The 55224-nt window shown below is 71.1% G+C and carries 52 protein-coding genes and 4 pseudogenes (2 of these 56 cut by a window edge); 25 read left to right on the top strand and 31 right to left on the bottom strand.

The features are described from left to right. The 4 genes from ACQEVG_RS14770 to lnt form a co-directional block, all read right to left on the bottom strand. On the bottom strand, positions 1–1523 hold the 5' portion of the coding sequence (locus tag ACQEVG_RS14770; protein WP_432982661.1) for a helix-turn-helix domain-containing protein. The gene continues 382 nt to the left of window position 1, outside the view; 1523 of the gene's 1905 nt are visible here — the first part of the coding sequence; it begins with the start codon at positions 1521–1523; its stop codon lies off the left edge, out of view. Positions 1524–1632: 109 nt separating this feature from the next. Then, positions 1633–2448, bottom strand: coding sequence for a 3-hydroxybutyrate dehydrogenase (locus ACQEVG_RS14765; protein WP_432982658.1), 816 nt, complete (start codon positions 2446–2448; stop codon positions 1633–1635). Positions 2449–2503: 55 nt separating this feature from the next. Then, positions 2504–2986 carry an NUDIX hydrolase gene (locus ACQEVG_RS14760; protein WP_432982655.1) on the bottom strand — a complete coding sequence of 161 codons (483 nt, stop codon included), beginning with the start codon at positions 2984–2986 and terminating at the stop codon, positions 2504–2506. 36 nt (positions 2987–3022) lie between these two features. Further along, on the bottom strand, positions 3023–4642 hold the full coding sequence (gene lnt, locus ACQEVG_RS14755) for an apolipoprotein N-acyltransferase (RefSeq protein WP_432982652.1): 1620 nt from the start codon (positions 4640–4642) through the stop codon (positions 3023–3025). A 195-nt stretch (positions 4643–4837) separates the two neighbouring features. On the opposite strand from lnt, the gene ACQEVG_RS14750 reads away from it, so the two are divergent. Next, positions 4838–5917 carry an O-antigen ligase family protein gene (locus tag ACQEVG_RS14750; protein WP_432982649.1) on the top strand — a complete coding sequence of 360 codons (1080 nt, stop codon included), beginning with the start codon at positions 4838–4840 and terminating at the stop codon, positions 5915–5917. Between the two features lie 33 nt (positions 5918–5950). On the opposite strand, the gene ACQEVG_RS14745 is transcribed toward ACQEVG_RS14750, so the two are convergent. Both ACQEVG_RS14745 and ACQEVG_RS14740 read right to left on the bottom strand, forming a co-directional pair. Beyond that, a complete protein-coding gene (locus tag ACQEVG_RS14745; protein WP_432982646.1) occupies positions 5951–6511 on the bottom strand; it encodes a hypothetical protein in 561 nt (186 codons plus the stop codon). A gap of 40 nt (positions 6512–6551) precedes the next feature. Beyond that, positions 6552–7325, bottom strand: coding sequence for a glutamate racemase (locus tag ACQEVG_RS14740; RefSeq protein ID WP_432982643.1), 774 nt, complete (start codon positions 7323–7325; stop codon positions 6552–6554). Between the two features lie 58 nt (positions 7326–7383). On the opposite strand from ACQEVG_RS14740, the gene ACQEVG_RS14735 reads away from it, so the two are divergent. After that, a complete protein-coding gene (locus ACQEVG_RS14735) occupies positions 7384–8577 on the top strand; it encodes a glycosyltransferase (protein WP_432982640.1) in 1194 nt (397 codons plus the stop codon). A gap of 4 nt (positions 8578–8581) precedes the next feature. Here the strand turns inward: ACQEVG_RS14735 and ACQEVG_RS14730 are convergent, their stop codons facing one another. Continuing rightward, positions 8582–9865 carry a TerD family protein gene (locus ACQEVG_RS14730; protein ID WP_432982637.1) on the bottom strand — a complete coding sequence of 428 codons (1284 nt, stop codon included), beginning with the start codon at positions 9863–9865 and terminating at the stop codon, positions 8582–8584. A gap of 253 nt (positions 9866–10118) precedes the next feature. On the opposite strand from ACQEVG_RS14730, the gene ACQEVG_RS14725 reads away from it, so the two are divergent. The 3 genes from ACQEVG_RS14725 (at position 10119) to ACQEVG_RS14715 (ending at position 13952) form a co-directional block, all read left to right on the top strand. Beyond that, complete coding sequence (locus tag ACQEVG_RS14725; RefSeq protein ID WP_432982634.1) at positions 10119–10583, top strand: DUF6643 family protein; 465 nt, start codon at positions 10119–10121, stop codon at positions 10581–10583. Positions 10584–10788: 205 nt separating this feature from the next. Next, a complete protein-coding gene (locus ACQEVG_RS14720) occupies positions 10789–11397 on the top strand; it encodes an Rv1733c family protein (protein ID WP_432982631.1) in 609 nt (202 codons plus the stop codon). A gap of 161 nt (positions 11398–11558) precedes the next feature. Further along, positions 11559–13952, top strand: a complete 2394-nt coding sequence (locus tag ACQEVG_RS14715) for a right-handed parallel beta-helix repeat-containing protein (protein ID WP_432982628.1) — start codon at positions 11559–11561, stop codon at positions 13950–13952. Here ACQEVG_RS14715 and ACQEVG_RS14710 read toward each other — a convergent pair. Continuing rightward, positions 13922–16291, bottom strand: a complete 2370-nt coding sequence (locus tag ACQEVG_RS14710) for a hypothetical protein (protein WP_432982625.1) — start codon at positions 16289–16291, stop codon at positions 13922–13924. The genes ACQEVG_RS14715 and ACQEVG_RS14710 overlap by 31 nt on opposite strands. 201 nt (positions 16292–16492) lie before the next feature. Here ACQEVG_RS14710 and ACQEVG_RS14705 point away from each other — a divergent pair, with 201 nt between their 5' ends. The 3 genes from ACQEVG_RS14705 (at position 16493) to ACQEVG_RS14695 (ending at position 18336) form a co-directional block, all read left to right on the top strand. Continuing rightward, positions 16493–17338 (top strand): DeoR/GlpR family DNA-binding transcription regulator, encoded by an 846-nt coding sequence (locus ACQEVG_RS14705; protein ID WP_432985358.1) that lies wholly within the window; start codon positions 16493–16495, stop codon positions 17336–17338. 4 nt (positions 17339–17342) lie between these two features. Then, positions 17343–17783 (top strand): SRPBCC family protein, encoded by a 441-nt coding sequence (locus ACQEVG_RS14700; protein ID WP_432982622.1) that lies wholly within the window; start codon positions 17343–17345, stop codon positions 17781–17783. An 82-nt stretch (positions 17784–17865) separates the two neighbouring features. Beyond that, the gene (locus ACQEVG_RS14695; RefSeq protein WP_432982619.1) at positions 17866–18336 is read left to right on the top strand and encodes an SRPBCC family protein; all 471 of its coding nucleotides are present in this window, start codon (positions 17866–17868) and stop codon (positions 18334–18336) included. Here the strand turns inward: ACQEVG_RS14695 and ACQEVG_RS14690 are convergent. Continuing rightward, positions 18333–19466, bottom strand: a complete 1134-nt coding sequence (locus ACQEVG_RS14690; protein WP_432982616.1) for a PLP-dependent cysteine synthase family protein — start codon at positions 19464–19466, stop codon at positions 18333–18335. The genes ACQEVG_RS14695 and ACQEVG_RS14690 overlap by 4 nt on opposite strands. A gap of 199 nt (positions 19467–19665) precedes the next feature. Here ACQEVG_RS14690 and ACQEVG_RS14685 point away from each other — a divergent pair, with 199 nt between their 5' ends. Next, entirely contained in the window at positions 19666–19989 is a 324-nt protein-coding gene (locus tag ACQEVG_RS14685) for a hypothetical protein (RefSeq protein ID WP_360875640.1), read from the top strand. 182 nt (positions 19990–20171) lie between these two features. Continuing rightward, positions 20172–20708, top strand: coding sequence for an ATP-binding protein (locus ACQEVG_RS14680; protein ID WP_432982612.1), 537 nt, complete (start codon positions 20172–20174; stop codon positions 20706–20708). A gap of 89 nt (positions 20709–20797) precedes the next feature. Here the strand turns inward: ACQEVG_RS14680 and ACQEVG_RS14675 are convergent. The 3 genes and pseudogenes from ACQEVG_RS14675 to ACQEVG_RS14665 all read right to left on the bottom strand — a co-directional run bounded on the left by ACQEVG_RS14675 (position 20798) and on the right by ACQEVG_RS14665 (position 24417). Continuing rightward, positions 20798–23369, bottom strand: a pseudogene (locus ACQEVG_RS14675) (ABC transporter permease). Further along, a pseudogene (locus ACQEVG_RS14670) lies at positions 23366–24133 on the bottom strand (ABC transporter ATP-binding protein). Before ACQEVG_RS14670 ends, ACQEVG_RS14675 begins: the two co-directional pseudogenes overlap by 4 nt. Next, a complete protein-coding gene (locus tag ACQEVG_RS14665) occupies positions 24130–24417 on the bottom strand; it encodes an SHOCT domain-containing protein (protein WP_432982609.1) in 288 nt (95 codons plus the stop codon). The pseudogene ACQEVG_RS14670 and the gene ACQEVG_RS14665 overlap by 4 nt, the downstream one beginning before the upstream one ends. Positions 24418–24596: 179 nt before the next feature. Between ACQEVG_RS14665 and ACQEVG_RS14660 the strand changes: the two genes are divergently transcribed. The 3 genes from ACQEVG_RS14660 to ACQEVG_RS14650 are packed head-to-tail and all read left to right on the top strand — an operon-like array spanning position 24597 to position 26741. Next, positions 24597–25181 (top strand): TetR/AcrR family transcriptional regulator, encoded by a 585-nt coding sequence (locus ACQEVG_RS14660; RefSeq protein ID WP_432982606.1) that lies wholly within the window; start codon positions 24597–24599, stop codon positions 25179–25181. Between the two features lie 16 nt (positions 25182–25197). Further along, on the top strand, positions 25198–25779 hold the full coding sequence (locus tag ACQEVG_RS14655) for a DUF4865 family protein (RefSeq protein ID WP_432982603.1): 582 nt from the start codon (positions 25198–25200) through the stop codon (positions 25777–25779). Further along, a complete protein-coding gene (locus ACQEVG_RS14650) occupies positions 25773–26741 on the top strand; it encodes a phosphotriesterase family protein (RefSeq protein ID WP_432982600.1) in 969 nt (322 codons plus the stop codon). Before ACQEVG_RS14655 ends, ACQEVG_RS14650 begins: the two co-directional genes overlap by 7 nt. Here the strand turns inward: ACQEVG_RS14650 and ACQEVG_RS14645 are convergent. From ACQEVG_RS14645 to ACQEVG_RS14635, 3 genes and pseudogenes are all read right to left on the bottom strand, one after another. Then, positions 26738–27589 carry a YhjD/YihY/BrkB family envelope integrity protein gene (locus ACQEVG_RS14645; RefSeq protein ID WP_432982597.1) on the bottom strand — a complete coding sequence of 284 codons (852 nt, stop codon included), beginning with the start codon at positions 27587–27589 and terminating at the stop codon, positions 26738–26740. The two genes, ACQEVG_RS14650 and ACQEVG_RS14645, sit on opposite strands and share 4 nt — an antisense overlap. Positions 27590–27617: 28 nt before the next feature. After that, the gene (locus ACQEVG_RS14640; RefSeq protein WP_432982594.1) at positions 27618–27770 is read right to left on the bottom strand and encodes a hypothetical protein; all 153 of its coding nucleotides are present in this window, start codon (positions 27768–27770) and stop codon (positions 27618–27620) included. A 69-nt stretch (positions 27771–27839) separates the two neighbouring features. Next, positions 27840–29053, bottom strand: a pseudogene (locus ACQEVG_RS14635) (ROK family protein). Between the two features lie 76 nt (positions 29054–29129). Here ACQEVG_RS14635 and ACQEVG_RS14630 point away from each other — a divergent pair. Together ACQEVG_RS14630 and ACQEVG_RS14625 are read left to right on the top strand one after the other, a co-directional pair. Further along, the gene (locus ACQEVG_RS14630) at positions 29130–30395 is read left to right on the top strand and encodes an MFS transporter (RefSeq protein WP_432982591.1); all 1266 of its coding nucleotides are present in this window, start codon (positions 29130–29132) and stop codon (positions 30393–30395) included. A 43-nt stretch (positions 30396–30438) separates the two neighbouring features. Further along, a complete protein-coding gene (locus ACQEVG_RS14625) occupies positions 30439–31182 on the top strand; it encodes a maleylpyruvate isomerase family mycothiol-dependent enzyme (protein ID WP_432985355.1) in 744 nt (247 codons plus the stop codon). A gap of 6 nt (positions 31183–31188) precedes the next feature. Here ACQEVG_RS14625 and ACQEVG_RS14620 read toward each other — a convergent pair whose 3' ends face one another. Continuing rightward, a complete protein-coding gene (locus ACQEVG_RS14620; protein ID WP_432982588.1) occupies positions 31189–31599 on the bottom strand; it encodes a MarR family winged helix-turn-helix transcriptional regulator in 411 nt (136 codons plus the stop codon). A gap of 87 nt (positions 31600–31686) precedes the next feature. Here ACQEVG_RS14620 and ACQEVG_RS14615 point away from each other — a divergent pair, with 87 nt between their 5' ends. Next, complete coding sequence (locus tag ACQEVG_RS14615; RefSeq protein ID WP_432982585.1) at positions 31687–33165, top strand: MFS transporter; 1479 nt, start codon at positions 31687–31689, stop codon at positions 33163–33165. A 78-nt stretch (positions 33166–33243) separates the two neighbouring features. After that, positions 33244–33552, top strand: coding sequence for a DUF6332 family protein (locus tag ACQEVG_RS14610; protein WP_432982582.1), 309 nt, complete (start codon positions 33244–33246; stop codon positions 33550–33552). Here the strand turns inward: ACQEVG_RS14610 and ACQEVG_RS14605 are convergent. The 3 genes from ACQEVG_RS14605 to ACQEVG_RS14595 all read right to left on the bottom strand — a co-directional run bounded on the left by ACQEVG_RS14605 (position 33513) and on the right by ACQEVG_RS14595 (position 36240). Continuing rightward, the gene (locus ACQEVG_RS14605) at positions 33513–34178 is read right to left on the bottom strand and encodes a response regulator (RefSeq protein ID WP_432982579.1); all 666 of its coding nucleotides are present in this window, start codon (positions 34176–34178) and stop codon (positions 33513–33515) included. The genes ACQEVG_RS14610 and ACQEVG_RS14605 overlap by 40 nt on opposite strands. Then, entirely contained in the window at positions 34175–35404 is a 1230-nt protein-coding gene (locus ACQEVG_RS14600; protein ID WP_432982576.1) for a histidine kinase, read from the bottom strand. The genes ACQEVG_RS14605 and ACQEVG_RS14600 overlap by 4 nt, the downstream gene beginning before the upstream one ends. 101 nt (positions 35405–35505) lie before the next feature. Continuing rightward, on the bottom strand, positions 35506–36240 hold the full coding sequence (locus tag ACQEVG_RS14595; protein ID WP_432982573.1) for a TetR/AcrR family transcriptional regulator: 735 nt from the start codon (positions 36238–36240) through the stop codon (positions 35506–35508). 154 nt (positions 36241–36394) lie between these two features. On the opposite strand from ACQEVG_RS14595, the gene ACQEVG_RS14590 reads away from it, so the two are divergent. Next, on the top strand, positions 36395–36844 hold the full coding sequence (locus ACQEVG_RS14590; protein WP_432982570.1) for a nitroreductase family deazaflavin-dependent oxidoreductase: 450 nt from the start codon (positions 36395–36397) through the stop codon (positions 36842–36844). A 107-nt stretch (positions 36845–36951) separates the two neighbouring features. On the opposite strand, the gene ACQEVG_RS14585 is transcribed toward ACQEVG_RS14590, so the two are convergent. Beyond that, on the bottom strand, positions 36952–38169 hold the full coding sequence (locus ACQEVG_RS14585) for a geranylgeranyl reductase family protein (RefSeq protein WP_432982566.1): 1218 nt from the start codon (positions 38167–38169) through the stop codon (positions 36952–36954). A gap of 140 nt (positions 38170–38309) precedes the next feature. Here ACQEVG_RS14585 and ACQEVG_RS14580 point away from each other — a divergent pair, with 140 nt between their 5' ends. Further along, the gene (locus tag ACQEVG_RS14580; protein WP_432982563.1) at positions 38310–39674 is read left to right on the top strand and encodes a dipeptidase; all 1365 of its coding nucleotides are present in this window, start codon (positions 38310–38312) and stop codon (positions 39672–39674) included. A 69-nt stretch (positions 39675–39743) separates the two neighbouring features. Next, positions 39744–40439 (top strand): MBL fold metallo-hydrolase, encoded by a 696-nt coding sequence (locus ACQEVG_RS14575; RefSeq protein WP_432982560.1) that lies wholly within the window; start codon positions 39744–39746, stop codon positions 40437–40439. Here ACQEVG_RS14575 and ACQEVG_RS14570 read toward each other — a convergent pair. After that, the gene (locus ACQEVG_RS14570; RefSeq protein ID WP_432982557.1) at positions 40413–41447 is read right to left on the bottom strand and encodes an NUDIX hydrolase; all 1035 of its coding nucleotides are present in this window, start codon (positions 41445–41447) and stop codon (positions 40413–40415) included. The two genes, ACQEVG_RS14575 and ACQEVG_RS14570, sit on opposite strands and share 27 nt — an antisense overlap. Before the next feature lie 255 nt (positions 41448–41702). Here ACQEVG_RS14570 and ACQEVG_RS14565 point away from each other — a divergent pair, with 255 nt between their 5' ends. Next, positions 41703–41873: a hypothetical protein gene (locus tag ACQEVG_RS14565; protein ID WP_432982554.1), complete on the top strand. Its 171-nt coding sequence runs from the start codon at positions 41703–41705 to the stop codon at positions 41871–41873. Between the two features lie 46 nt (positions 41874–41919). Here the strand turns inward: ACQEVG_RS14565 and ACQEVG_RS14560 are convergent, their stop codons facing one another. From ACQEVG_RS14560 to ACQEVG_RS14550, 3 genes are all read right to left on the bottom strand, one after another. Further along, on the bottom strand, positions 41920–42840 hold the full coding sequence (locus tag ACQEVG_RS14560) for a carbohydrate ABC transporter permease (RefSeq protein WP_432982551.1): 921 nt from the start codon (positions 42838–42840) through the stop codon (positions 41920–41922). Beyond that, a complete protein-coding gene (locus tag ACQEVG_RS14555; RefSeq protein WP_432982548.1) occupies positions 42837–43745 on the bottom strand; it encodes a carbohydrate ABC transporter permease in 909 nt (302 codons plus the stop codon). Before ACQEVG_RS14555 ends, ACQEVG_RS14560 begins: the two co-directional genes overlap by 4 nt. Positions 43746–43887: 142 nt before the next feature. Continuing rightward, positions 43888–45183, bottom strand: coding sequence for an ABC transporter substrate-binding protein (locus tag ACQEVG_RS14550; RefSeq protein WP_432985352.1), 1296 nt, complete (start codon positions 45181–45183; stop codon positions 43888–43890). A gap of 316 nt (positions 45184–45499) precedes the next feature. Here ACQEVG_RS14550 and ACQEVG_RS14545 point away from each other — a divergent pair. Then, positions 45500–45726, top strand: a pseudogene (locus ACQEVG_RS14545) (hypothetical protein); the annotation flags it as partial. 40 nt (positions 45727–45766) lie between these two features. Here ACQEVG_RS14545 and ACQEVG_RS14540 read toward each other — a convergent pair. Further along, the gene (locus ACQEVG_RS14540; RefSeq protein WP_432982545.1) at positions 45767–46732 is read right to left on the bottom strand and encodes an ROK family protein; all 966 of its coding nucleotides are present in this window, start codon (positions 46730–46732) and stop codon (positions 45767–45769) included. Between the two features lie 212 nt (positions 46733–46944). On the opposite strand from ACQEVG_RS14540, the gene ACQEVG_RS14535 reads away from it, so the two are divergent. Next, complete coding sequence (locus ACQEVG_RS14535) at positions 46945–47931, top strand: LacI family DNA-binding transcriptional regulator (RefSeq protein ID WP_432982542.1); 987 nt, start codon at positions 46945–46947, stop codon at positions 47929–47931. On the opposite strand, the gene ACQEVG_RS14530 is transcribed toward ACQEVG_RS14535, so the two are convergent. The 6 genes from ACQEVG_RS14530 to ACQEVG_RS14505 all read right to left on the bottom strand — a co-directional run bounded on the left by ACQEVG_RS14530 (position 47917) and on the right by ACQEVG_RS14505 (position 54344). Then, a complete protein-coding gene (locus ACQEVG_RS14530) occupies positions 47917–49668 on the bottom strand; it encodes a serine/threonine-protein kinase (RefSeq protein WP_432982539.1) in 1752 nt (583 codons plus the stop codon). The genes ACQEVG_RS14535 and ACQEVG_RS14530 overlap by 15 nt on opposite strands. 72 nt (positions 49669–49740) lie before the next feature. Continuing rightward, complete coding sequence (locus tag ACQEVG_RS14525; RefSeq protein WP_432982536.1) at positions 49741–51039, bottom strand: DUF6986 family protein; 1299 nt, start codon at positions 51037–51039, stop codon at positions 49741–49743. Positions 51040–51201: 162 nt separating this feature from the next. Then, positions 51202–52164 carry an electron transfer flavoprotein subunit alpha/FixB family protein gene (locus ACQEVG_RS14520; RefSeq protein WP_432982533.1) on the bottom strand — a complete coding sequence of 321 codons (963 nt, stop codon included), beginning with the start codon at positions 52162–52164 and terminating at the stop codon, positions 51202–51204. A 58-nt stretch (positions 52165–52222) separates the two neighbouring features. After that, the gene (locus ACQEVG_RS14515; RefSeq protein ID WP_432982530.1) at positions 52223–53017 is read right to left on the bottom strand and encodes an electron transfer flavoprotein subunit beta/FixA family protein; all 795 of its coding nucleotides are present in this window, start codon (positions 53015–53017) and stop codon (positions 52223–52225) included. 208 nt (positions 53018–53225) lie between these two features. Further along, entirely contained in the window at positions 53226–53732 is a 507-nt protein-coding gene (locus ACQEVG_RS14510) for a flavin reductase family protein (protein ID WP_432982527.1), read from the bottom strand. Between the two features lie 198 nt (positions 53733–53930). Further along, positions 53931–54344: a TlpA family protein disulfide reductase gene (locus tag ACQEVG_RS14505; protein ID WP_432982524.1), complete on the bottom strand. Its 414-nt coding sequence runs from the start codon at positions 54342–54344 to the stop codon at positions 53931–53933. A 76-nt stretch (positions 54345–54420) separates the two neighbouring features. On the opposite strand from ACQEVG_RS14505, the gene ACQEVG_RS14500 reads away from it, so the two are divergent. Beyond that, positions 54421–54837 carry a DUF4395 domain-containing protein gene (locus tag ACQEVG_RS14500; protein ID WP_432982521.1) on the top strand — a complete coding sequence of 139 codons (417 nt, stop codon included), beginning with the start codon at positions 54421–54423 and terminating at the stop codon, positions 54835–54837. A 200-nt stretch (positions 54838–55037) separates the two neighbouring features. After that, positions 55038–55224 carry the start of a lysophospholipid acyltransferase family protein gene (locus tag ACQEVG_RS14495; RefSeq protein ID WP_432982518.1) on the top strand. Its footprint extends 536 nt past the window's final position, so 187 of the gene's 723 nt are visible here — the first part of the coding sequence; it begins with the start codon at positions 55038–55040; the stop codon falls past the right edge of the window.

The raw sequence follows: 55224 nt of genomic DNA, 5'->3' as shown, positions 1-55224 counted from the left end.
GCGTACGCACCCGCTATCGGGCTCGGATCACCGGCGGGCCCGGCTACCGGGGAGGACGCTCCCACGGTGACCAACTCCCTCAGCGTGCCGCCCAGTTGCTTCGCGGTCTGACGCGCGAGGTCGGACGCGCTGTCGTCGGGGCCGAGCGGCAGCAGCAGCACCGCGCCGCCGTCGCGGGCCGCCGCAAGGCCCGAGCGGGTCGCGGCCAGGTGCGAGGCGGCGGACCACAGGCGCTGACGGTCCGCAGTCCGCCGGTCTGCGCTCTGCCGGTCGGAAATGCCCCGACCCGGCGTGTCCGTGCCGGGGGCGTCTGTCCGGGCCGCCAGCACCACATGCGGAACGTCGAGATCGGCATGGAGCCGCGCCGCCCGTTCGCGCAGCAGCCGGGGGTCCCGGTCCGCGGCATCGAGGAGGTCGTCCAGCAGCTCGCCCCGTACGCGCTGTTCGGCGTCGTGGGCCGAGCGCCGGGCGAGCAGCAGCAGCGAGGTGACCATGGCGGCCCGCTCCAGGGTGCGCTGGTCGACGGGGTCGAGGTCACGATGGCCGCGGAGCACCAGAGCACCCAGCAGTTCACCGCCTGCCGAGACCGCCGCCACCCAGTCGTCCCCGTGGCGCACCGCACGGCCGTCTGCGCCGGTCGCGTCCAGGTCCTCGTCCGTGAACTCGACCGTGCCGTCCAGGACTTCGGAGAGCGCGGCGGCCACATCATGGACGCCGCCGCCGCGCAGGACCACTTCGGTCAGCCGGTCGTGGACCTCCGAGGCCCGTTCGATGACGCCGCTGTGGTCGCGGATGATCTCGTTGGCCCGCTCCAGCTCGGCGAGTGCCGAGCGGGTCTCCGCCAGCAGGTTCGCCGTGTCGATGGCGACGGCGGCATGGGCCGCGAAGGAGGCGAGCAGCGCGACCTGTTCGCGTTCGAAGACTCTCGCCCGGCGGTCCGCGGCGAAGAGCACGCCGATCACCTGGCTGCCGAGCATCAACGGCACTCCGAGGATCGCGACCAGACCCTCGTCCTTCACTGCCGTGTCGATCGCCCTCGTGTGCTCGAAGCGGGCGTCGTCGAAATAGCTGTCGGTGACATAGGGGCGGGCGGTCTGGGCGACGAGCCCGCCGAGCCCCTCGCCCATGCCGAGCCGCAGCTGCTGGAAGCGGGCCGACACCGATCCTTCGGTGACGCGCATATAGGTGTCACCCGCCGACGGGTCGTTCAGGCTCAGATACGCGACCTCGGTGCCGAGCAGCGACCGGGCCCGCTGCACGATCGCCCGCAGCACGGCGTCGAGATCCCGCAGGCCCGCCAGGTCGTGTGCGGTCTCGAACAGCGCGGACAGCTCGGCCTCGCGCCGGCGCCGTCCCTCCAGCTCGGCGCGGACCCGCAGCGCGAGCTGCTTGGCCTGCTCGAGGTCGGCGAGCTCGTCCGGTCCCGCGCCGCTCGCACGGGCGAGCAGCACCGGCCGGTCGTACGCCTCAGCGGCGGCACCGCGTGCGAGGAGCTCCAGGTAGGAGGCTTGATCGTGGGACATGGACACAGGATTACCTGCCGTACGGGTGGTCGCACCAGACCTGTGGACGACGAAGCCTTTGTGGACAACGGCGTCACCCGCCGCCGGCGGCCGTGGGACGGCCGGAGAGTCAGTGGGCCGTCCAGCCGCCGTCGAGGGTGAGCGAAGTGCCGGTGATGAACGATGCCTGCGGGGTACACAGATATATCACCGCTTCGGCGACCTCCTCGGGCTCGATCAGCCGCTTGATCGCGGAGTCCCTGAGCAGCACGTCGGCCAGTACGCGCTCCTCGGCCACCGAATGGGCCACCGCCTGATCGGCGATCTGCTTCTCGACCAGTGGCGTACGCACATACCCGGGATTGACGCAGACCGACGTCACCCCGTGCGGTGCGCCCTCCAGGGCCGCGGTTTTTGAGAGCCCCTCCAGGCCATGTTTGGCGGACACATAGGCGGACTTGAAGGCAGAGGCACGCAGCCCATGTACTGAGGAGATATTGACGATGCGGCCCCACCCCTGCGCGTACATGTGCGGCAGCGCTCCCCTGATCAGCCTGAACGGGGCTTCCAGCATCACGGTGAGCACCGTGTGGAAGACGTCCGGCGGGAACTCCTCGATGGGCCGCACCAGTTGCAGTCCGGCGTTGTTGACCAGAATGTCCGCGCCGGCGGCAGCGGCCTCCGCCGCGTCGAGATCGGTGAGGTCCAGGACCTGTGGTTCGACCGCGCCGGCCAGCTGCGCGGTGTGCGCGGCGAGGGCGTCGAGACCTTCGGCGTCCCGGTCGACGGCCCTGACCTTCGCCCCGGCGGCCGCGAGCCGCAGCGCACAGGCGCGGCCGATGCCGCCCGCCGCGCCGGTGACGAGTGCCGTACGGCCGCCGAGGTCGAGGTCGACCGTATGGGCGTGGCGATGGGGTGCGGGACATGATGTGGTGGGCACGGTCATACTTCGCACCCTAGGCAGTGATCATCCCCCAACCGATGTGGTCACCACCCATACTTCACTGCTCAGTGGTGGGTTGGAACCATGCCGGCCCCTCGGTGAGGGCCTGCTTGATCCGGAACAGGGCGAACTCCTTGAGCTCCGGCAGCGCGTCCGCCGGGAACCAGCCCACCTCCAGCGACTCGTCGTCGTTGACGCGCGCCTCTCCGCCCACGGCACGGCAGCGAAAGGTGATGTCCATGTACTGGCAGCGGTCGCCGTTGGGGTAGGTGACCGGCTTGCGCAGCGCCTGGACAAGTACGACCCGGTCCGCGACACAGCGCACCGCGGTCTCCTCGTACACCTCACGCATCGCGGCGACGGCCGGCTGCTCCCCCGGCTCCGGAATCCCGCCGATGATCGACCACTTGCCCGTGTCGGCACGTCTCCCCAGCAGCACCCGGCCCTCGTCGTCGAAGACGACCGCGCTGACGCCCGGCAGAAAGAGCAGCTGATGGCCGGCGGTGGCCCGGAGCTCGCGGATGAAGTCAGGGGTTGGCATGCACTCGACCCTAACCGGCGTCCCCAACCGGCGTCCCTAACCGGCGTCCGCCGTGCCCTGCGCCGCCTTCCGTTCCCGCAGGCCCCGGAGTGCCGGGACCACGACCCAGCCCAGACCACCCAGCGCCACCAGCACCAGGGCCCGCTCCGGCCAGGTCCCCATCCGGGTCGCCGGAGTGAGCGAGGAGCGCAGCGGCACCTTCGCGACCAGCGCGTCGGGCGTGAACATCCTGGTCCGCTGGACGATCTCCCCGTCCGGCATGATCACCGCGCTGACGCCGCTGGTGACGGGGACGACGACGGAACGCCCGTGCTCGACGGCCCGCACCCGCGACATCGCCAGCTGCTGATACGTCATCTCGCTGCGCCCGAACGTGGCGTTGTTGCTGGGTACGGAGATCAGCTGGGCGCCGTGCGTGACCGTGGCCCGCGCCGCGTCGTCGAAGGCCGCCTCGAAGCAGGTGACCATGCCGACCCTGGTGCCCGCCAGATCGAAGACGCCCACCTTGTGGCCGGGGCCGAAGTCGCGTCGTACCCGGTCGACGTCCGAGCTGAAGAGCCGTACGAAGGACCGCATCGGGATGTACTCGCCGAACGGCTGCACATGACGCTTGTCGTACGTGTCCACCGGCCCGCGCGCCGGGTCCCACTCGATCAGCGTGTTGCGGAGCTTTCCGGTTTCGGGGGTGACCACAGCACCGACGACGGTCGGCACGCCGATCGCCTTCACCGCGTCGTTGATGACGATCCGGGCGTCGGGATTGCGGTACGGGTCGAGGTCCGAGGAGTTCTCCGGCCACAGCACGAAGTCCGGCCCGGCCACCTTCCCCGCCTTCACGTCCGCGGCGAGCTGCAGGGTGCGGCGGGCGTGGTTGTCGAGGACCGCGCGGCGCTGGTCGTTGAAGTCGAGCCCCAGGCGCGGCACATTGCCCTGGATCGCCGCGACGGTCGCGGTGCCGTCCTCGGCGGAGTCGTCGACGAGCGGCAGCGCGGCGAACGCCGCGGTGACCGGGACGAGCACGGTCAGGAGCGCAGCGGCCGCGGCGCGGCGCGGCAGCTCACCGGTGCGCCGGTACGTGCGGACGCGCCGGGCCGTCTCGTACAGCCCGAAGCCGCACAGCACGACCGCGAAACCGAGCAGCGGCGTCCCGCCGAGTGCCGCGAGCGGCAGGAAGAAGCCGTCCGCCTGGCCGAAGGCGATCTTGCCCCAGGGGAAGCCGCCGAACGGCACCCGCGCGCGGGCCGCCTCGCCCACGATCCAGACGGCGGCAGCCCACACCGGCCACCCGGGCAGCCGGGTCACCGCGGCGATGCCCATGCAGGCGAGCGCGACGAAGAGCGCTTCCACGGCGGCCAGCGCGATCCACGGAATCGGGCCGACCTCCTCGCCCGTCCAGATCAGCAGGGGCAGCAGAAACCCGAGACCGGTGAGGTAGCCGAGACCGAGCGCGGGCCGCAGCCGCCGTCCGTACAGCGTCCAGCCCAGCAGTGCGAAGGCGGGCGGCACCAGCCACCACAGGGGCCGCGGCGGGAAGCTCAGAAAGAGCAGCACACCGGACAGCGCGGCGGCACCCGGCCGTACGAGGCGGCGCAGCAGAGATCGGCCTGCCGCGGGGGCGGCCTGTGTGGTGTCGACGGAGGTCACGGTGGTGCTCACCCGCCGGAGTCTACGGCGGCATGCTGTGCCCGCGGCAGTCCGGTCGGCGTCGCCCGGGGTGATGGGTGAGGCAACGTTCCTGCGCAACCCATCCACAAACACCCGTCTCTCCCGTTACCGTGTGCGCCAGTCCCTGCCACCCGACCCGGTTCGGCTGTTGCGGCAGGGCCCGTCACAGGTCGGGGGGTCGACGGGATGGCTGCATCGGACGGCCGGTCCGCGGCGCAGGAGCGCGGCAGCGCGACCGACATTGCCGGCGTCGTCGTCCTCAGCGGGTGCGCCGTGTGGTCGCTGATCAGCGCCGCGGGGCGGGAAGCCAGGCCCGAGGGTGTGCTGCTCGCGGTGTTCGCGGTGGCCGCGGGGTACGCCTGCGGCCGTATCTGCGGCACGCTGCTGCCGGTCGCCGCGGCGTCGGCCACGGCGCTCGCCGCGCTCGCTCTGGCGATCGCTTCGCGGCAGGGTGTGCCCGGTGGGAACGTGGGCGCGGCCACCCAGCCCGGGCACACGGGTGCGGGGGCCGCGCTGCTGGTCCTCGCCGCGGGCGCGGCCTGCTGCGCCGCCTCGGCGGCTCGTCCGCCCGCGCTGCGTCTGTGCCTGCGTCTGCTGGCGCCGGCCGTCGCGTGCACCGCGCTGGCGCTCGGATCGGTGGCGGGGTTCGCGGCCGCGCTGGGCGTGCTTCTCTGCTCGCTCGCGGCGGTACGGATGCGCCGGCGGACCCTCGCGCTCAGCGGCCTCGCCCTCGCCACCGGCCTGGTCGTCGCCGCGTCGTGGGGTGTGGCCGAGGACGCCCTGCCGACCGGGCTCACGGTCTCGCTGGAGGGCCAGTTGACCCAGAACCGGGTGGCGCTGTGGCAGGACGCGGTCGCTCTCGCCAAGGAGGATCCGGTACGGGGCGTGGGCCCCGATCGTTTCGGCAAGCTGAGCGCCACGGCGCAGCAGTCCCTGGGCTCGGACGGCAAACCGCACTCCGCCTCGTTGCAGCAGGCGGCCGAGCAGGGTGTGGTGGGGGTGGCGCTGCTCGCGGCGGCCTTCGGCTGGATGCTCTACGGCTTGCTGCGCTCGCCGCGCTCCACGCCGGTGGTCCTGAGCGCGGGCGCGGCGCTGTCGGCGCTGGCGGTCCTGGCGAGTGTGGGCAACGCGCTGAGCTTCGCGCCCGTGACGGCGGGCGCGGGGTTGCTTGCCGGTCTCGCGACGGCGAGCGCGGCGGGCGAGAGAGGGGCGGAGGGGCCCAGACATACGACCCGCCAGGCGGCGGCGGACAGCCGCACGCTGTAGCGGTTGCTGCGTCTCCGTGCGGTTGACCGGCGGCTACGCCTCCGCCGGCCTACCGGTGCCGGTCAGACCCAGGCGGGCGCGGATCGCCCGCACCGCGGCCTCCGCGTCGTCCACCGTCACCGTGAAGATCCTGCCGTCCCCCAGCGTGACGACCACGCCCTCACCGCGGCGTACGACCACGGCCGTGCCCTGCTCCGGGCGCCAGCGGTAGCCCCAGCCGCCCCACTGGCAGGGGGTCACCTTGGGTGCGAACTCCGCGTCCACCACATGGGACAGCGGGATCCGCCGCCGCGGCAGGCCGATATGGCCGCAGCGCACCTCGACGCAGTCGCTGTCGACCTTGACCGACACATGGACGAAGGCGAGAGTCCCGTAGAGCATCATCAGACCCACCGCGATGAGACCGATCACCGACATCAGCACCGGGGCCGTGCCCGAGCCCCATGACGAGTCGAGGGCCAGTTCGACGGCGAGCGCGATGCACGCCGCGCCCGCCGCGGCGAGCAACCACTGAACGCGGTTTGTCGCACGGCCTGTCCAGATGGCGGGCAGGGGCTCTGCCGTGTGCCCCGAGTCGCGGGAGTGCTCCATCATGCCTAGCAGAGTACTCAAACAGTGACCGGGTGGCATGCCCTCAGTGCGCGGTGGTCACTGCCTGTAGCAGCAGGCCTTCGTCGTAGCTGAGTGCCTGCTCGGGCAGGGCGGAGTCGCGGCCGCTGAGCAGCACCGTGAGGCGGTTGCCGGGCGCCGCGTCGGGGGCGGGCTGCTCACCGATTCGGCGTAGTGCCTGCGCGGCGACCGCATCCGCCGAGCCGTGCAGGACAACGGGGTGCCCGACGGCGGCCCGGATGCGTTCGGCGACCAGCTCGTAATGGGTGCAGCCCAGGACGACGGCCCTTACATCCCCGGGGGTAAGGGCGGCCGCTGCCGCCACCGCCCGGTCGATGGCGCTCTCGTCCGCCCACTGCACCGCGTCCGCGAGCCCCGGGCAGGGCACCTCGGTGACGGCGACCGAGTCGGCGAAGTCCCGGATGAGTCCGCGCTGGTACGGGCTGCCGGTAGTGGCGGGCGTGGCCCAGATCGCGACGGGGCCGCCGCCCGCGGAGGCCGGTTTGATCGCCGGGACCGTGCCGATGACCGGGATCGCGGGCTCCAGTTCGGCGCGCAGCGCGGGCAGCGCATGCACCGACGCGGTGTTGCAGGCGACGATCAGCGCGTCGGGCCGGTGCACGGCTGCCGCCCTCGCCGCGGCGAGCGCGCGCCGGGTGACATCCTCGGCGGTACGAGGACCCCAGGGCATGCCGTCGGGGTCGGAGGAGATGACGAGATCCGCGTCCGGCCGCAGCCGACGTACCGCGGCGGCCGCCGCAAGCAGGCCGATACCGGAGTCCATGAGCGCGATCTTCACCCGGTCACCATAGTCGACTGCCCTTGCGGTACTGGCGGGGTGGGGCAGACTGCGGCGAATGAGCGCCGTTGCCTGGACCGCTGTGGGATCGCTTGCCGCATGGGGGTGGCTGCTGCTCGGGCAGGGCTTCTTCTGGCGTACGGATCAGCGGCTGCCCCGCCGCGAGGTCCTCGACCACTGGCCGGATGTCGCCGTCATCGTGCCCGCGCGGGACGAGGCGGAGGTACTGCCGGTCAGCCTGCCCTCGCTGCTGGCGCAGGACTACCCCGGCCGCGCGGAGATCGTTCTGGTCGACGACGGCAGTACGGACGGCACGGGCGGGCTGGCACGGGCCCTGACCGAACAGCACGGCGGGCTGCCGCTGCGCGTGGTCTCACCCGGCGAGCCGGAGCCCGGCTGGACCGGAAAGCTCTGGGCGCTGCGGCACGGCATCGCGCTGGCGAAAGCGCGTGAGCCCGAGTATCTGCTGCTGACCGACGCCGACATCGCGCATGCGCCGGACAGTCTGCGCGAATTGGTGTCCGCCGCCCGCACCAACGGCCTCGACCTGGTCTCTCAGATGGCGCGGCTGCGAGTCGCGAGCGGGTGGGAGCGGCTGATCGTGCCCGCCTTCGTCTACTTCTTCTCGCAGCTCTACCCCTTCCGATGGGTCAACCGACCGGGGTCGCGGACGGCGGCCGCTGCGGGCGGCTGCGTCCTGTTGCGGGCGGAGGCGGCCGAGCGGGCGGGCGTTCCGGAGTCGATCCGGCAGGCGGTGATCGACGATGTGTCGCTGGCGCGTGCCGTGCAGCGCTCGGGCGGCCGGATCTGGCTGGGGTTGGCGGACGGGGTGGACAGCGTGCGGCCGTATCCGCGGCTGGCGGACCTGTGGCGGATGGTGTCGCGCAGCGCGTACGCCCAACTGCTGCACAGTCCCGTGCTGCTGGCCGGGACCGTGGTGGGGCTCGCGCTGGTGTATCTCGCGCCGCCCGTGGCCGTGTGCGTCGGCGTGCTCGGGAACGACGCGGCCGCCGGCTGGGCCGGGGGCCTGGCGTGGGCGGTGATGACGGGGACGTACCTGCCGATGCTGCGCTACTACCGGCAGCCGCTGCCGTTGGCTCCCCTGCTGCCCTTCACCGCACTCCTCTATCTGCTGATGACGATCGATTCGGCGGTGCAGCACTACCGCGGCCGGGGAGCCGCCTGGAAGGGACGTACGTACTCACGGCCCCAGGCGGCGCCCGACCCGTCCGAGGCGGCGCCCGAGGCGTGAGGCGCTACTTCCTGCCGGGCGTCCAGTTCATTCCCCAGCCGTACGCGTAGTCGATGGTGCGCTGCGGGCTCACGCCGCGCTCCGGGACCAGGAAGCGGGCCTCCCGCTGCACCAGGAGATCCGAGCCGGTGTTGGTGATGAGCGCGAGGGCGCAGACGGTCGACGGCACGGTGCACTCGCCGAGCGAGAAGTCGATCGGTGCGCCGTGCTGCGGCTGGAGCGTCACCGTCGCGTCCAGATCGGCGAAGCTGCGCGCGCCTTCATAGATGGTCACAAAGATGATGACCCGACGGAGCCGGTCCTTGTGGTCCAGGTTGATGGTGAGGTTCTCGCCGGATGTGCCGCCCGTGCGGTCGTCGCCGTCGAGGTGGATGTACGGCGGCTGGTGGAGCGCGCCGAAGGCATTGCCGAGGGCCTGGACCACGCCTTTGCGCCCGTCGGTGAGTTCGTACAGGGCGCACAGATCGAGGTCGAGGTCGCCGTGCATGGCGACGGCGCGGCCCAGCTTGGCGCCCCAGCCCTGGAACTGCTTGCGCACCTGCCAGCTGAGGTTGACGCGCATGGCCCCCGAGGTGCCGCCCTGCTTGGTGAGGGAGACGGACGGGGTGTCTTTCGTCAGCGTCACCTTGGTGAGCCGTACCGGAGTGGCGGGCGGGGCCGCGGGCGGAGGCGGGGCAGTCACCGGAGGTGCCACGGGCGTAGGCGGCGTCACCGCAGCGGGCGGGACGGATGAGGCAACCGGGGCAGCAGCCGCCGCCCGCTGCGGCTCGTCGACCGTGATGCCGAAGTCCGTCGCCAGACCCTCGAGCCCACTGCTGTAGCCCTGCCCCACCGCGCGGAACTTCCAGGCGCCCTGCCGCCGGTACAGCTCGCCCAGCACAAAGGCGGTCTCGACCGTCGCGTCCTCGCTGTCGTACCGCGCGATCTCCGTGCCGGAGAGCGCGTCAAGCACCTTGATACGGAGCCCGGGCACCTGCCCGAAGCTGCCGCCGTCGGCCGAGGCAGCCAGCACGATCCTCTCGATCGCGGGCTCCACGCCCGCGAGGTCGACCGACACCTCGTCCGTCACACCGTCCGGCGCGGTCCGCTTCCCCTCGTGGCGTACGGCTCCCGAGGCGTGCGCCGGCTGGTTGTAGAAGACGAAGTCCGCGTCCGAGCGGACCTTCCCCGACGCGAGGAGGAGCGCCGAGGCGTCGACGTCCGGCACACCGGGCCCTGGACGCCAGCCCAATTCGACGCGAACCTGCTGCGCCGGCACCGGAGTGTTGGCTCCCTTAAGCATGGACATGCTCGCCCCCATCGCGAGTCGGGGTGCCCGAAGAGTTCACCTACCGCCAACCTAACGCCCAAGGCACCCCGGCGCCCCGGGCCGACCCGTGGGTAACACCCTCTCAGCTTGCCCTTTACAGGATCGATGCACTGACCGGCGACCGTTTTTCCCGGATTCGCTCGCATTGGGGATCCGTCGCCACTCGCATCTACCGAAACAACCCTCTTATCGGGCTCCCCAACCAGCACATCGTGGGCTTAACTTATGTGCCATGACCTCCCCCCGCTCCACCTACGGCGGCGGTTACTACTCCGCTCCGTCGTTCCCCGACACCCCCATCTACGACTCCCTGGTCGCGGAGCGGGGCACGCCTCAGATCGCCCCGATCCGAGTGCCTTCCGCGTACGACACCGGCAGCAGCTACACCGCCAACAGCTATCTGCCGACGCTCCCCGCGGCGCTGCCGGCCCTGCCGGCAGCACCCACACCGCCTCCCGCCTACGGCTACCCGCAGCAAATGCAGCAGCCCGTCCCGCTGCAGCATGCGCCCTCGCCGTACATCCCCCAGCAAGGGGCCTCCGTCCCGCGCGGCTACCCGGGCCCCCAGCCCATGCCGCAGCAGCGTCCGGTGACCACCGGCTACGAGGCGATGCGTCCGGCGGCCGCCCGCCCCGCGCCGGCGCCCTCTCCTTACGAGGACCCGTACAACCGCCCGTACCAGGGCAGGGGGTACTAGGCCGACCCGGCCCTTCCTGACTCCACCCGTCCTCAAGCGTTACTGCTGCCCCCTCGGGAACCCTGCGTGGCTGCGGATGCGTTGGACGGTTCGCGGGGGAACAACGCGGGCGGGTGGCAGGGGTGACTTTGCTCTCTCTTCGTGCCACCCGCGCATGTGCCGTGCCGTACAGGGCTATTACGGGACGGGGAAGGGGGTGCGGGAAGTGCGAGCAGCCACGGGAGTCTGGCGCTGGCGCCACAATCCTCTGCGCCGCGCGACCGATCTGCTGGAAGCGTGGGTGGCGCTTGTTGCCGCTGTGCTCCTGGTGACCGCGGCTCCGGCGTTGGGCTGGCTGAGCGGCAGCCTGACCGACGAGTCGCTGCGCCAGTCGGTACGGATCCAGCGCCAGCAGCGTCATCCGGTCACCGCGACGGTGCTGAGACCGGCGGTGGAGCCCAAGGTCTCGGCGTACGATCCGGAGTCCTCCGCCGCCCGGGAGAAGCGCCGTCCGATCCTCGCGAAGTGGACGGCGGTGGACGGCAGTCGGCACACCGGCACGGTCTCCACCGTGCTGCGCACCATGCGGCCCGGTGACACGTTCACCGTCTGGACCGACCGGTCCGGCCGCCTGGTGACTCGGCCGATGGACCTCGCGACGGCCCGGGCGCACGCCGTCCTCGCGGGGATCGGCGCAACGCTCTCGTTGGCGGGCCTCGTGGAAGGCGCCAGACGGCTGGTGGTCTGGCGGCTCGTACGGCGCAGATACGCGCGCCTGGACCGGGCGTGGGCCGCGGCGGGGCCCGACTGGGGCCGCACGGGCGCAGGCAGCTGACCGTTCCCGAGTCGTCAACTCCCGCTCGTCGCGCGCGCTACGGTGGTGCGACCCCCTCGGGGGTTGGGTCCCGGCCGGTCGGGCAGGGGCCCAGGGGGCGTCCCGCGTCCCCCTCAGAGGCGCGGCGGAGCAGTATCACGAGGTGGGGGCAGAGCAGCACGATGGCACAGGGCACGGTCCAGGTGACGCACACCGGCACCTCGCGGTGGCGGCGCCGCACAGGTGAGTACCCCTCACTCGCCGCCGCCCTGGAGGCCGCGGGCGACGGCGACGTCCTCACCGTCGCCCCGGGGACGTACCGCGAGAATCTCGTCGTCCAGCGGGCGGTCACGCTCCGCGGTTCCGAGGGCGCGGTCGGCTCGGTGCGCATCGCGCCCGCCGACGGTGTGCCGCTGACCGTGCGCGCATCCGCCACCGTCCAGGACCTCCAGGTGGAGGGGCAGGACACTGCCGCGCCCGCGCTGCTGGTGGAGGACGGCACCCCCGAGCTGATCGATCTGCGGATCGTCACCCGCTCCGCGGCCGGTGTCGAGGTGCGCGGCGCGGCCCGTCCCACCGTCCGCCGCTGCACCGTCGACAATCCGGCCGGCGTCGGCATCGCCGTACTGGACGGCGCCGGCGGGGTCTTCGAGGAGTGCGAGGTCGTCTCGGCCGGCCGGTCGGGCGTCTCCGTGCGCGGGGGCGCGCATCCGAGGCTGGAGCGCTGCCGGGTGCATCACTCCGCGGGCGCGGGCCTGAGCGTCACCGGCGAGGGCAGCGGCCTGGAGGCGATCGGCTGCGAGGTGTACGAGATCAACGGCACCGGCGTCCAGATCGCCTCGCGGGCAGCGGCCCATCTCACCGACTCCATCGTGCACCGCACTTCGGCCGACGGCGTCACCCTCGACACCGATGCCGTGCTCACGCTCTCCGACTGCGACATCCACGACATCCCGGAGAACGCGATCGACCTGCGCTCCCGGTCCGTGCTCACGCTCACCCGCTCCACGGTGCGCCGCTTCGGCCGCAACGGACTGTCGGTGTGGGACCCGGGCACGCGGGTGGACGCCAACCAGTGCGAGATCCAGGACAGTACGGGCGACTATCCGGCGGTCTGGGTGAGCGACGGGGCGAGTGCCGTCCTCGACTCGTGCCGCATCCACGATGTGCCGGACGCCCTGTTCGTGCTGGACCGCGGTTCACGCGCCGACGTCGTCGACAGCGATCTCTCCCAGGTCCGCAACACGGCGGTGTCGGTGAGCGACGGGGCGAGTGCGCAGCTCGACGACTGCCGGATCAGGGAGGCGTCCACCGGCGCCTGGTTCCGTGACCACGGCAGCGGCGGCACACTGAACGGCTGCACCATCGACGCCGCGCAGACCGGTGTGATCGTGACCAAGGGCGCGGATCCGGTGATCGAGCGGTGCACGGTCACCTCGCCCGCCGAGGCGGGCTTCTATGTCTCCGCCGAGGGCCGCGGCACCTTCCGCGGTTGCCGGGTCACGGGCAGCGGAGGCTATGGCTTCCATGTGATGGACGGCTGCCGCACCACGCTGAGCCGGTGCCGCACCGAGCGCTGTACCCGCGGCGGTTACGAGTTCGCGGAGTCGGACGGTGTGGTCGTCGAGGACTGCACCAGTGACGAGAGCGCCGTACGGCCCGTGGCGGAACAGCAGACGACCGTGCTGACCGCGACCCAGTCCCCCGGGCTGCTCTCCGCGGTGCCCGCACCGGCCGCGGCCGAGGCGCCGCCCGCCGAGCCCGTACGCGCCTCCGTCGCCGTTCTCGGCGAACTGGACGCGCTGGTCGGCCTGGACAGCGTCAAGCGCGAGGTCCGCACGCTCACCAACATGATCGAGGTGGGCAGGCGCCGCCAGGAGGCGGGGCTGAAGGCCGCGTCCGTACGCAGGCATCTGGTGTTCACCGGCTCCCCCGGCACCGGCAAGACGACCGTGGCACGGCTGTACGGCGAAATCCTGGCCTCGCTCGGCGTGCTGGAGCGCGGCCATCTCGTCGAGGTCTCAAGGGTCGACCTGGTCGGCGAGCACATCGGCTCCACGGCGATCCGCACCCAGGAGGCGTTCGACCGGGCGCGCGGCGGCGTGCTGTTCATCGACGAGGCGTACGCCCTGTCCCCCGAGGACTCGGGACGGGATTTCGGCAAGGAGGCCATCGACACGCTGGTGAAGCTGATGGAGGACCACCGGGACGCGGTGGTGGTGATCGTCGCCGGGTACACCGCGGAGATGGAGCGGTTCCTGTCTGTCAACCCCGGTGTGGCATCCCGTTTCTCACGGACCATCACCTTCAGCGACTATGTGCCCGAGGAGCTGCTGCGGATCGTGGAGCAGCAGGCCGAGGAGCATGAGTACCGGCTGGGCACGGGCACCGGTGAGGCGCTGCTGAAGTACTTCACCGCCCTGCCCAAAGGGCCCGCCTTCGGCAATGGCCGCACCGCCCGGCAGACCTTTGAGTCGATGGTCGAGCGGCACGCGGGCCGGGTCGCCGAGCTCACCGAGGCGAACACCGACGACCTGACCCTGCTCTATCCGGACGATCTTCCCGAACTGCCCTGAGCCTGACGGGGAACGGCCGGTGTGAGCCGGTCGAGGAGCTCCCGCCGTGCGGTGGTGAACACCGGATCGGCCTGGTACTCGGAGTGCCCGAGGATGGGCTCGGGCAGCGGATGCGACTCCGAACGCCCGTAGACCACAGGGTCTTTGAGGGCGTCATGGTCCACGTCGGGGTGTTCGCCCTCGGCCGGGACCAGCACCGGGCCGCCGATGGGATCGGTGCGCCGCCACAGATTGCGCCAGCAGTGCACCTGGCTGCCCAGTTCGCGCAGGGCGAGCGGTCCGAAGTAGGCCGGGAACCAACGGCCGTAGAGCCGCTCCAGCGGTGAACCGTAGGTCAGCAGCGCGACCCGTCGCCGGGTGGCGGCGGGCAGCTGCCAGACGGCGGCCGCCGCCAGCACACTGCCTTGTGAGTGCCCGGAGATGACAAGCCGTCCGCCGGTGCGTCCGGTCCAGGTGCACATCCGCCAGGTGAGATCGGGGACGGCGCGCTCCGCGTAGCAGGGCGGCGCGAAGGGGTGTGCGGCCCGCGGCCAGAAGGTGCCGACGTCCCAGAGGATGCCGATGGTGCGCCGGGCCGAGGCGTCGCGGTAGGCGCGGCGGCCCCAGGTGACGAACAGTATGAAGCCGAAGCCGATCAGCCAGGAGCCCAGCGACTGTGCGGTCTCGGCGACGGATTCGACGAGGCCGTGGCTGTCGCCGAACGCCTTGCCCGGCACCTCGCCGCTCGCCCACGCCCCGACGACCGCGCCCGCGCCGAGGAGCAGCGTGGCGCCGGAGACGAGGCCGACGATCCAGGGGGCGGCGTCGGTGAGGGCGGCCCGGGCCTGGGTGCCCGCTATCCGCCGGGTGCGGACTTCGTCGCGACGGCCCTCGTCGTAGTCCGCCTCGACCGGACCGGCGAGCCGGCGGGCGGCCAGCCAGGTCTGCACACCGAGGACGACGGCGGGGACGAACAGGACGATCAGCAGTACCGGAATGACCGAGGCCTGCCAGCTCAGCAGCACCGGAGGCCCCGGGATCGCCGATTCCCCGTCCATGCCGGGGGTGCCGGGGCCGTCCAGCCAGTCGGCGACACGCTGGGCGACCCCACCGGTCATCACCCCGCCAAGGGCGCAGGCGAGCATCGCGACGGCGGGCCCGCCGAGGCCGGACATGGCGGTGCGAGGGTGGCGCTCCCGGCGGTGCAGGACGCATGCGACGACGGCGAGGGCGACGACCAGGGCGCCCTGGCCGAGGGCGATGACGCGAAAGGTGACATCGCCGGGAAGGGTTGCGGTGGACGCCCAGCCGGGGCGGGACCAGGAGGCGTACAGCAGCGAGAGGGCGAGCAATGAGAGGGCGGTGCCGGGCAGAAAGCGGACGGTTGCGCGATCGAGACGGGCGTCGATCCGCCTCTCGCTGCGGCCCCTGCGGAAGACCACCCACAGCACGGCGAGCAGCACCACGACGAGTGCCGTCTCCAGCAGGAGGCCGCAGATTCTCAGCGGTGTGCTTGCGGCTGCGCGGTCGTGGCGCGCGGCGGCACCGGTGACCGCCGCGGCGACGGTCAGAAACCCGGCGGCGGTGTGCGCGGCGCGCAGCCGGGCGACGAGCCGGCGGCCGTACCAGAAACCTGGCCTGCCGAGCGCGGGCCGCACCGCGGGCCGCTTCGGTCCCGCGCCCTCCTCGTCCTCCTCCACTCCCTCATCGCCGTCGCCCTCGTCCTCGCCGGTCGGCGGCCGCTGGGACTCGTATGCGCTCCACGTGCGGTTGGAGAGGTACCACAGCAGGCCCACCAGGGCGGCGGGCACCACCGAGGCGAGCGCGAGGCGGCGGCCCGGCTGGGACCACCAGCCGCCCCGGGCGCCGGACAGAAAGCCCAGCCAGGAACGCTCCCGGGTGCAGTCGGGCGAGCCCGCGCACTGCCAGGCGACCAGGTCGAGCGCAACCTCGCAGGCGGCGGCCGTCAGCAGCACGGTGAGGCTGAGCGCGACGAGCCGCACCAGCACTCCGTACAGCCGGGTCGTCCTTCTGCGGCCCTTGGCGCGCGGGCGCATCCAGTGCGCGAGGTTGACCACCATGAAGGGAAGCAGCAGCAGCCACAGGGCCCGGGCGCCATTGCCCGAGGTTAAGTTGGACCAGCAGTACGCCTCGGGGATGGGCCGGTCCTCGTACCGCTCGGGGTGGCTCTCGGCGTGCTCGTCGTCGGTGCGCCGGAACACGGCGGCCTTCTCGTCGCCGGTGATCCGGACCGTACGGGGATCGCCGAGCATGTCCTGCGGGGTGGCCCCGCCGACGCCGTGGACCAGCAGTTCCAGCGCCGGTCCTCCGCTCTGTGGGACCGGGGTGTCAGGGGACACTTCAGGGGGCTCGCTCTCTCGATGGCAGGATCGGCCGGTGCGCGGCCGCGCGGCGGTTCGGGACAAGAATCCCGGATCGTGGCAGTTCACCGCACGGCTCTCACCGAATCTCCCCGAGCGGGGCCGGCCCACCGGCCCGTGCGAGGATGAGCAGCCTTGGCCACGGCGGTGTACGACGAGATGGAAGGACCGGCCCCGGCAGTGACCGACAACCAGAACCTGCTCGCCGAGCAGCGGCGCACCCTGATCCTCGACGAGGTGCGCAGGCGCGGCGGGGTGCGGGTCAATGAGCTCACCCGCAAGCTGAATGTCTCCGACATGACAGTGCGCCGGGATCTGGACGCGCTGGCCCGGCAGGGGGTCATCGAGAAGGTCCACGGCGGCGCGGTGCCGGTGGTCGAGGCGAGCACGCACGAGCCGGGGTTCGAGGCCAAGTCGGCGCTCGAGCTGAGCGCCAAGGAGGACATCGCGCGGGCCGCCGCGCGGATGGCGGTGCCCGGCAGTGCGATCGCACTGTCCGGCGGCACCACGACATATGCGCTGGCGCACCATCTGCTGGAGGTTTCGGATCTGACGGTGGTCACCAACTCGGTGCGGGTCGCGGATGTGTTCCACGCGGCGCAGCGGGCGGGTACGGCGGGCGGTCAGCGTCCCGGCGCGGCCACGGTGGTCCTCACCGGAGGGGTGCGTACTCCGTCCGACTCACTGGTGGGACCGGTCGCCGACCAGGCGATCCGCTCGCTGCACTTCGATGTGCTCTTCCTCGGGGTGCACGGCATCTCGGTGGAGGCCGGGCTCTCCACACCGAATCTCGCGGAGGCCGAGACGAACCGCCGCTTCGTCCAGGCCGCGCGCCGGGTCGTGGTGGTCGCCGACCACACCAAGTGGGGGACGGTTGGTCTGAGTTCGTTCGCGCGGCTTGCCGACGTGGACACGCTCGTGACGGACGCGGGTCTGTCGGCCGAGGCGCGCGAGGAGATCGCGGAGCATCTGCCGGGTCTTGTGGTCGCGGGCGGCGGCGAGGACGCCGGCAGTCAGGACGGCTGAGCGGGTGACCGTCTTCCGGCTCACGCGTGCCGTCACACTGCCGGGGGGCGAGGCCTGGCTGAGGGTGACCGACTGGCAGGGGCACACCGCTCAGGTGCCGTTGACGACGGTTTCGCATCTGACGCCGGGGCCCACGCGGGTGGGCACGGTGTTCGTGGCCCGCTCGGGTTTCGGCCGGCTCGGCTTCGACGATCCGATGGAGGTCGTCGACTGGGCGCCGCCCGAGCAGGGCAGGACGGGACGCTGCCGACTGCAGAAGCACGGCCGGGTGATCAGGGGCTGGGCACAGATCGAGGTGCACCCTGAGGGTTCGGGCGCGGTGGTGGTGTGGGTGGAGGAACTGCGTATCCGCTTCGTACCCCGGCTGCTGGACCCCCTGGTCCGCCGGATGGCACGGCTGGTGTTCGGCCGCGCGCTCGACGGGCTGCTCAGGGGCGGTGCTTGAGGCCGCCGGCAGACAACTGACGGGCCCTCAGCTATGGTGTGCGGGCCCAGTACCAGGCCCTCTCAACCGGAGGTACGGTCCCATGGCACGCCGACTGCGCCCCGTGGAGCTCGACTTCACCGAGTCCGCGCCGCTGCGACTGGTCTTCGCGGCCGAGGTGTCGGCCTCGCCGCACGCCGTGTATGAAGCCCTCGCGGATGTTGCGGGCTGGACGTCGTGGTTCGACGCGGTCACTGCTGCCACGCCCACCCACCGGGGCGCGGGCCGCGAGATAACACTCAGGGGCGGGGTCCGCTTCGGCGAGACGATCCTGGCCACGGACCCCGGCGAGCGCTATGCGTACCGCGTGGACGAGACCAACGCCCCGGGCCTGCGCGCCCTGCTGGAGGAGTGGCGGCTCACTCCCACGGCGGCCGGCACCCGGGTGCAGTGGACGTTCGCGACGGACGCCCCGACGCCGATGCGCCTCGTGCTGAAGCTGGGCCGAGCGGGCCTGGCCGCCTCCTTCCGAGGCGCCGTTCGCAAACTGGACCGCCGGCTCGCCTCCGTCTAGGCGGGCCAGACCCCCGTCGCCAGGAGCTGTTCGATCGCCGCGGTGTACGGCGCGATGTCCAGTCCCTGTTCGTCCAGCCAGGCGTCGGAGTAGTACTTGTCGAGGTAGCGGTCGCCCGGGTCGCACAGCAGGGTGACCACGCTGCCCGTGCGCCCTTCGGCCACCATCTCGGCGATGATCTTCAGCGCGCTCCAGAGTCCGGTGCCGGTGGAGCCGCCCGCCTTGCGGCCGATGGCCGCATCCAGGGCGCGTACGGCGGCGACGCTCGCCGCGTCGGGCACCTTCATCATCCGGTCGATGGCGCCGGGCACGAAGCTCGGCTCCATCCGGGGCCGGCCGATGCCCTCGATACGGGAGCCGCAGTCGCTGCTCGCGTTCGGATCGTGCCGGGTCCAGCCGTCGAAGAAACAGGAGTTCTCCGGATCGGGGACACAGATACGAGTGTCGTGCTGCATGTAGTGCACATAGCGGGCGATGGTCGCCGAGGTGCCGCCGGTGCCGGCCGTCGCGACGATCCACGTGGGCTCGGGATAGCGCTCCAACTTCAGCTGCTGGTAGATCGATTCGGCGATGTTGTTGTTGCCGCGCCAGTCGGTGGCACGCTCGGCATAGGTGAACTGGTCCATGTAGTGGCCGCCGGTGCGCTCCGCGAGCGCCGCCGACTCCTCGTACATCTTGCGCGAGTCGTCCACGAAGTGGCACTGCCCGCCGTGAAATTCGATCAGCCGGATCTTCTCGGGGCTGGTGGTGCGCGGCATCACCGCGATGAACGGCACTCCGATCAGCTTGGAGAAGTACGCCTCGGAGACGGCCGTAGAGCCGCTGGAGGCCTCGATGACGGGCTTGCCCGGCCGGATCCAGCCATTGCAGAGGCCGTAGAGGAACAAGGACCGGGCGAGGCGGTGCTTGAGGCTGCCCGTCGGATGGGTGGACTCGTCCTTGAGGTAGAGGTCGATCCCCCACTGCTCGGGCAGCGGGAAGCGCAGCAGATGCGTGTCGGCGGAGCGGTTGGCATCGGCCTGTACCTTGCGGACCGCTTCCTTCAGCCAGGCCCGGTACTCCGGATCGCTGCGGTCCACATCGGCGGTGGCCGTCGCCTCACCCGCCACTGATTTCCCACTACTGCTCATGCGCGCGTTCCTCAACTCGTCGAATCCGTTCCCCTCCTGCCACAGTAAGCCCCTCACCTGCACAAACGTTCACTTTGGGCATCCATAGGGGTCACTTGCAGGCCGGGACTTGCCCGGGGATGGCCCCACGTACTGGTGCACCCGCCCGGAGTTGTGCAGACTTGCCAGCAGGAAACGGTGCGAAGGGGGCGGAGGGGCGATGGGGATGGCAGAGCCCGAATTCAGCGCTACGGGCGTGCGTATCGAGCGGTGGCCGCGGTCGCTCACCAAGGCCGGACAGGTGCTGATCAAGGACGGCAGGCTGGCCCTGCTGACCAGCTACGGCCGGGTGATCGAGAGTGCTCCCGTACGCGCGGTCAGGGCAGGTAAGCCCTGGTTCGCCGATGAGGCGAGCACAGTGGCGACGGTCAACGGCAAGCGGTACCGGCTCACCATGGGGCAGCGCGGCCGCAGGCCGGACGCCCGGGTGCTGGCCGGGCGCTTCCTGGAGGCGGTGCGCGGCGCGGGAGGCGCCAGGAGCTGAGAGTAACCGCCCGGATGCTGCGAGTTGCGGGACCGAGGGAGGTGGTTCACGCTTGTCTCACATCACTCAGGGTGCACCGGCGGTGACGCTGCGATCCAGCCCGCCGGACAAATCAGCAGGTAGCCAACTGCTGGATCCGATCCTTCGTCTTCTTCCGGACCTCATTTCGGGGAGTCGCAGCCGTGATCAGCCAGCCAAGCAGGCACTGCACGGTGGAGCTCCAGGCCCTGCCGTCGCGGATCCAACAGGTCCGCAGAATCGTCTCGGCGCAATTGCGCTACTGGCATCTCGATCCTCTGATCGACCAAGCAGCGCTCGGCGTCACCGAGTTGCTGACCAATGTCCACCGGCACGCCGAGCCGGACAAGATGTGCACCGTGGAGATCGAGCTGCTGCTCGACCGGCTCACGGTCTCGGTCCATGACCACGATCCACGACTGCCGACCGTACGGGACTCGGATCTGCAGGCGACCTCCGGCCGCGGGCTCGGGCTGATCGCGGCCGTGAGCGAGAGCTGGGGCGTACGGCCCAAGGGCGACACCGGGAAGATCGTCTGGTTCACACTCTCGGCGCCCTCGCCGGCCGTGTCCCTGCCGCCGTATCCGATGGTGTACGCGTCTTCGGCGGACGGGCCCCTGGGCGGTTCCCAGGACGGGCAGGCCCGCGCTCACGACGCGGCGCGCAAGCCCGCCGCCACCCGGTCGGCCGTGGCGGGCTGACCGGGCGCCGCCTCGGTGCCCACGACGGCCGGGCACTACTCGGTGGCGCTGACGGCCGGGCACTACTCGGTGGCGCTGACGGCCGGGTATTACTCGGCGGAGATGGCCCGCAGTACGTCCAGGCGCCCGGCGCGGCGCGCGGGCCGCCACCCCGCGACCGCCCCGGCTACCAGGCCGACGAGTGCGACCACCAGGAGCTGCACCGGCAGTACGGCGAAGGCGAAGGCGGTGTCGCCCGCGCCCTCGGAAGCCTTGACGAGCACCCAGCCGAGCAGCCCGCCCAGTGCCAGACCGCCCGCCGTGCCGAACGCTGCGACGAGCACCGACTCGTAGCGCACCATGGAGCGCAGCTGACGGCGCGTCTGTCCGACGGCACGCAACAGGCCGAGTTCCCTGGTGCGTTCGTGGATGGCGAGCGTGAGCGTGTTGGCGATGCCGAGCAGTGCGATCACCACGGCGAGCGCGAGCAGGGCGTAGACCAGGGTGAGCATCATGTCGATGGCACCGGCCGCGGTCTGCGCGTACTCGTCACGGGTCTGCACCTCGGGGTTGCCGTACGCCGCCGCGGTCCTCTCGACCGCCACCTTGCCGTCGGCGCTCGACACACCGTCCTTGAAGCCGACCGCGATCAGAGTGTCGGAGTCCTGTCCGCGGTGCGGGGCCCAGGCCTCGCGGGTGATGACATAGTCGCCCGCCAGCTGAGACTGCTCGAAGACGGCGCGGACCGTGAAGGTCTGCTTCTTCCCGTCGGTGAAGGCGAGTTCGGCGGTGGAGCCGGGCTGCCAGCCCCGCTTCTCGGCCTCGGTGTCCGCGACGGCCATGCCGTTCGTGCCGAGTCCGGCGAGCGAGCCCTGCACGGTGCCGAGGTCGAATGCCCTGCCGAGCGCGACCGGGTCGGTGACGGTCAGCCGGCGCCCCGCGCCGCCGACCTCCGCGACGCCCTTCCCGAGGCCGACCGCGCTCGCCACCTCGGGCTGTGCGGCGATGGCCGGGGCGAGCCTCGGGCTCAGCCCGCTGCCGCCCGCGCCGAACGCCGGCGTGCTGACGGCCACATCGCCCGCGAAGGACCGGGAGACCGTCTGGTCCATGGTGGCCTTCAGCGAGGCGCCGAAGACCGTGAACAGGGAGACGACGGCGACGCCGATCATCAGCGCCGTCGCGGTGGCGGCGGTGCGTTTGGGGCTGCGCAGTGCGTTGCGCTTGGCGAGGCTGCCGGAGACGCCCCGCAGCCGGTCCAGTGGCCCGCCCAGGATCCGTACGGCATACGAGGAGGCGACCGGACCGAGCACCACGAAGGCGGCCAGGGCCAGCACCGCACCCGCGGCGGCGAGCCACAGGGACGGACTCGCGACGACTGCGACCAGGATGGTGCCGATTCCGGCCACCGCGACGCCCGTTCCGACGTACGCGCGCTTCCTCGACGCCGCCGACTGGTCCACCGCCGTCTCGCGCAGCGCGGCCAGCGGCGCGGTACGCCCGGCCCTTACTGCGGGCATCAGCGCGGAGCCGAGGCAGACGAGCACGCCGACGGCGAGCGGCAGCAGCAGCGAGAGGCCGCTGATCGCCAGGCCGCCCTGCGGGAACGGGAATCCGATGACGGGGAAGAGCGCCCGCAGTCCGGCGGCGATTCCGATGCCGCCCAGCAGACCGGCGGCGGACGCGACCAGTGCGACGACGGCCGCCTCGACGAGCGTCGAGCCGACGATCTGACGACGGGAGGCGCCGAGCGCGCGCAGCAGCGCGTTCTCGCGGGTGCGCTGGGCGATGACGATGGCGAAGGTGTTGTAGATGGAGAAGGTCGCGACCAGCAGCACGATGCCGGAGAAGACCAGCAGCAACGTGGTGAACAGATTCAGGAACTGACCGGAGATCATGTCCTGGTTCTCTTCGGTCGACTGCTGTCCGGTGATCGCCTCGACTCCCTTGGGGAGTACGGGTGTCAGCGCGGCCACGAGTTGCCGCTGGCTGGTGCCGGGTCCTGCCCGGACCTGGATGGACGCCGCCTCGCCCGGTTTCGGGGTGAGGTACTTCTGGGCGTCGGCCAGGGTCATTCCGGTGAAGGTGACCTGGCCCATGCCGTCCTCGCCGCCGAAGGTGGCAAGACCGACGACGGTGACCCGCACCGGGTCGGGGGTGCGCAGCACGGTACGGTCACCGATCTTCAGGCCGCCCTTGTCGGCGGCGCCGCGGTTGACGACGACCTCGCCGCTGTGTGCCGGGACCCGGCCTTCGGCAAGCCGGTACGGGTTGAGCTCCGGGTCGTCGATCCAGTTGCCGGCGAGGGTGGGCGGGCCCTGACCGCCGACGGGCTTGCCGCCCGCGCCGACCAGCTGTCCCGCGCCCTGGATGTTGGGTTCGGCGGCGGCGACGCCCGGCGTCTTCTCGATCCGGGTGACGAGATCCGTCTGCACCGGCCTGCGGGCGCCCTGGCCCTCACCGGACACCGTGAGGACGTTCGAGCTGCGTACAACGGCGTCCGTGCCGCTGTTGGCGCCGGCGAACATCGTGTCGAAGCTGCCGCGCAGGGTGTCACCCATGATGAGCGTGCCGGTGAGGAAGGCAACACCGAGCAGGTACGGCGGTGAAGGTGCCGGTGAAGCGCCGCTTGTGGGCGCGCAGCGAGTTGAGGCTGATGCGCAGCGATGCACGACTGCCGCTCATGTCGTCGCCCCCTTGGCGCCGGAGGCGTCGAAGGCCTTCAGCCGGTCGAGCACGCGATCGGCGGTGGGGGCCTCCATCCGGTCGACGAGCCGTCCGTCAGCGAGGAAGACGACCTCGTCGGCGTGGGCGGCTGCGACCGGGTCATGGGTGACCATCACGACCGTACGGGCGCTCTGGCGCACCGTGCGGCCGAGCAGCCGCAGCACCTCTTCGCCCGAACGGGAGTCGAGGTTGCCGGTCGGCTCGTCGGCGAGACGACATCGGGCAGCCCGGCGAAGGCGCGGGCCACGGCGACGCGCTGCTGCTGGCCGCCGGAGAGCTCGCTCGGCCGGTGGTGCAGCCGCTCGCGGAGCCCGACGGTGTCGACGAGGGCGTCGAGCCACTCACGGTCGGCCCGCTCCCTGCCAGGTCGATGGGGAGCGTGATGTTCTCGGCGACGGTGAGGGGGGGATGAGGTTGAAGGCCTGGAAGACGAAGCCGATGCGCTCGCGCCGCAACAGGGTGAGCCTGCGGTCGTCGAGTGCGCTGAGGTCGGTCTCGCCGATGAGGGCGGAACCCGAGGTGAGGGTGTCGAGTCCGGCGGCACAGTGCATCAGCGTGGACTTGCCGGAGCCCGAGGGCCCCATGATCGCGGTGAAGCGGCCGACCGGGAAGTCGACGCTCACCCCGTCCAGGGCCCTCACTTCGGTGTCGCCCCTGCCGTAGACCTTCACGGCGTCGACGACCCGGGCCGCGGCCCGGGTGCTGACGGCGGTGGCGGTCACGCTGCATCGCCCTTGCCCATACGGCCGAACTGCTCGTCCAGGACGGACAGCCGGCGCCAGTACTCGTCCTCGTCGATCTCACCTGCGGCGAAACGGTGGCCGAGCAGTGCGATCGGCGACTGCTCGTCGTGCGTCGGGCCCGGTCCCCGCCAGGGGCCGCGGCGGCCGCGCCATACGCCGGTGCGGCGCAGGACGGTGACGACGCCGACGACGACGGCCGCCCAGATCAGCGGGAAGAACAGGATCCACGGGCCGGGCCCGTCCGCGTAGGCCAGGGTGTTCATCTGAGTTCAGCTCCTCGGTGGCGATGGTGGGTTCTTGTCGCTTCCGAGGCTGCCGCCGAAAGGGGGCCGAAGGCGTCGTACGGCCAGCGGCAGTGCGCGTACCACCCTGGGAGTACGCACGGCTTTCCCGGCTGCTCCTAGGCGCTTCCCGACCGGTCCTGGATTCTGTACCTACTAGTATGTACAGTGCTGGCATGAGCACACCCGAGCGGCTGATCGAAGCCACCCGCGAGCTGCTGTGGGAGCGCGGCTATGTGGGCACCAGCCCCAAGGCGATCCAGCAGCAGGCCGGTGCCGGCCAGGGCAGCATGTACCACCACTTCGCGGGCAAGCCCGATCTGGCGCTGGCGGCGATCCGGCGCACGGCCGAGGAGTTGCGCGCGAGTGCCGATGCCGTGCTGGGCGGCGACGGCACGGCGTACGAGCGGATCAGCGCGTATCTGCTGCGTGAGCGCGATGTGCTGCGCGGTTGCCCGGTCGGTCGGCTGACGATGGACCCGGAGATCATCGCGAACCAGGAACTGCGCGCCCCGGTCGACCAGACGCTCGACTGGCTGCGCGGACGCCTGGCCCGGATCGTCCAGGAGGGCCGGGAGCGAGGCGAGTTGAGCGCCGCGCTGGTGCCCGCCGAGATCGCGGCGACGATCGTCGCGACCGTCCAGGGCGGCTATGTGCTGGCCCGTGCGTCCGGCTCGACCACCGCCTTCGACGCGGGCGTCCGCGGGCTGCTCGCGCTGCTCGCTCCCCGTACCGATTCCCCGTAGCGGAACGGAGCGCCACATGCATGCCATGCAGTACGAGATCAATCTGCCCGCCGACTACGACATGGAGATCATCCGCCGGCGGGTCGCGACAAAGGGGCACCTCCTCGACAACTTCCCCAGGCTCGGCCTCAAGGCGTATCTGATGCGCGAGCGCGCGGGTGCCTCGCCGGTGAATCAGTACGCGCCGTTCTATCTGTGGGCCGCCCCCGAAGGCATGAACAGCTTTCTGTGGGGGCCCGGATTCCAGGGCCTCGTCGATGACTTCGGGCGGCCCGTCGTACAGCACTGGACGGGACTGGCGTACGAGGAGGGGCCTGCGGCCGGGGCCGTGCCGCGGACCGCCACCCGGCGGCGGGTGCGGATCCCGGAGAACGAAGGTCCCGCCTTCGCCGTGGAGCAGGCGCTCGCGGCGCATCGAGAGCTGGCGTGCGCGGACGGGGTGGTCGCTGCCGCCGTCGCGGTCGATCCGCGGCACTGGGAGTTGCTGTCCTTCGCGCTGTGGGCGGAGGACCCGCCCGAGGCGATGGGTGACGTCTTCCAGGTGCTGCATCTGTCCGCACCGCACCGCGCGGAACTTGCGCGGGGCCGGCAGTGGTGAGCCACGTCCGCACGGTCCTCGGGGATGTGCCCGCTGCCGAGTTGGGAGTCTGCGACGCGCACGACCATCTGTTTCTGCGCAGCCCGCTGCTGCCGGGACAAGAGCTCGACGACCCGCAGGCCGCCGCGGACCGACTGCGAGCCTTCCGGGAGCTCGGCGGCCGGACGGTGGTCCAGTGGACTCCGTACGGCATGGGGCGCAGGCCAGGTTCGCTCGCGGAGCTCTCGCGGTCGTCCGGGGTGCGGATCGTCGCAGCCACGGGCCTGCATCAATCCGCCCACTACGACAGCGAGTTGATCCGCGGCATCCGGGACCGTCTCGCCGATCTCTTCGTCGCCGAACTGACCGAGGGCATCGGCGACTCGGGCGTGCGGGCCGGGCTGATCAAGGTCGCGGGCGCGTTCCACGCGGTCGATGCCCATGCCCGGCTCACCATGACGGCCGCGGCCGAGGCCCAGCGCCGCACGGGAGCGCCCATCGCCGTCCATCTTGAGCTCGGCACGGGGGCGCTCGACATACTGGACCTGCTCTGCGGGGAGTTGGGGGTCCCGCCCGGAAGGGTGATCCTCGGGCACCTGGGCCGTTCACCAGACCTCGTGGTGCAGCGGGAGGCGGCGGAGCGGGGTGCGTATCTCGCCTTCGACGGCCCTTCCCGGGCCAACCACGCCAGGGACTGGCGGCTGCCCGAGGAGCTGGCGGCGCTCGCGGAGGCCGGTCTCGGCGACCGGCTGCTGCTGGGCGGCGACACGACGACGCCGGAGACTCCCGGCCTGCCGTATCTGCTGCGCAGGCTGCGTCCGCGGCTCGAATCGGCCCTGGGCAAGGATCTGCTGGACCGGATCTTCGTACGGAATCCGGCCCGGGCCTTTACCGTCGGCCGGTCCCAGGCCCGTCCGGGGCGGGTCCAGGCCGGTCCGGGGCGGGTCCAGGCCGGTCCGGGGCCGGTCCCGGACCGGTCCTAGGCGAGGCTTTCCGGCTTGCCCTTCAGCCGCCGCCGTAGGCGCTCTTCGTGGTAAATGCGTCCCACCAGCGCGCCCCCGTAGACGACCACCCCGACGCCGACGAGCCACGACTGGATGACCAGCACGGTCCCGAACGGGCCGAAGGTGACGGCGTTCGAGGCGATCAGCGGCGAGAAGACGAGCTGCGAGAAGACCCGCAGGCCGAGCATGCCCAGGGCCGTGGCGACCGACCCGGGCAGCAGGGCGCGCCAGCGGACCCGGCCGCCGAGCAGTACACGCTGGGAGAGCCAGAAGAACAGAATGGTGCCGAACAGGTCGCCCAGGGCGCCGAACACCGTGGCCGCGGCGGACTCCGCCGGCAGAGGCGTACTGACGAAGGCCAGGAGAGCGGCGACGAGCAGGGCGAGCCAGACGACGTGCCGCCACATGGTGTGCCAGCGGGCGGTCGTCAGGTCCCAGACCTTCTCGTAACCGGTCTGTACGGCCGAGCCGAAGGTCAGGCCGAAGACGGCGAGCGCGGCGAGACCGAACGCGGTCGTACGCTGCAGCACCTCCACCGGCCCGCCGAACAGCCGCTCCACCTCGTCCTGGGATGCCTGCGAGACCCCCAGCGCCTGGCCCAGCCAGCGGGCGAAGCCCTGTCCGCTCGCCGGGTCCGCCGCCGCCACGACGATCAGCAGGGGGACCAGCGTCAGAAAGCCCAGTGCGGCGAAGCCCATCGCGCGGTGTATCAGTTCCAGCTCGCGTCCCCGGTACCAGGCCAGCCCGACGGGCGACGCCAGGATCCTGCGGCGCAGGTCCTGGAGCCGGTGGGGGCGGCCGCTCGCGCCGGAGGGCTTGTGGGTCATAGGTCGTCGACTACCCGTTCGTGTGCCGTCAGGCGTCCATCGTGCCCCCGGACGGGTGTACCCGCCTGCCGGGGACGCCGGGGAGCGGAGTCTGCTCCTCGTCCCCGCTCTTGGCGTCGTCGTCTGCGATCCCGCTCCTGGCGTCGTCCGCGATCCGGTTCCGCCGAAGCACAGTCCGCATGGACCCTCCGCTGTCGTACGGGTGCCGTGGTCCACCGCTTCGCGGCCACCCTACGACCCTTCGGCGTCGTCAGCTGAGTACTGCCAGTGGATCGTCGAGCACCGGCTGCCACGCCAACTCGGCTGCTCCTACGAGGCTGTTGTGATCAAGCGTGCAGGCCAGGATCGGCACCCCGCCGCTGCGTCCCCACAGGCTGCGGTCGGCGACCACGGCACGCAGCCGCTCGGGGTCGGCTTCGAGCAGCTCGCGGTGCAGTCCGCCGAGGATGATGCGGTCGGGGTTGAGGATGTTGACGAGCCCGGCGAGCCCGAGGCCGAGGCGGTCGATGAGCTCCTCGCCCGCGGCACGCACCGCCGGGTCGTCGTACTCCGTACGCAGCAGCTGACGGGACTGCTGGAGCAGCGAGACCTCGGGGCCGGGGTCGCGGCCCGCCGCGGTGAGGAAGGCGAGCGGGTCGGCCTCGACATCGAGGCAGCCGCGGCTGCCGCAGTGGCAGGGGCGGCCCTCGGGATTGACGGTGAGATGGCCGACTTCCAGGGCGAGGCCCGAACTCCCTGTGTGCAGACGGCCGTCGAGAACGAGTGCGCCGCCGACGCCGCGGTGGCCGGTGGCGACGCAGAGCAGATGCTGGGCGCCGCGCCCCGCGCCATGCCGGTGCTCGGCGAGCGCCGCGAGGTTGACATCATTGCCGGTGAAGGCGGGGCCCGGATGCCCGCGGCGCGTACCCGCTCGGCGAAGATGTCGCGCACGGGAGCGCCCGCCGGCCAGGCGAGGTGCAGCGGGTTGAGGGCGGTGCCCTCCGGCTCGGCGACGGCGGACGGCACTGCGAGGCCCGCGCCGACGCAGCGACGGCCGCTCTCGCGCAGCAGTGCGGCGCCCGCCTCGACGACCTCGCCCAGCACCTGGGCCGGGTCGGCGGAGACGGTGACGCAGCCGGGTGCGGTGGCGACGGTCCGGCCGCCGAGGCCGACGAGGGCTGCGCGGAAGCCGTCGGCGTGCACCTGGGCGGCGAGGACGACGGGGCCCGTGTCGTCGACGGCGAGCCGGTGCGAGGGCCGGCCCTGGGAGCCTGCCGCGGCACCGGGCCTGGAGTCGACCCTGATCAGTCCGAGTGCTTCGAGCTCCGCGGCCACCGCGCCCGCGGTGGCGCGCGTGACACCGAGCTCGGCGGTGAGCACGGCCCGGGTGGGGGCACGGCCCGTATGAACCAGTTCCAGGGCGGGGCCGAGCGCGCTGCGGCCCCTCTCCAGCCTGTTTCTGGTGGTCGTCGCCTTGCCGTTCATGGAGGTGAGTCTCCCATGATCCGGAGGCTCGGCAGCCGTCTTGTACGGATCGGCCGCCGGCCCCTATTCTGACTTTGTGCCGCTTCTAAACAAACTACGGACGGCCGCACCGGGGATGCCTGGCGGAAACACCGCCCCACTCCCCCTGTCCCGCCTCCGTACCGCCCTGACCGTGTTCTTCGCCCTCGACGGCTTTCTGTTCGCCGGCTGGGTCGTCCGCATCCCCGCGATCAAGCAGCAGACCGGCGCTTCGGCGAGCGACCTGGGGCTCGCCCTGCTCGGGGTCTCGGCGGGCGCCGTGGTGACGATGACGCTGACCGGCCGGCTGTGCCGCCGCTTCGGCAGCCATCCGGTGACAGTCGTCAGCGGCGCACTGATGTCGCTGGGCATCGCGCTTCCGGCGCTCACGCATTCGGTGCTCGCCCTCGGTCTCGTACTACTGGTCTTCGGGGCCGCGTACGGCGGGATCAATGTCGCGATGAACAGCGCGGCGGTGGATCTGGTCGCGACGCTGCGGCGGCCGGTGATGCCTGGCTTCCACGCCGCGTTCAGCCTCGGCGGAATGGTGGGCGCGGGCCTCGGCGGGCTGGTCGCGGGCGGCCTCTCCCCCATCGTGCATCTGCTCGCACTCACCGCCGTCGGCCTGCTCGTCACCGCCGTCGCGGGACGCGTTCTGCTGCGCCACCCGGCGCCGGTCGCCGAGCGCACGACCAAGGAGCGGGCGCCGCGCCGGCTGACGGGCCGTACACGCCGGACGGTCGTCCTCTTCGGCGTGATCGCCCTCTGCACCGCGTACGGCGAGGGCGCGATGGCCGACTGGGGCGCGCTCCATCTGGAACAGGACCTGCACGCCCATCCGGGCGTCGCCGCCGCCGGATACTCCCTCTTCGCGCTGGCCATGACGGTCGGCCGGCTCTCCGGAACGGCCCTGCTCGAACGGCTCGGCCAGACCCGTACGCTCGCCGCGGGCGGCGCCACGGCAGCGGCCGGGATGCTGTTCGGCGCACTCGCCCCCACCGCCTGGCTCGCCCTGCTCGGCTTCGCCGTGACAGGTCTCGGTCTCGCGAACATCTTCCCGGTGGCGGTGGCCAGGGCAGGTGCGATCGCCGGACCCGGCGGGGTCGCGGCCGCATCCACGCTGGGCTACGGCGGGATGCTGCTCGGTCCGCCCGCGATCGGATTCCTCGCCGACGCCTTCACACTCTCCGTGGCACTGACGACGGTGGCCGCCCTCGCGGGCGGCGCGGCACTCATCGGGTACGCGGCCCGGAACGCCTCACCGCCGCAGGAGTCGACACCGCTGGAGTCGTGCCCGCACTCCGCACACCTCCACCAAGCGTGATCACAGTGGCACAATCTCCCGCATGGAGACCCCCGACTCCCGCATGGATACCGCCGAGCTGATCAAGTCGCTCGTCCGGGAGGGCCAGCTGCTGGCCGCGGCCGCCGTGGAAGCGGGCCCCGACGCGACAGTGCCGACCTGCCCGGGCTGGCACGTGCGCGATCTGCTGCGGCACATCGGCATGGTCCACCGGTGGGCGGCGGCCTTCGTCACCGAGGGGTACACCCGCTTCCACCCCGCCGACGAACGGTCCGAGCTGGACGGGGAGGAGCTGGTGGAGTGGTTCAGGGAGGGACACGGTCTGCTGGTGGCCGCGCTGAGCGAGGCACCGGCGGACGTCGAGTGCTGGACCTTCCTGCCCGCACCCTCGCCGCTCGCCTTCTGGGCCCGGCGGCAGGCACACGAGACCGCCGTGCACCGCACGGACGCGGAGTCGGCGCTGAGCGGGAAGCCGGGCCCGGTGGCCGCGGGTTTCGCGGCGGACGGCATCGCCGAGCTGCTGACCGGCTTCCACGGCCGCAGCAGAAGCCGGGTGCGTACCGCGGAGCCGCGCGTTCTGCGCATACGGGCCGTCGACACCGGCGATGTATGGAGCGTACGACTGTCGGCGGAGCATCCGCAGACGGAGCGAACCGAAGAAGGGCCCGCCGACTGCGAGTTGAGCGGCACGGCCGAGCAGCTCTATCTGACGCTCTGGAACCGGCTGCCGCTGACCACCCTGTCGGTCACGGGCGATGCGGAGCTCGCCGAGTGCTGGCGCGAACTTTCCGCCATCACCTGGTCGTAGAGCCTCTTAGACGTCCTGCGCCGGCGGGTGCGGCAGCATCCGGGAGAGCACGGCACGCTGCAGCGGCTGCACCTCGGCATGGCGGGCCCGGCCCGCGTCGGTCAGCTCGACCCGCACACCCCGCCGGTCCTCACTGCACATCCCGCGGGTGACAAGACCGTCCTTCTCCAGCCGCGCGATCAGCCGCGACAGCGCGCTCTGGCTCAGATGGACCCGGGACGCCAGTTCCTGCACCCGCAGCGAACAGCCGCCGCTGCCCGCGCGCTCTTCGGCGAGCACATCGAGGACCTCGAAGTCGCTGGCGCCCAGCCCGTGCTGATGCAGCTCGCGGTCGAGCTCGCAGATCGTGCGGGCATGCAGCGCGAGGACGTCCCGCCACTCCTCCACGAGCGCCCGCTCGGACCTCTTCGCCGCCATGACCGCACGTTAGCAGAAAAGCCGCACTTCGTTGCATCGGAATTAAATGCGCTTGCATTCAATGCATGTGCATGTACTGTGCTCCCCATGACCACTCCGCTCAATGCCCCCGTGGCGCAGGAGCGCTGGAGCCCGCGGCTGTGGGGCACCCTGCTCGTGCTCTGCGCCGCGATGTTCCTCGACGCCCTGGACGTCTCCATGGTCGGCGTCGCCCTGCCCTCGATCGGCACCGATCTCGGCCTGTCCACCTCGACCCTGCAGTGGATCGTCAGCGGCTACATCCTCGGATACGGCGGCCTGCTGCTGCTCGGCGGACGCGCCGCCGACCTGCTCGGCCGGCGCCGCGTGTTCCTGATCGCGCTCGCCGTCTTCGCGCTCGCCTCGCTGCTCGGCGGCCTCGTCGACTCCGGGCCGCTGCTGATCGCCAGCCGCTTCATCAAGGGGCTCAGCGCGGCGTTCACCGCGCCCGCGGGGCTCTCCATCATCACCACGACCTTCAAGGAGGGCCCCCAGCGCAACCGCGCCCTGTCCATCTACACCACCTGCGCCGCCACCGGCTTCTCCATGGGCCTGGTGCTGTCCGGGCTGCTCACCGAGGTGAGCTGGCGGCTGACGATGCTGCTGCCCGCACCCATCGCCCTGATCGCCCTGGTGGCCGGCCTCAAGCTGATTCCGCGGAGCAGCCGTGAGGACTCCGGCAAGGGGTACGACGTACCGGGCGCCGTCATCGGCACGGCCTCGATGCTGCTGCTCGTCTTCACCGTCGTGCAGGCCCCCGAGGCGGGCTGGGCCTCCGCGCGCACCCTGCTCTCGTTCCTTGCCGTCGCCGTGCTGCTCACCGCCTTCATCACCATCGAACGACGCAGTTCGCACCCGCTGATCCGGCTGGGCGTGCTGCGCTCGGGCAGCCAGATCCGGGCGAACCTCGGAGCGGCCTTCTTCTTCGGCTCGTACATCGGTTTCCAGTTCCTCGTCACGCAGTACATGCAGTCCCTGCTCGGCTGGTCCGCGCTGCAGACCGCACTGGCCTTCCTTCCGGCGGGCGCGCTGGTGGCGATCTCCTCGACGAAGATCGGCCCGGTCGTGGACCGGTTCGGCACCCCCCGTGTCATCGCCGTCGGCTTCAGCCTGCTGGCGGTCGCGTACGGGCTGTTCCTGCAGGTCGACCTCACGCCGAGCTACGCCGCCGTGATCCTGCCGTCGATGCTGCTGCTCGGCGCGGCCTGCGCGCTGGTCTTCCCCTCGCTCAACATCCAGGCCACCAACGGGGTGCAGGACCATGAGCAGGGCATGGTCTCCGGCCTGCTGAACACCTCGATCCAGGTCGGCGGGGCGATCTTCCTGGCCGTCGTCACCGCGGTGATCACGGCGGACGGCGGCACGGGCCGCTCCCCGCAGGAGGTGCTGGACAGCTTCCGCCCCGGCCTGGCGGTGGTGACCGCGATCGCAGCGGCGGGACTGCTGATCACGCTGACAGGTCTTCGGACACGACGCTCCCAGGAAAGCGTCCTGGTGGCGAAGTCCGTTCCGGAGACGGAGCCGGAGCGGGTGGCGGTCGGCGACTGACCGCACTCTGCTCTTCGGGGGAGGCGACGGCCGGCGGAACTCCTTGTCCGTCGGCCGTCGCCCTGTGACACTTCGGACATGGGGCGACGCTCGCAGGCGGAACGGGACGCGATCACGGTCGAGACCGGCTACGCCCTCGTCAGTGCCGTCTTCGTCGCGGCGCTCGCCTTCGGGGCGATCGCGGGTCCCAAGTTGCTGTTCACCATGCCGTACGCCGCCGAGCGCGGCCTGCTCATCGGAGGCATGGCGGCGGCCGGGGTCGTCTTCGTACTGCGCGTCGCGACCGTGCTGTGGCGCTTTCCCAGGCCCGGTCGGCCGATCAGGCCCGGTCGGCCCAGGCGGCCCGGTCAGCCCAGCCAGCCGGGCCGCACCAGCCCCGACTCGTAGGCCAGCACGACCAGTTGGGCCCGGTCGCGGGCGCCCAGCTTCACCATGGTGCGGCTCACATGGGTCTTCGCGGTGAGCGGGCTGACCACGAGACGGCGGGCGATCTCCTCGTTGGACAGGCCGATGCCGACCAGGGCCATCACCTCGCGCTCGCGTTCGGTGAGTTCGGCAAGGCCATGGGCATCGCGGGGGGCCTTGGAGCGTGCGGCGAACTCCGCGATCAGGCGGCGCGTCACGCCCGGGGAGAGCAGCGCGTCCCCGTGCACCACCGCCCGTACCGCACGCAGCAGTTCCTCCGGCTCGGTGTCCTTCACCAGAAAGCCCGAGGCGCCGGAGCGGATCGCCTCGAAGACGTACTCGTCGAGCTCGAAGGTGGTCAGCATGACCACCTTCACTCCGCTCAGCCGCTCGTCCTCGGTGATCCTGCGGGTCGCGGCGAGGCCGTCGAGCAGCGGCATGCGGATGTCCATCAGCACGACGTCGGGGCGCAGTTCGGCCACCAGCCGCACCGCCTCCTCGCCGTCGGCCGCCTCGCCCACCACCTCGATGTCCCGCTGGGCATCGAGCAGCGCCCTGAACCCCGCCCTGACCAGCAGTTGGTCATCGGCGAGCAGTACCCGGATCACATCGTCTCCTTCGGCTGCACAGGGAGGTCGGCCAGGACCCGGAAGCCACGGTCCGGGCGCGGACCCGCCTCGATCGTGCCACCCAGGGCGGCGGCCCGCTCCCGCATTCCGACGAGGCCGTTGCCGCTGCCGCCGGCGTCCGAGCCGGTGGCCGGACCCACGTCGTCGATCCGCAGTACGACCCGGCCGGGGGCGTAGGCGATCCGCACCCGCGCAGTGCGCGACCCTGAGTGCCGTACGACATTGGTCAGGGCCTCCTGGACGATCCGGAAGGCGGCCAGGTCGGTGCCGGGCGGCAGCGCCACAGGCTCGCCCTCCGTCTCCACCTCCACACTCAGACCCGCGCTCGCGGCCTGTTCGACGAGTTCGGGGAGCCGGTCGAGGCCGGGGGCCGGCGCGCGAGGGGCGTCGCCGGGCGTACGCAGCGTGTCGAGGACCTGGCGGACCTCGCCCAGGGCCTCCTTGCTCGCGGCCTTGATGGTGGTCAGCGCGGTGCGGGCCTGCTCGGGATTGGTGTCGAGGAGCGCGAGGCCCACGCCCGCCTGGACGTTGATCACCGAGATGGAGTGGGCGAGGACGTCGTGCAGCTCGCGGGCGATCCGCAGCCGCTCCTCGTCGGCGCGGCGCTTCTCGGCGGCGGCCCGCTCCACGCGCTCCCTGGCCCACACCTCGCGTCGTACGCGTACCAGCTCCGAGGCCGCGAGGATCGCCACCACCCAGGCGGCGATCGCGAGTTCCTGCCCCCAGGGCGCGGCGTCGTCGGTGCCCGGTGGCAGATAGCGGTAGAGCCAGTGAGCGATCAGCAGATGGCTCGCCCAGAGCCCGCCGACGGCCCACCATGCGGCCCGCCGGTGCCCGGAGGCGATCGCGGCGAAGGCGCCCACGGCGACGATGAGGAAGAGGGGCCCGTAGGGGTAGCCCCCGACGAAGTAGACGAGCACGGTGGCACAGACACCGAACACACAGACGACCGGCCGGCGGTTGCGCAGCAGGAGGAAGGCCGGGCCCGCGATCAACAGCACTCGCGCGAAGGCGTCGACCGGCTCACGGTCCGGCTGGTTCTTCGCCGAGAAGGCCGTGCCCACCAGCACGAACACGGTCAGGGCGAGAGTGGAGAGCCAGGGCACCCCGGTGGCTTTCCGCCGTGCCTCCCAATGCCGCAGCCGTGGTGGCCCGCCCCGTACCCAGGGGGGACCACCGCAGTTGCCGGTGCGCTGCTCTTCCATAGCCGCCACGCTAGACCGGGGCCGGGCCCGCGGGCGTCAGCCGGGCGTGGCGATCAGATGTACTCCCTGCGCAGTACGGGGAAGCGGGTGCGGGTGCGGCCTCAGGAATACGCGCTGCTGCCGCGGTGCGTGCCGGCCGCGGGACGGCGGCGCAGACCGACCTCGTGCGCGAGGCGGCCCGCGGCCTGCGCGAAGAAGGCGTCCCGGTCCTCGACCAAGCGGTTGAACTGGCCGAACAGCTCGAAGGAGATCAGCCCGAACAGCTGCGACCAGGCACCCACCAGGGCCACGACCACGGCGGGCGGCAGATCGGGCGCGATCTGGGAGGTGAGCCGGTGCGCTTCGGGGCGCAGCTCGTCGGCGAGTGGCGGCAGCGCGATGCCGTTCGCGCAGTGGGCTTCGCGGGCTATGGAGATCAGGACGAGGCCGACGCGGGATGCCGGACCGACGGTGTCCATGGGGGCGGTGTAGCCGGGGACCGGGGAGCCGTAGATGAGGGCGTACTCATGGGGGTGGGTGAGGGCCCAGGCGCGTACGGCGGAGCACGTCGCGGTCCAGCGGGCGGGGTGGTCGTCGGGGTCGGGGGCGTTCGCGAGCGCCGTCTCGGCCGCGGCGCCGACCGCGTCGTAGGCGTCGACGATGAGGGCGGTCAGCAGGTCGTCACGGCTGGGGAAGTAGCGGTAGAGGGCGGAGGAGACCATGCCGAGCTGGCGGGCGACGGCGCGCAGGGAGAGCTTGGCCGCGCCCTCGGCCTCGAGCTGTTTGCGAGCCTCGTCCTTGATGGCTGCGGTGACTTCGATACGGGCCCGTTCCCTGGCCCCACGGATCGTGGTCATGGGGTGCAGTCTTCCACGTTTTGGAGCACTGCCCAACAACGAGAGCAGCGCTCTTGCTTTGGATCACCAGTCCGGTGCACACTGCTCACAACAGAGAGCACTGCTCTCTCAACGACCTCGATGAGCCCGATCACTCGATCAAGAGGAGACCACCATGTCGCAGGCGCACTACATCAAGCCCAGCCGCTTCGACAGCATCATGAACGGTGCCATCGGCTGGCTCGCCCGGCGCGGCATCAGCCTGATGGGCACCGCGGAGCTGTCCGTACGCGGGCGCACGAGCGGCGAATGGCGGCGTATCCCGGTCAACCCGCTGCCCTACGAGGGCGGGCCGTACCTGATCTCCGCCCGCGGCCACTCCCAGTGGGTCCGCAATCTGCGCGCGGCGGGCGGCGGCCGTCTCCAGGTCGGCCGCAAGACCCAGCAGTTCACAGCCGTGGAGCTGCCCGACGAGGAGAAGCCCGCGCTGCTGCGCACGTATCTGGAGCGCTGGGGCTGGGAGGTCGGACGGTTCTTCGGCGACATCAACGCCAAGTCCACGGACGAGGAACTGCTCGCGGCGGCGCACAAGCACCCGGTCTTCCGTATCACCGTGACGAAGTGATCCGCGCCGGGTGCGGGTGCGCGGTACGCCGTGGCACTCGTCCATCAGGCGCACGCCGCGCCAAGCCGCAAGCGCGCCCCGGCCCAGCCCCGCGGCCGTACGGCCGGCTAGCCGCGGCGGTCCAGTGACTCCAGTGCGCGTCGCGCCACCCCGTGCGTGCGGACAATGCCCGCCAGCGTCGTAGCGCCGCGCGTGATGTCCGCGAACGCCTTCCACGCCGGCCGGATGCCGGTGATCGCCGCGTGGAACAGCCCCGGGTGGCGCTCGAAGACGGCGAGCATCCGCCGCCCGACCCCCATCTCCACACCCAGCCCGGCCTTGATCGCGAAGGCATAGTTCAGCGCCTGACGGCGGGCGTCCACAGCGTCATGGGCCTCCGAGATCCGGACCGCCCACTCCCCCGCGAGCCGCCCCGACCGCAGTGCGAAGGAGATTCCCTCCCGGGTCCACGGCTCAAGGAGACCGGCCGCGTCCCCGCACACCAGCACCCGCCCCCGCGACAGCGGCGAGTCATCGCTGCGGCAACGGGTCAGATGCCCCGACGAGATGGCCGGCTCGAACCCGGCAAGCCCCAGCCGCGCGATGAAGTCCTCCAGATAGCGCTTGGTCGCGCCGCCCTCGCCACGGGCCGAGATCACACCGACCGTCAGCGTCTGCCCCTTGGGGAACACCCAGCCGTAACTGCCCGGCATCGGCCCCCAGTCGATGAGCACCCGCCCCGCCCAGTCCTCGGCCACCGTCTCCGGCACCGGGATCTCCGCCTCCAGGCCGAGGTCCACCTGGTCGAGCTTCACCCCGACATGCGCGCCTATCCGGCTGGCACTGCCGTCCGCGCCGACGACGGCCCGGGCCAGCACGGTCTCCCCGTCCGCCAGCACCACGGCGACCGTACGCCGGTCGGGCACGGCGGGTCCGTGCTGATCGACCCGGGAGACGGTCGCGCCGGTACGCAGCACGGCGCCGGCCTTCTGCGCCTGCTCGACAAGGCCCGCGTCGAACTCGGGGCGGTTGATGAGCCCGAAGAGCATCCGCTTCGAGCGGCGCGTACGAGTCAGCTTGCCGTTCAGCGAGAACGTGACCGCATGCACCCGGTCCCGCAGCGGCAGCTCGAAGCCCGGCGGAAGACTGTCGCGCGAGGGGCCGATGATGCCGCCGCCGCACGTTTTGTAGCGTGGCAGTTCTGCCTTCTCGAGCAGCAGCACCTGACGGCCCGCGACCGCAGCCGCATAGGCCGCCGAAGCCCCCGCGGGCCCGGCGCCGACCACGACGACATCCCACACCGGCTCGCCCTGCTCGCCCACGGCGTCTGCGTTCTCGCTGCTCACGATCTGCTTATGCTCCCGATCCGTTGCGTGACCCATGCTCGACGGCATCCTACGGCGCGGTCCCTTCCTGCCCGTGGGAGGATCACCACACCTTCGTAGTACACACATCGCACAACGTCGCACCCACAAGGAGCGTGCCCATGACCGCGAATCCGATCGCCGAGACCATTGCCTCACTGATGCCCCGCGCCCAGGCGGAGCTGACGGAGCTGGTGGCCTTCCAGTCGGTGGCGGACGAGGCCGTGGCGCCGAAGAGCGAGTGTGAAGCCGCCGCGAACTGGGTGGCCGACGCCCTGCGCACCGAGGGATTCCAGGATGTCGCGCTCCTCGACACCCCCGACGGCTCGCAGTCGGTGTACGGGCTGCTGCCCGGCCCTCAGGGCGCGCCGACCGTACTGCTCTATGCGCACTACGACGTGCAGCCGAAGCTGGACGAGTCCGCGTGGGTGACCGCGCCGTTCGAGCTGACGGAGCGGAACGGCCGCTGGTACGGCCGCGGCGCCGCCGACTGCAAGGGCGGCTTCATCATGCACCTGCTCGCGCTGCGCGCCCTCAAGGCGAACGGCGGCATCCCGGTCTCAGTGAAGGTGATCGTCGAGGGCTCGGAGGAGCAGGGCACGGGGGGCCTGGAGCAGTACGCCGAGGCACACCCCGAGCTGCTGACGGCGGACGCCATCGTGATCGGCGACACCGGTAACTTCCGGGTCGGTCTGCCGACGGTGACGGCGACGCTGCGCGGCATGACGATGATCCGCGTCCAGATCGACACCCTCGAAGGCAATCTCCACTCGGGCCAGTTCGGCGGTGCGGCACCCGACGCGCTGGCCGCGCTCATCCGCGTACTGGACTCGCTGCGTGCGGAGGACGGCTCGACGGTGATCGACGGGCTTGAGGCCCAGGCGGAGTGGGGCGGACTGCAGTACCCCGAGGACGAGTTCCGCAAGGACGCCAAGGTCCTCGCCGGGGTCGGCCTGACCGGCCACGGCACGGTCGCCGACCGCATCTGGGCGCGCCCCGCGGTCACCGTGATCGGTATCGACTGCCACCCTGTGGCAGGTGCGACTCCCTCCATCCCGGCGAGCGCACGGGCGCAGATCAGCCTGCGGGTGCCGCCGGGACAGGATGCGGCGGAGGCGACGAAGCTGCTGTTCGCGCACATCGAGAAGCACACGCCGTGGAACGCCCGGGTCTCGCTGGAGCAGGTGGGCCAGGGCCAGCCCTTCCAGGCGGACGTCACGAGCCCCGCGTACACCTCGATGGCCGAGGCGATGCGCATCGCCTACCCCGGCGAGGAGATGCAGGCATCCGGGATGGGCGGCTCGATCCCGCTGTGCAACACGCTGGCAGAGCTCTACCCCGAGGCGGAGATCCTGCTGATCGGCCTGAGTGAGCCGGAGGCACAGATCCACGCGGTGAACGAGTCCGTCTCGCCCGAGGAACTGGAGCGGCTGTCGGTCGCCGAGGCTCTGTTCCTGGTCAACTACGCCGAGTCCAAGAAGGATTGAGCGCTGAGCGAAGATCGCGTCAAGCGTAGATCCGGGCGGCGGGCGTACGACAGTGCGTACGTTCGCCGCATGGACTTCATCGAGGTACAGCCTCAACTCCACATGTTCCGTTTCCCGATCGGCCAGGCCTACCTCTGGCACGACGGCGACGAGCTGACGCTGATCGACACGGGCCACGCCCAGGCCGCCCCGGACATCGAGAAGGCGATCCGGAGCACTGGTCTCGCCCCCGAAAACATCCGCCGGATCGTACTCACCCACTGCCACCGCGACCATGTGGGCGCCGCCCAGGAGCTGGCGGACCGGTACGGCGCCGAGGTGCTGGCCCACCGCCTCGACGCCCCCGTCGTCCGCGGTGAGCAGCCCGTGCCCGAGCCGGTGCTCCTCGACTGGGAGATTCCGCTCTACGAGCACGGGCTCACCGTCCCGCCGGCCCCGCCGTCCCGCGTCGACCGCGAACTGGAGGACGGCGACGAGCTGGACTTCGGCGACGGGGCCGTGGTGATCCACTCCCCCGGCCACACCGACGGCTCCATCGGCATCCATCTGCCCCGCCACGGCGTGCTGTTCACCGGCGACTGCATCGCCGCTGTGGGACAGGTGATGCTGGGCGTCTTCAACGTGGACCGTGCGCAGGCGCAGGCGTCGATGCGCCGCCTTGCCTCGCTCGGTCCGTCCACCGTCTGCTTCGGCCACGGCGATCCCCTCACCGAGGACGCCGCGGCCGTACTGCTCGCCTCAGCCGACCGGGACCCCGGCCTCTAGGTTGAGCACGGTCCCACGCTCGCGGGCCCGCAGCGCCCAGCGCAGCCGCTCGTAGCGGGCCGGAGGCAGCAGTTCGGCCGCCTCCTGCTCGCCGACGAACCGCCAGCCGCGCAGCTCCGAGCCCGGCAGCAGCACCTGTCCGGCCCTGCCGCTGTCGAGTGTGCCGCCGTCGAAGAGCAGCCGCAGCCCGCCGAATCCCGGGGGCCGCGGCGCCTCCCAGTCGATCACCAACAGCCTGGGCACCTCGGCGAGTTCTATGCCGAGTTCTTCGGCGACCTCACGCATGCCGGCCCGGGCGGGCGGCTCGCCCTGCTCGACGACACCGCCGGGGAACTCCCAGCCCGGCTTGTAGGTGGGGTCGACGAGCAGCACCCGGTCCTGCTCGTCGAAGAGGAGCACTCCGGCGGCCAGCGTTTCGGCGGTCGGCTCGGGCGTCTGCACGATCTCGCAGACCGCGGCTTCCCCGTTCCGTATCGCCATGGCTATCCGTTGCGCCGTCTCAAGAGGATCGATCCTGCTGGTGTCGACGACATGCGCGTCGGCACCGATCCAGGCGAGGGCGCCGCGGTACGGCTCGATGTGCTCGTACGCCCACTGCCGCACCCGCTGGTCGGCGTCCGGGATGTCGGGGTCCTCGCGGGCCGCGATCCGCTCGCGCAGGATCGTTTCGTCCGGTTGGAGCAGCACATGGCGTACGGGGATCCGGCGGGAGGCGAGCCCACCGAAGATCTCGTCGCGGTACTCCTGGCGCAGCAGGGTCATCGGCACCACCAGCACACCGCCGAGCTCGGCGAGCAGCGCCGCCGCGGTGTCCACCACGAGCCTGCGCCAGATCGGCAGATCCTGGTAGTCGGTGACCTCGGCGAGTCGCTTCTGCGGCAGCAGACGGCGCAAATGGCCGCCGATCAGTTCGGGGTCGTACAGCGTGCTGTTCGGGATCAGATCGATCAGTTCGCGCGCGGTACTCGTCTTGCCCGCTCCGAACGCACCGTTGATCCAGACGATCACGGTTCCCCCTCTTTCGTAGCCCACAGTGGATTGCCCGCAACACCCTGCCACGGAAACCCGTGACGGGAACCGGCCCGGTTGATCGGGGGCACGGTCGCGGACACAACTGTGTCCTTGCCGTTGCCGGTTCACCACCACCGTGCGGCACCTTGGCGCGTCTTACCCAGCGAGCCGACGGTTGCGCCCGGCCGTGACACCCGGGCGCGGAGCGTCGTTGGAGCTGGCGAGAACCGGGGAATGACAAGGGGGTGCGGGATGCGCCGTACGGTGTTGGAGCGGTTTCCCGCCGGGGGCCCGCGCGGGAGCTGGCCGGCCGAGGAGTTCGCCCGGGCCCGGCAGGACGAGGGCCTGGCCGCGGAGGTCGTGATGGACCTGGACACGGATGCGTTTCTGGTGGTGGTGCAGCAGCAGACCGCGGACGTCTAGCCCCTGGGCCCCCGTCCCGGTCGGGGCGGGGGCCCTGCCACGGCTGTCAGCCCTTGGTCGAGCCGAGGGTGAGACCGGCGATGAAGTGCCGCTGCAGCAGCAGGAAGACCAGCAGCGTGGGCAGCGCGACGATCACCGAACCCGCGGCAAGCAGGTTGTAGTCGGTGAAGAACTGGCCGCGGAGGTTGTTCAGCGCCGAGGTGATCGGGAGTTTGTCGCCGTCGGAGATGAAGACGAGCGCCCAGAGGAAGTCGTTGTACATCCAGGTGAACTGAAGCGTGCCGAGGGCAGCGAGGGCCGGTCGGCACAGCGGCAGCGTGATCCGCCAGTACTGCGTCCACACACTCGCGCCGTCCACGATCGCCGCCTCGAGGATCTCCTGGGGCAGCGTGCGCATGAAGTTGGCGAGTACGAAGACGCAGAAGCCGATCTGGAAACCGACCTGGACGGAGATGACGGCCCAGTACGAGTCGAACATCGTCATCGAGTCGGACATCCAGTACGGCAGCGGGATGCGGTTGAACAGGACGTACAGCGGAGTGACGATCACCTGCTGGGGCAGCAGATTGCCCGCCGTGAACAGCATCAGCAGCACGATCGAGCCGCGCATCCTCAGCCGGGCGACCGCGAAGGCCACGAAAGAGGCGAAGAAGAGCGCGAGCAGCACTCCCGGCACGGCGATGATGAGGGTGTTGACGAAGTACTTCGTCATCCCCGAGTCGCTGAAGGCCTGTTGGTAGTAGTCGAAGGAGAGCTTCTTCGGCAGCGAGAAGTATCCGTGCTCGGATGTTTCGTCGTACGGCCTGAGCGAGGCGTACACCGCGAGCAGCAGCGGGGCCAGGAACGCCAGCGAGACGGTCATCAAGAAGGCGTGCACGCCGAGCCGGCCGGGGCGCGGACCGCGCTTGCGGGGCGCTGCGGTCAGGGTCGTGGTGGTGGCGGTCGCCGGGGCGGTGTCGAGCGTCATCGGTTCTTCTCCCCACGGATCTCCTGGACCAGGTACGTCACGACGAATCCCATGGAGACGAGCAGCAGCACCACGGCTATCGCGGAGCCGAATCCGATCCGGCTGGCCTCGCCGATGATGTTGTCGGTGACGAGGACGGAGAGCAGCTCCAGGCCGTTTCTGCCCTTGTTGACGGCATAGACAATGTCGAAGGCGCGCAGCGCCTCGATGACCGTGATGACGCCGACGATGACATTGACGGGCCGCAGGGTCGGGAAGACGACGCGGAAGAAGGTCTGCCGCTCGCCGGCCCCGTCGATGGCCGCGGCCTCCTTCAGCGAGGGGTCGACGGCCTTCAGACCGGCCAGGTAGAGGATCATCACATAGCCGGTGTGCCGCCAGGCGGCGGCCAGCAGGATCATCCAGAGGTTCAGATCGGGGTCGCCGAGCCAGTCGGTGGGGTTGTCGGTGTTCCCGAGGACCGCGTTGAGCGCGCCCTGGTCGCGGGAGAAGACCAGCTGGGCGATGAAGCCGACAACGGCGAGCGAGAGCACCACCGGCATGTACAGAGTGGACTGGTAGAAGCGGCTGAACCGTACGCCTCTGTCGATGAGCACGGCGAGCAACAGTCCGAACGGGGTTGCGACCAGGCCGAGGAAGGCCAGCCAGAGCAGATTGTGGCGGGCGGCCGGCCAGAACTGCGGATAGCCCGTGAAGAGCGTCTCGTAGTTCTTCGTGCCGACCCAGGAGATGTCTCCGATGCCGTCCCAGCTGGTGAAGGAGAGCACGACGGAGGCGAAAGTCGGCCCCCACACGATGAACACGTCGAGCAGGATCGGTATGCCCAGCAGCACGCCGAGGACCGCGAGGTCGCGGCGGGTGAACCGCCGCGGCCCTCGTCGTACGGCAGGCCGCGTGGCGCTCACTCTCGTTCGCCCCCGAGCGGTGGGGGTCCCCCCGGGCCCGGAGGGCCGAGCGGTGAGGGTCCGCGGGTCGGGGGGCTGTCCCCCGGGGGTTCGCAGCAGCGGCACGGGTGGTGGCTCCAAGTCGATGTCGGCCGTGGTCGGTTCAGTCTTCGGCGGCGAAGATGGTCTTCTTCTGCCTCTCGATACTGTTGACCAACCCGTCCACGTCCTTCGGCTTGTTGATGAAGGTCTGGATGGCCGGAATCATCACGGTCGACGAGAAGTCGGGCCGCGTGTCACGGTCCAGGAACTGCGAGATCTGCTTGGCGCCGGAGACGAGTTCGACGGCCTTCTTCTGCAGCGGTGAGTACTTCGAGATGTCGGCCTCGTCGCTCACGGCGATGTTGTTGGGGTCACTGGCCAGGTAGATGTCCTCCGCCTTGCCGGTGGCCAGCCACTTCAGCAGATCCTTGGCGCTCTCCATGCTCTTCTCGTTCTTGAGGTTCTTGGATTTCTTGGCGAGCAGGAAGCCGTCGATGGGCGCCTCGACGGCGTCCTGGCCGTGCTCCGGGTTGATCACCGGGAACGGGAAGAAGTCGATGTCGGCCTGCTCGGCCTTGGGGAACTGGGCGCCGGGGTGCGGGAGTCCGAAGACCGCCATGCCCGCCTGCTTCTTCTGCAGGCTGGTGGCCGCCTCCTGCCAGGTGCGGCCGTTGGCTCCGGGCTGGCAGTACGGGAGGAGGCTGCGCCAGGTGTCGAAGACGTCCTTGACGCGCTTGTCGGTCCACGCCTCCTTGCCCGCCATCAGGTTCTTGTGGAACTCATATCCGTTGGTGCGCATGTTGATGTAGTCGAACGTGCCCATAGCGGGCCAGCCGTCCTTGTCGCAGAACGCGATCGGTACGAGCTTGTCCTTCTGCATCTGCCTGGCGAGGGCTATGTACTCGTCAAGGGTCTTGGGCGCCGTGTAGCCGTGCTGCTCGAAGACGCTCTTCCGGTGGAAGACGGCCCACGGATAGTAGTAGTACGGCGTGAGGTACTGCTTGCCGTCCTCGCCGGTCGACTGGGCCTTCAGCGCCGCCGAGAAGCCCTTGTAGCCGGACCAGTTGTCGCTGATGTCGTGCAGCAGCCCCTTCTTGGCGAAAAACTGCATGCGGTAGCCCGCGAACCACATGAAGACATCGTCCGGCTTGCCCTGCAGATAGCGGTTGATGTTCTCCTGGAAGGTGTTGTGGTCAACGGTGTTGACCTTGATCTTCCGGCCGTCCTTCGACTGTTCCTCGTATGCGGAGAAGGCGTCGGCGAAGGCCTTCTTCGGCACCGGGTCGGACGAGTTGGACCCCAAGTGGATGGTCTTGCCGTCCCCGCCGGGTCCGCTGCCACATGCGGCGAGCAGCGAGGGCAGCGCGATCGCACCCGCACCCGCCGCTGCACCGCGCAGCAGATTCCGCCGGGACATCCGATGTCCCGCCACGCTCCCGGGCGCGACAGAACCGTTGAACGATGACTGCGCCATGTCCCCTCCTCCGGGGTGCAACCCAACACAACTCAACGCGAGGATTGGATCTCACTCCCCAAAAGTGGCGTCGTCAAGGGTTTTGGCGAGACATCGAACAACCGTTACCGCTTCTCTTCCAACAGACTCCAACACGCCCTACCGTAAACGCTCGCGGCTGACACATACCTGACCGCACCCCAAAGCTGCGCGAGTACGGAGGAACGGTACGATCCGTCACCTTCCCACCCGCACCACCCGCTCCAGAGTCGTCGGAGCGCTGGCCGCCGTGCTGCTCGGTACGACCGGAACGGTTGCCCCGGCGGTCGCCGCGGACGCCCCGGCAAAGCTGGTCCCGGACCCGGTGCGCTCCCCCATGGCATCAAGGCCGTTGCCGACTATGTCCACGCCAAGGGCCTGAAGTTCGGCATCTACACGGGCGCGGGCACCAAGACCCGCTACAGCGCGGGCTTCCCCGGCGGCCTCGGCCATGAGTACAGCGACGCGCTGGCCGACCTCAGGATCAGCTGCTGACTCCGGGTCAGCCTCAGGATCGGCCGCTGACCACCGCCGCCGCCTCGCCCTGCCTGCCGAGCGAGGCGGCGGCCGCCGCACCCACCAGACCCGCGTCCGTGCCCGTCAGGGCCGGTGCGACGGTCAGCCGCTGCACGAAGGAGAGCGTGGCGTAGTCCTTCAGGGAGCGGCGCAGCGGTGCGAACAGCACCTCGCCCGCGCCCGCGACTCCCCCGCCGATCACGGCGATCTCGATCTCCACCAGGGTCGCGGTGGCGGCGATCCCCGCGGCGAGCGCCTGTGCCGCCCGCTCGAAGGAGGCGACCGCGACCGGGTCCCCGGCCTCGGCGGCGGCGGCCACCGCGGCCGCCGAGGTGTCGCCGTCCGGGCCGGGCCGCCAGCCGCCCTCCAGCGCCCGGCGGGCGATGTTCGGGCCGCTGGCGATGCGCTCGACACATCCGCGGGCCCCGCAGGGGCAGAGGTCCCCGTCCAGGTCGACGCTGATGTGGCCGATGTGCCCGGCGTTGCCGGTCGGCCCCGGGTGGAGCTTGCCGCCGAGGACCAGTCCGCCGCCGACACCCGTGGAGACAACCATGCACAGGGCGTTGTCATAGCCTCGGGCAGCGCCCTGCCAGTGCTCGGCCGCCGTCATCGCGACACCGTCGCCGACCAGCTCGACGGGCAGCCCGCCCACCGCCCGGCGCACCCTCGACACCAGCGGAAAGCCGCGCCAGCCCGGGACGTTGACCGGGCTGACCGTACCGGCGGAGGCGTCGACCGGACCGGCGCTGCCGATGCCGATGGCAGAGGCGCGCCCCCAGAGCGGGGAGACGGCGAGCTCGTCGAGAACCGACTCCACGGCGCGCATCACCGTCTCGCCGTCCTCCTGGGCAGGTGTCGGGCACTGCGCCCGCACAAGAATTCTGCCGCTGCGGTCCACCAACGCGCCGGCGATCTTGGTGCCGCCGATGTCGAGCGCGGCGACGAGGTCGGTATGCATTGGTGTGGGATCCCCCATGGGAGCTGTCGGACCTGCGGCTTCGGTAACAGTCTCCATTCCCCTGACAACGTTGTCCAGGGCCTATGCTCGACGCCACACCCTTGCACACTCCGACGACGACAGGACAGCGCACCGTGGCCGAGACCGACCATCACCTGGCATCGCGCGGGCGCCCCCGAGGTCCCGAGCCCCGCTACGGCAATCGGCCCACCATGAAAGACGTAGCGGCGCGGGCCGGAGTCGGCCTCAAAACGGTCTCCCGGGTGGTCAACGGCGAGCCCGGTGTCACCCCCGACACCGAGCGCCGCGTGCAGGAGGCCATCGAGTCCCTGGGCTTCCGGCGCAACGACAGTGCGCGCGTGCTGCGCAAGGGCCGCACAGCCTCCATCGGCCTGGTCCTCGAAGATCTCGCCGACCCTTTCTACGGTCCGCTGAGCCGCGCCGTCGAGGAGGTCGCGCGCGCCCACGGCGCGCTGCTGATCAACGGTTCCAGCGCCGAGGACCCCGACCGCGAGCAGGAGCTGGTCCTCGCGCTGTGCGCCCGCCGGGTCGACGGGCTGATCGTGATCCCCGCGGGGCACGACCACCGCTATCTGGAGCCGGAGATCAAGGCGGGCATCGCGACGGTGTTCGTGGACCGCCCGCCCGGGCAGATCGACGCCGATGTCGTGCTGTCCGACAGCTTCGGCGGCGCGCGGGCGGGCGTGGCCCATCTGATCGCGCACGGCCACCGACGTATCGGCTTCATCGGTGACCAGCCGCGGATCCACACCGCCGTCGAGCGACTGCGCGGCTATCGCGCGGCGATGGAGGACGCCGGGCTCGACGTGGACGAGTCGTGGGTGTCGCTGGGCTCCACCGTGCCGGAGCGGGTGCGGGCCGCCGTCACCGAGATGGTGACGGGGTCCGAGCCGGTCACCGCGGTGTTCGCGGGCAACAACCGAGTGACGGTGACGGCCGTACGGGTCCTGGCGGAGCATGAGCGCCCGGTCGCCCTGGTCGGGTTCGACGACATCGAACTCGCCGATCTGCTGGGCATCACGGTCATAGCCCAGGACGCCGCGACCCTCGGGCGCACCGCCGCGGACCGGCTGTTCCGCCGGCTTGACGGCGCCGACGACGAGCCCGCGCAGGTGGCGCTGGAGACGGTGCTGATCCCGCGCGGCTCGGGCGAGATCCCGCCGTCAGCAGAGGGGTAGACCCGGCACCGGCTGGTCGTTGTCACCGCCCTTGATGTAGACGTCGCTCACGAAGACGTTGGTGTTGCCGCTGTCGTCGTCGGTCCTGGCCCACCAGACGTTGGTCCACTTGTCGTAGGTCTCGCGGCGGCCGAGGTTCTGCTGGCAGTAGAAGTAGTTGGTGCCGGCGTTCAGCACGCCCTTCTCGGTTCCGGAGGCGGTGTACGACTTCGCGGTGCGCCAGACCTCGCAGTTGTACTTGCCGCCGCCGATCGCGTGGCAGACGGGCGCCGGGGCCGGGTCGGAGCCTCCGCCAGTCGTCGAGCCGCCGCCGGTGGAGGTGCTGGAGCCGCCCGAGGTGCCGGTACCGCCGGTCGGCCCGCCGCCGGTCGTGCCCGAGGATCCCGCGCCGGCCGCGCCGCCGCCCGTAGAACCGCCCGAGTCCGACCCGACGGAGCCCTTGCCGGACGCGGGCGGCTTGGCGGACTGCGACGCGTCGGCGCCGTTCTCCGCAGGCTTGGTACTGGCGCTCTTCCCGCTGGAGGGGATCGCGCCCGGATCGGCGGGCGCACTCGAACTCGACGCAGGAGTTCTGGCGCCGCCGCTCGCGAGTTCCGTGTCGTCCGATCCGCCCCGGTCGACGAGGGCGTACGTCACGCCTCCTCCGGCCAGCAGGACGGCGACGACTCCAGCCGCAACCAGCATCCGCGCGCGACCGCCCGACGTGGGCCCCGGAACGGATGCGGGCGCCGGTGCGGGTGCGGAAGCGGGTGCAGCGGCGGGCTGCACCGGGGCCTGCGGCACAGCCGGGCCGAAACCCTCGGGCCGGTGGGGCGTCACATTGAGCTCGGTCGGCACCCGGGACGCCGGGTCCGGCGCGGGCGGCACGGCTCCCAGCGACACGGTCGAGATCCCGCTGTCCTGGCCTTCCGCCACGGCCGCGAGCAGCCGCGCCGCGGTGTCCGCGTCGGGGCGCTGCGCCGGGTCCTTGTGCATCAGCTGCCGCAGTACGGGACCGAGGGCGCCGGCCCGCCCGGGCTCGGGCAGCGGCTCCACGACGATCGCGTTCAGCGTCGACCAGGTGGAGGTGCGCCGGAAGGGGGCCGCGCCCTCGACCGCGGCGTACAGCGTGGCGCCCAGCGCCCAGATGTCGGATGCGGGTCCGGGCTGCCGGCCCTGGGCGCGCTCGGGCGCCAAATAGTCCAGCGAGCCGACCAGTTCGCCACTGCGGGTCAGATGCGTGGTGGAGCCGTCGTCGGGGTCGTCCATCGCCGCGATGCCGAAGTCGGTGAGGACGACCCGGCCCCCACGGTCCAGCAGCACATTGCCGGGCTTGACGTCACGGTGCAGGACGCCGGCGCGGTGGGCGGCGCCCAGGGCCTCCATCACGCCGGCCCCGATCGCGGCGGCCTCACGCGCGTCGATGGCGCCCCGCTCGCGCAGCACATCGTCCAGCGAGGGGCCGTCGATGAGCTCCATCACGATGACCGGACGGCCCTCGTGCTCGGTGACGTCATGGACGGCGATGACGGCGGGGTGGCGTACGCGCGCGGCGGCGCGGGCCTCGCGCTGCATCCGCACCCTGAGGTCGGCGAGCTCCGGACCGGACGAATCGGTGTAGGTGCGCAGCTCCTTGACGGCGACCTCGCGCCCGAGCACCTCGTCGAAGGCGCGCCAGACGACGCCCATGCCCCCGCGGCCCAGCTGCTCGATCACCCGGTAACGGCCGGCGAGCCGCTCGTTCTCCCCCGATGCCACCGCTGCCCCGATCCTTGTTCCGACTCTGGTGGCGTACAGACTAGGGGGCAGCGGCGACAAGGCCGCCGGCTGTTACTCGGCCGTGGCGGTGAGGTCCCCACGGCGCGGCGCGGCGAACCCGTCCAGCTCGGCGCGGCTCAGCCCGGTGAGACGGGCCACCTCCGCGGTGTCGAGGGCGCCGCAGTCGATGCCCCGCAGCAGATAGCCGCTGAGTGCCTTGGCGGTGGCGGGCTCGTCCATGACGTCCCCGCCCGCGTGGTTGGCGTACGCGGCGAGGCGCGCGGCGGCCTGCTCGAAGCCCTCGCGGTAGAAGGCGAACACGGCGGCGTAGCGGGTCGGCAGATGGCCCGGGTGCATGTCCCAGCCCTGGTAGTAGGCGCGGGCCAGGGCGCGCCGGGTGAGGCCGTAGTGCAGCCGCCAGGCGTCGTGGACCTTCTCCGTCGTACCGACCGGGAGGACGTTGGTGGAGCCGTCGGACACGCGTACGCCGGTGCCCGCGGCCGCGACCTGCATGATCGCCTTGGCGTGGTCGGCGGCCGGGTGGTCGCTGGCCTGGTAGGCGGCGGAGACGCCGAGGCAGGCGCTGTAGTCGAAGGTGCCGTAGTGCAGTCCGGTGGCCCGGCCCTCGGCGGCGTCGATCATCCGGGCCACCGTGGCGGTGCCGTCGGCGGCGAGGATGGACTGGCTGGTCTCGATCTGGATCTCGAAGCCGATCCGGCCGGGCGCCAGACCACACGCCTTCTCGAACTCCTCGACGAGCCGGACCATCGCGGTGACCTGCTCGGCGTACGTCACCTTCGGCAGCGTCAGGACCAGTCCGTCGGGCAGTCCACCGCCCTCCATCAGGCCGGTGAGGAAGATGTCGAGCGTGCGGATGCCGCGGTCGCGTACGGCGGCCTCCATGCACTTCATGCGGATGCCCATGTACGGAGCTGCCGCGCCCTTGGCGTACGCCTCGGTGATCAGCCGGGCGGCGCGGGCCGCGTGCGCGTCCTCGTCGGCGTCGGTGCGGCCGCCGTAGCCGTCCTCGAAGTCGACGCGCAGATCCTCGATGGGCTCGCGCTCCAGCTTGGCCCGTACGCGCTCGTACACCGGGGCCGCGAGCTCGTCGGTGAGGCCGAGTACGGCGGCGAGGGACGCGGCGTCGGGGGAGTGCTCGTCGAGTGAGGCCAGCGCCCGGTCGCCCCAGGAGCGGATCGTGTCGGCGGCGAAGACGTCACCCGGTACATAGACGGTGTGGACGGGCTGGCGGGTGCCGGGGTCGCCCGGGTAACGGCGGGCGAGCTCCGCGTCCACCGGCGCGAGGGAGGCGGTGATGCCCTCGCTGACCGCTCCGGCGAGGCTCGTTGCCACCTTCTCCTGCTGACCCATCCTGCACCCTCCACACTCTGAATCTTTCCGCTGCACGGAATCAACAATCCGTATGGCGAAGTTAATGGGCGGCCGCGACCTGCGTCAATGGTCCCTCGAAACGGACCGGGGCCGCGCGGTGGAGATCACCGCGCGGCCCCGGGCCGACAAGACTTCCGCAGGTCAGCCCTTGCGGGACTGCACCTCTTCGGTCAGCTGCGGGACGACCTGGAACAGGTCGCCCACAACGCCGTAGTCGACCAGGTCGAAGATCGGGGCCTCGGCGTCCTTGTTGATGGCCACGATGGTCTTCGAGGTCTGCATGCCGGCCCGGTGCTGGATCGCGCCGGAGATGCCGGACGCGACGTACAGCTGCGGGGAGACCGACTTGCCGGTCTGGCCGACCTGGTTGGAGTGCGGGTACCAGCCGGCGTCCACCGCGGCACGCGAGGCACCGACAGCGGCGCCCAGCGAGTCGGCCAGCGCCTCGATGATGTGGAAGTTCTCGGCGCCGTTGACGCCACGGCCGCCGGAGACCACGATCGCGGCCTCGGTCAGCTCGGGGCGGCCGGTGGACTCGCGCGGGGTGCGCGAGACGACCTTGGTGCCGGTGGCCTTCTCGGAGAAGGTGACGGCCAGCGCCTCGACGGCGCCGGCGGCCGGAGCGGCCTCGACGGCGGCCGAGTTCGGCTTGACCGTGATGACCGGAGTGCCCTTGGAGACACGGGACTTGGTGGTGAAGGAGGCGGCGAACGCGGACTGCGTGGCCACCGGGCCCTCGTCGCCGGCCTCGAGGTCGACGGCGTCGGTGATGATGCCGGAGCCGATACGGACCGCCAGGCGGGCCGCGATCTCCTTGCCCTCGGCGGAGGACGGGACGAGCACGGCGGCCGGCGAGACGGCCTCGTACGCGGCCTGCAGCGCGTCCACCTTCGGTACGACGAGGTAGTCGGCGAACTCCGGGGCGTCGGCGGTCAGGACCTTGACCGCGCCGTGCTCGGCGAGCGCGGGGGCGGTGGCCTCGGCACCGGAGCCGAGGGCGACGGCGACCGGCTCACCGATGCGGCGGGCCAGGGTCAGCAGCTCCAGGGTGGGCTTGCGGACGGCGCCGTCCACGTGGTCGACGTAGACGAGAACTTCAGCCATGGGATTGCTCTCCTGCGAATGCGAAGTATCTGGGGGCGGTTGGGGATATGGCCGAAGCTCAGATGAACTTCTGGCTCGCGAGGAACTCTGCGAGCTGCTTGCCGCCCTCGCCCTCGTCCTTGACGATCGTGCCGGCGGTACGGGCCGGACGCTGGGCCGCCGAGTCCACCGCGGTCCAGGCGCCCTCGAGGCCGACCTCGTCGGCGTCGATCTCGAGGTCCTCCAGGTCCAGCGACTCGACCGGCTTCTTCTTGGCAGCCATGATGCCCTTGAAGGACGGGTAACGGGCCTCGCCCGACTGGTCCGTCACGGACACGACGGCCGGCAGGGACGCCTCCAGCTGCTCGCTGGCGGTGTCGCCGTCGCGGCGGCCCTTGACCGTTCCGTCAGCGCCACCCTCGAGCGAGACCTCGGAGAGCAGCGTGACCTGCGGGACGCCCAGGCGCTCCGCGAGGATCGCCGGCAGCACGCCCATGGTGCCGTCGGTCGACGCCATGCCGCAGATGACCAGGTCGTAGCCGGTCTTCTCGATCGCCTTGGCGAGCACCAGCGAGGTGCCCATGACGTCGGTGCCGTGGAGGTCGTCGTCCTCGACGTGAACGGCCTTGTCGGCGCCCATGGACAGCGCCTTGCGCAGGGCGTCCTTGGCGTCCTCGGGGCCGACGGTGAGCACGGTGATCTCCGCGTCGTCCGCCTCGTCTGCGATCTGCAGCGCCTGCTCGACCGCGTACTCATCCAGCTCCGACAGCAGGCCGTCGACGTCGTCGCGGTCGACGGTCAGGTCATCGGCGAAGTGCCGGTCGCCGGTGGCGTCGGGCACGTACTTCACACAGACAACGATCCTCAAGCTCACGCCGGCTCTCCTACTGCATCGTCTCTACTGGGCTGCCTTGTGCACGCAGCATAGGCGTCTGAAGGGGCGGATCCCGGTCGGGGCAAGCCGCGCTCCGAACGAAATATTACTCGCCAGTACGTCCAGTACACCCGTTGTGATCCCGCTAAGCAAGCGCTTTGGACTGTGACCTTGCCAACGCTGCGTAACCGCGGCCTTCCGGGAACTCTCAGTCCCGCAGCGCGTTGAAGCGTCCCTGGTGGTAGAGCAGCGGACGGCCGGCGCCCGCGGGGTCGCCGACGACGGCCTGGGCGATGACGATGCGATGGTCCCCGGCCGGCACCCGGTCGATGACCCGGCACACCAGCCAGGCCAGTACGCCGTCGAGCAGCGGCACGCCCTCGGGACCGCCGCGCCAGGCAGTCGGCGGTGCGAAGCGGTCGGCGCCGCTGCGCGCGAAGGTGGCGGCCAGCTCCTGCTGATGCTCGCCGAGTATGTGTACGCCGATGTGCCCGGCCCGGGCTATGACCGGCCAGCTGGAGGAGGAAGCACCCACCCCGAAGGAGATCAACGGGGGCTCGGCGGCAACCGAGTTGAGCGAGGTGGCGGTGAATCCGACGGGCTTCTCACCCTGGGCGGTGATCACCGCGACGCCCGCCGCGTGCTGCCGGAACACGGAGCGGAGCAGGTCGGGAGAGGCCGACCGAGTGGTGCCGAGATCGGGCGAAGCCGTCATGGAGTCGTCCTTCTGCAGGGGTGCGAGCGGGGCGGCCGGGCTGTCTCAGACAGCCGGACAGCGCGCACTCGCGGTCCGCACGAGGTCGACGTGGGCCCGCCCATGGAGAAGGAGTTCTGGAAGCACAGCGTCAGCGTGACGATGCATGGCGCGTGCAGTCAAGTGTGTTCCACAATGTGCGACACGTGTCACGGGACGTCACACCGCCTGTCCCAGTGCGGCGATCACATCCGCCTTGCGGGGCTGCCCGGAGGCCCGGTTGACGATCCTGCCGCCCGCGTCGAGCACCAGAACGGTGGGCGTTTTGAGAATGCCGAGCTCCCGCACCAGGGCAAGGCGCTCCTCCGCGTCGAGCTCGACATGGCTGACTCCGTCCACCATGCGCGCGACATCGGCGAGAGTACGCCGGGTGGCCCGGCACGGCTGGCAGAAGGCGCTGGAGAACTGCACGAGCGTCGCCCGCTGTCCCAGCTCCGCGCCCAACTCGGCCGCGCCGAGCCGTACCTCCGCGTCCCGACCGCGCACCTTCAGCCTCCCGCCGCTTCGCCGCTGCCACAGCCCGAAGGCGCTCGCCGCCGCGAGCACCACCGCACACACCACGAGTCCAGTCATCCACAGCTCCAGCGTTCACAAGACCGCAAAGATTCCCGCACCCGCCCTGCGGACCGGCTGGGGGATGCTGTCCGGCATGGACATCGACGTCAGGGGGCCGCGTTTCGGGGCCGCCGTCACCACAGTCGTACTCGCCGCGGTTCTCGTCGCGGGCAGCGGCCTCCTGCTCGCCTGGCAGGCGCTCGCCTTCGCCGCGGGGGCGGTGTTCGGCGTGCAGCGCTCTCCGTACGGATGGCTCTTCCGTACGGCGGTGGGGCCGCGGCTCGGGGCTCCGACGGAGCTCGAGTCGCCCACGCCACCGCGGTTCGCGCAGGGTGTGGGGCTGGCCTTCGCCGTGATCGGCCTGGTCGGCTACTTCTGGGGGCCCGAGTGGCTCGGGCTCGCCGCCACCGGATGCGCGCTGGCCGCCGCGTTCCTCAACTCCGCTTTCGGGTACTGCCTGGGATGCGAGATGTATGTGCTGCTGCGCCGGGTGACCGCAGTCCGGCCCTGAGCCGTTGTCCGGCCATGATGTGAAAAGCTGGCCATGATGTGAAAAGAGAGACGTGACAAGAATCTCGCCCGTCGCAGGCACCAGGACTGGCCAGCACGCCCTACATGGGGCACGATCTGCCCAATGCCGAAAACCTACGGCTGCGTAACTTCCGCCGGGAGAAACCCTTCCCGGGCGCATAACAGAAGGGTCTTCTCCAGATGGCAGAGCTCGTCTATCGGCCGGTCATCGGCGCCGCTCGAACCATGTTCAAGGCGCTGGACCTGAAGATCGACACTCAGGGTTCGGAGAACATCCCGCGCTCGGGCGGCGCTGTGCTCGTCAGCAACCACATCAGCTATCTGGACTTCATCTTCACCGGGCTCGCGGCGCTCCCCCAAAGGCGCC

Origin of the sequence: Streptomyces sp. CA-135486, from assembly GCF_050936555.1 — a bacterium.
Taxonomy (GTDB): Bacteria; Actinomycetota; Actinomycetes; order Streptomycetales; family Streptomycetaceae; genus Streptomyces.
Note: the sequence above shows the minus strand (reverse complement) of the source record. Positions and strands in the feature narration are given on the sequence as shown.

Bases quoted from the DNA above. Each gene is read 5' to 3' on its own strand.
- ACQEVG_RS14575 (WP_432982560.1), top strand. From the start codon at position 39,744: ATGGACTTCATCGAGGTACAGCCTCAACTCCACATGTTCCGTTTCCCG.
- ACQEVG_RS14595 (WP_432982573.1), bottom strand. From the start codon at position 36,240: ATGACCACGATCCGTGGGGCCAGGGAACGGGCCCGTATCGAAGTCACC.
- ACQEVG_RS14600 (WP_432982576.1), bottom strand. From the start codon at position 35,404: ATGGAAGAGCAGCGCACCGGCAACTGCGGTGGTCCCCCCTGGGTACGG.
- ACQEVG_RS14645 (WP_432982597.1), bottom strand. From the start codon at position 27,589: ATGACCCACAAGCCCTCCGGCGCGAGCGGCCGCCCCCACCGGCTCCAG.
- ACQEVG_RS14550 (WP_432985352.1), bottom strand. From the start codon at position 45,183: ATGTCCCGGCGGAATCTGCTGCGCGGTGCAGCGGCGGGTGCGGGTGCG.
- ACQEVG_RS14695 (WP_432982619.1), top strand. From the start codon at position 17,866: ATGGCACGCCGACTGCGCCCCGTGGAGCTCGACTTCACCGAGTCCGCG.
- ACQEVG_RS14655 (WP_432982603.1), top strand. From the start codon at position 25,198: ATGCATGCCATGCAGTACGAGATCAATCTGCCCGCCGACTACGACATG.
- ACQEVG_RS14610 (WP_432982582.1), top strand. From the start codon at position 33,244: ATGGGGCGACGCTCGCAGGCGGAACGGGACGCGATCACGGTCGAGACC.
- ACQEVG_RS14760 (WP_432982655.1), bottom strand. From the start codon at position 2,986: ATGCCAACCCCTGACTTCATCCGCGAGCTCCGGGCCACCGCCGGCCAT.
- ACQEVG_RS14690 (WP_432982616.1), bottom strand. From the start codon at position 19,466: ATGAGCAGTAGTGGGAAATCAGTGGCGGGTGAGGCGACGGCCACCGCC.
- ACQEVG_RS14580 (WP_432982563.1), top strand. From the start codon at position 38,310: ATGACCGCGAATCCGATCGCCGAGACCATTGCCTCACTGATGCCCCGC.
- ACQEVG_RS14665 (WP_432982609.1), bottom strand. From the start codon at position 24,417: ATGAACACCCTGGCCTACGCGGACGGGCCCGGCCCGTGGATCCTGTTC.
- ACQEVG_RS14540 (WP_432982545.1), bottom strand. From the start codon at position 46,732: ATGCATACCGACCTCGTCGCCGCGCTCGACATCGGCGGCACCAAGATC.
- ACQEVG_RS14765 (WP_432982658.1), bottom strand. From the start codon at position 2,448: ATGACCGTGCCCACCACATCATGTCCCGCACCCCATCGCCACGCCCAT.
- ACQEVG_RS14730 (WP_432982637.1), bottom strand. From the start codon at position 9,865: ATGTCCATGCTTAAGGGAGCCAACACTCCGGTGCCGGCGCAGCAGGTT.
- ACQEVG_RS14685 (WP_360875640.1), top strand. From the start codon at position 19,666: ATGGGGATGGCAGAGCCCGAATTCAGCGCTACGGGCGTGCGTATCGAG.
- ACQEVG_RS14510 (WP_432982527.1), bottom strand. From the start codon at position 53,732: ATGACGGCTTCGCCCGATCTCGGCACCACTCGGTCGGCCTCTCCCGAC.
- ACQEVG_RS14535 (WP_432982542.1), top strand. From the start codon at position 46,945: ATGAAAGACGTAGCGGCGCGGGCCGGAGTCGGCCTCAAAACGGTCTCC.
- ACQEVG_RS14620 (WP_432982588.1), bottom strand. From the start codon at position 31,599: ATGGCGGCGAAGAGGTCCGAGCGGGCGCTCGTGGAGGAGTGGCGGGAC.
- ACQEVG_RS14735 (WP_432982640.1), top strand. From the start codon at position 7,384: ATGAGCGCCGTTGCCTGGACCGCTGTGGGATCGCTTGCCGCATGGGGG.
- ACQEVG_RS14745 (WP_432982646.1), bottom strand. From the start codon at position 6,511: ATGATGGAGCACTCCCGCGACTCGGGGCACACGGCAGAGCCCCTGCCC.
- ACQEVG_RS14565 (WP_432982554.1), top strand. From the start codon at position 41,703: ATGCGCCGTACGGTGTTGGAGCGGTTTCCCGCCGGGGGCCCGCGCGGG.
- ACQEVG_RS14525 (WP_432982536.1), bottom strand. From the start codon at position 51,039: ATGGGTCAGCAGGAGAAGGTGGCAACGAGCCTCGCCGGAGCGGTCAGC.
- ACQEVG_RS14505 (WP_432982524.1), bottom strand. From the start codon at position 54,344: ATGACTGGACTCGTGGTGTGTGCGGTGGTGCTCGCGGCGGCGAGCGCC.
- ACQEVG_RS14625 (WP_432985355.1), top strand. From the start codon at position 30,439: ATGGATACCGCCGAGCTGATCAAGTCGCTCGTCCGGGAGGGCCAGCTG.
- ACQEVG_RS14560 (WP_432982551.1), bottom strand. From the start codon at position 42,840: ATGACGCTCGACACCGCCCCGGCGACCGCCACCACCACGACCCTGACC.
- ACQEVG_RS14520 (WP_432982533.1), bottom strand. From the start codon at position 52,164: ATGGCTGAAGTTCTCGTCTACGTCGACCACGTGGACGGCGCCGTCCGC.
- ACQEVG_RS14715 (WP_432982628.1), top strand. From the start codon at position 11,559: ATGGCACAGGGCACGGTCCAGGTGACGCACACCGGCACCTCGCGGTGG.
- ACQEVG_RS14615 (WP_432982585.1), top strand. From the start codon at position 31,687: ATGACCACTCCGCTCAATGCCCCCGTGGCGCAGGAGCGCTGGAGCCCG.
- ACQEVG_RS14590 (WP_432982570.1), top strand. From the start codon at position 36,395: ATGTCGCAGGCGCACTACATCAAGCCCAGCCGCTTCGACAGCATCATG.
- ACQEVG_RS14750 (WP_432982649.1), top strand. From the start codon at position 4,838: ATGGCTGCATCGGACGGCCGGTCCGCGGCGCAGGAGCGCGGCAGCGCG.
- ACQEVG_RS14660 (WP_432982606.1), top strand. From the start codon at position 24,597: ATGTACAGTGCTGGCATGAGCACACCCGAGCGGCTGATCGAAGCCACC.
- ACQEVG_RS14500 (WP_432982521.1), top strand. From the start codon at position 54,421: ATGGACATCGACGTCAGGGGGCCGCGTTTCGGGGCCGCCGTCACCACA.
- ACQEVG_RS14725 (WP_432982634.1), top strand. From the start codon at position 10,119: ATGACCTCCCCCCGCTCCACCTACGGCGGCGGTTACTACTCCGCTCCG.
- ACQEVG_RS14640 (WP_432982594.1), bottom strand. From the start codon at position 27,770: ATGCGGACTGTGCTTCGGCGGAACCGGATCGCGGACGACGCCAGGAGC.